The sequence below is a fragment of the Phenylobacterium sp. genome, assembly GCF_030697925.1.
Lineage (GTDB): Bacteria > Pseudomonadota > Alphaproteobacteria > Caulobacterales > Caulobacteraceae > Phenylobacterium.
Map to the genome: position 1 here is coordinate 1 of NZ_JAUYOJ010000108.1, position 47799 is coordinate 47799.

General features: G+C 69.3%; 40 protein-coding genes and 1 pseudogene. 22 read left to right on the forward strand and 19 right to left on the reverse strand.

Features of this window, described 5'->3' with window-relative positions; genetic code table 11:
- The first annotated feature begins 298 nt into the window (after window positions 1-298).
- Together Q8Q88_RS10275 and Q8Q88_RS10280 are read left to right on the forward strand one after the other, a co-directional pair.
- Window positions 299-613, forward strand: coding sequence for a helix-turn-helix transcriptional regulator (locus Q8Q88_RS10275; RefSeq protein WP_305675100.1), 315 nt, complete (start codon window positions 299-301; stop codon window positions 611-613).
- Window positions 610-1029 (forward strand): SRPBCC domain-containing protein, encoded by a 420-nt coding sequence (locus Q8Q88_RS10280; protein WP_305675101.1) that lies wholly within the window; start codon window positions 610-612, stop codon window positions 1027-1029. Before Q8Q88_RS10275 ends, Q8Q88_RS10280 begins: the two co-directional genes overlap by 4 nt.
- On the opposite strand, the gene eda is transcribed toward Q8Q88_RS10280, so the two are convergent.
- From eda to pgl, 4 genes are read right to left on the reverse strand one after another with little or no spacing between them, the layout of a single operon-like run.
- Entirely contained in the window at window positions 1026-1658 is a 633-nt protein-coding gene (gene eda / locus Q8Q88_RS10285; protein WP_305675102.1) for a bifunctional 4-hydroxy-2-oxoglutarate aldolase/2-dehydro-3-deoxy-phosphogluconate aldolase, read from the reverse strand. The genes Q8Q88_RS10280 and eda overlap by 4 nt on opposite strands.
- Entirely contained in the window at window positions 1655-2632 is a 978-nt protein-coding gene (glk, locus tag Q8Q88_RS10290) for a glucokinase (RefSeq protein ID WP_305675103.1), read from the reverse strand. The genes eda and glk overlap by 4 nt, the downstream gene beginning before the upstream one ends.
- On the reverse strand, window positions 2629-4449 hold the full coding sequence (gene edd, locus Q8Q88_RS10295; protein WP_305675104.1) for a phosphogluconate dehydratase: 1821 nt from the start codon (window positions 4447-4449) through the stop codon (window positions 2629-2631). The genes glk and edd overlap by 4 nt, the downstream gene beginning before the upstream one ends.
- A 14-nt stretch (window positions 4450-4463) precedes the next feature.
- Window positions 4464-5138, reverse strand: coding sequence for a 6-phosphogluconolactonase (gene pgl / locus Q8Q88_RS10300; protein ID WP_305675105.1), 675 nt, complete (start codon window positions 5136-5138; stop codon window positions 4464-4466).
- Between the two features lie 167 nt (window positions 5139-5305).
- Here pgl and Q8Q88_RS10305 point away from each other — a divergent pair, with 167 nt between their 5' ends.
- Together Q8Q88_RS10305 and Q8Q88_RS10310 are read left to right on the forward strand one after the other, a co-directional pair.
- Window positions 5306-6370 (forward strand): glycosyltransferase family 4 protein, encoded by a 1065-nt coding sequence (locus tag Q8Q88_RS10305; protein WP_305675106.1) that lies wholly within the window; start codon window positions 5306-5308, stop codon window positions 6368-6370.
- A gap of 12 nt (window positions 6371-6382) precedes the next feature.
- Entirely contained in the window at window positions 6383-8533 is a 2151-nt protein-coding gene (locus Q8Q88_RS10310) for a glycogen debranching N-terminal domain-containing protein (protein ID WP_305675107.1), read from the forward strand.
- A 184-nt stretch (window positions 8534-8717) separates the two neighbouring features.
- Here Q8Q88_RS10310 and pyk read toward each other — a convergent pair whose 3' ends face one another.
- The gene (gene pyk, locus Q8Q88_RS10315; RefSeq protein WP_305675108.1) at window positions 8718-10136 is read right to left on the reverse strand and encodes a pyruvate kinase; all 1419 of its coding nucleotides are present in this window, start codon (window positions 10134-10136) and stop codon (window positions 8718-8720) included.
- Between the two features lie 134 nt (window positions 10137-10270).
- On the opposite strand from pyk, the gene Q8Q88_RS10320 reads away from it, so the two are divergent.
- Window positions 10271-12082, forward strand: coding sequence for a glycoside hydrolase family 15 protein (locus Q8Q88_RS10320; RefSeq protein ID WP_305675109.1), 1812 nt, complete (start codon window positions 10271-10273; stop codon window positions 12080-12082).
- Window positions 12083-12137: 55 nt separating this feature from the next.
- Here Q8Q88_RS10320 and zwf read toward each other — a convergent pair whose 3' ends face one another.
- A complete protein-coding gene (gene zwf / locus Q8Q88_RS10325; RefSeq protein WP_305675110.1) occupies window positions 12138-13607 on the reverse strand; it encodes a glucose-6-phosphate dehydrogenase in 1470 nt (489 codons plus the stop codon).
- Between the two features lie 161 nt (window positions 13608-13768).
- Here zwf and otsB point away from each other — a divergent pair, with 161 nt between their 5' ends.
- The 4 genes and pseudogenes from otsB to Q8Q88_RS10345 all read left to right on the forward strand — a co-directional run bounded on the left by otsB (window position 13769) and on the right by Q8Q88_RS10345 (window position 19112).
- Window positions 13769-14521 (forward strand): trehalose-phosphatase, encoded by a 753-nt coding sequence (gene otsB / locus Q8Q88_RS10330; protein WP_305675111.1) that lies wholly within the window; start codon window positions 13769-13771, stop codon window positions 14519-14521.
- Window positions 14518-15879: pseudogene (locus Q8Q88_RS10335) on the forward strand (trehalose-6-phosphate synthase); the annotation flags it as partial. The gene otsB and the pseudogene Q8Q88_RS10335, both read left to right, overlap by 4 nt.
- A gap of 73 nt (window positions 15880-15952) precedes the next feature.
- Window positions 15953-18532: a DNA ligase D gene (gene ligD / locus Q8Q88_RS10340; RefSeq protein ID WP_371129842.1), complete on the forward strand. Its 2580-nt coding sequence runs from the start codon at window positions 15953-15955 to the stop codon at window positions 18530-18532.
- 112 nt (window positions 18533-18644) lie between these two features.
- Window positions 18645-19112: an RcnB family protein gene (locus tag Q8Q88_RS10345; RefSeq protein WP_305675113.1), complete on the forward strand. Its 468-nt coding sequence runs from the start codon at window positions 18645-18647 to the stop codon at window positions 19110-19112.
- 57 nt (window positions 19113-19169) lie between these two features.
- Here the strand turns inward: Q8Q88_RS10345 and Q8Q88_RS10350 are convergent, their stop codons facing one another.
- The 5 genes from Q8Q88_RS10350 to Q8Q88_RS10370 all read right to left on the reverse strand — a co-directional run bounded on the left by Q8Q88_RS10350 (window position 19170) and on the right by Q8Q88_RS10370 (window position 27355).
- On the reverse strand, window positions 19170-20030 hold the full coding sequence (locus Q8Q88_RS10350) for a Ku protein (protein ID WP_305675114.1): 861 nt from the start codon (window positions 20028-20030) through the stop codon (window positions 19170-19172).
- Between the two features lie 50 nt (window positions 20031-20080).
- On the reverse strand, window positions 20081-21538 hold the full coding sequence (locus Q8Q88_RS10355) for a carboxylesterase/lipase family protein (RefSeq protein ID WP_305675115.1): 1458 nt from the start codon (window positions 21536-21538) through the stop codon (window positions 20081-20083).
- 64 nt (window positions 21539-21602) lie between these two features.
- Window positions 21603-24818 carry an error-prone DNA polymerase gene (locus Q8Q88_RS10360; RefSeq protein WP_305675116.1) on the reverse strand — a complete coding sequence of 1072 codons (3216 nt, stop codon included), beginning with the start codon at window positions 24816-24818 and terminating at the stop codon, window positions 21603-21605.
- A 310-nt stretch (window positions 24819-25128) separates the two neighbouring features.
- Window positions 25129-26649 (reverse strand): DNA polymerase Y family protein, encoded by a 1521-nt coding sequence (locus Q8Q88_RS10365; RefSeq protein WP_305675117.1) that lies wholly within the window; start codon window positions 26647-26649, stop codon window positions 25129-25131.
- Window positions 26567-27355 carry an ImuA family protein gene (locus Q8Q88_RS10370; protein ID WP_305675118.1) on the reverse strand — a complete coding sequence of 263 codons (789 nt, stop codon included), beginning with the start codon at window positions 27353-27355 and terminating at the stop codon, window positions 26567-26569. Before Q8Q88_RS10370 ends, Q8Q88_RS10365 begins: the two co-directional genes overlap by 83 nt.
- A 135-nt stretch (window positions 27356-27490) precedes the next feature.
- On the opposite strand from Q8Q88_RS10370, the gene Q8Q88_RS10375 reads away from it, so the two are divergent.
- The 3 genes from Q8Q88_RS10375 to Q8Q88_RS10385 all read left to right on the forward strand — a co-directional run bounded on the left by Q8Q88_RS10375 (window position 27491) and on the right by Q8Q88_RS10385 (window position 31454).
- On the forward strand, window positions 27491-28618 hold the full coding sequence (locus tag Q8Q88_RS10375; RefSeq protein ID WP_305675119.1) for a sialidase family protein: 1128 nt from the start codon (window positions 27491-27493) through the stop codon (window positions 28616-28618).
- Window positions 28615-28878: a MoaD/ThiS family protein gene (locus tag Q8Q88_RS10380; protein ID WP_305675120.1), complete on the forward strand. Its 264-nt coding sequence runs from the start codon at window positions 28615-28617 to the stop codon at window positions 28876-28878. Before Q8Q88_RS10375 ends, Q8Q88_RS10380 begins: the two co-directional genes overlap by 4 nt.
- 257 nt (window positions 28879-29135) lie before the next feature.
- Window positions 29136-31454: a S8 family peptidase gene (locus Q8Q88_RS10385; RefSeq protein WP_305675121.1), complete on the forward strand. Its 2319-nt coding sequence runs from the start codon at window positions 29136-29138 to the stop codon at window positions 31452-31454.
- Window positions 31455-31596: 142 nt separating this feature from the next.
- Here the strand turns inward: Q8Q88_RS10385 and serA are convergent, their stop codons facing one another.
- Together serA and Q8Q88_RS10395 are read right to left on the reverse strand one after the other, a co-directional pair.
- The gene (serA, locus tag Q8Q88_RS10390) at window positions 31597-33171 is read right to left on the reverse strand and encodes a phosphoglycerate dehydrogenase (RefSeq protein ID WP_305675122.1); all 1575 of its coding nucleotides are present in this window, start codon (window positions 33169-33171) and stop codon (window positions 31597-31599) included.
- Window positions 33172-33256: 85 nt separating this feature from the next.
- Window positions 33257-34426 (reverse strand): phosphoserine transaminase, encoded by a 1170-nt coding sequence (locus tag Q8Q88_RS10395; RefSeq protein WP_305675123.1) that lies wholly within the window; start codon window positions 34424-34426, stop codon window positions 33257-33259.
- A 173-nt stretch (window positions 34427-34599) separates the two neighbouring features.
- On the opposite strand from Q8Q88_RS10395, the gene Q8Q88_RS10400 reads away from it, so the two are divergent.
- A complete protein-coding gene (locus tag Q8Q88_RS10400; protein ID WP_305675124.1) occupies window positions 34600-35514 on the forward strand; it encodes a DMT family transporter in 915 nt (304 codons plus the stop codon).
- Here the strand turns inward: Q8Q88_RS10400 and Q8Q88_RS10405 are convergent.
- Together Q8Q88_RS10405 and Q8Q88_RS10410 are read right to left on the reverse strand one after the other, a co-directional pair.
- Entirely contained in the window at window positions 35483-35941 is a 459-nt protein-coding gene (locus Q8Q88_RS10405; protein ID WP_305675125.1) for a hypothetical protein, read from the reverse strand. The genes Q8Q88_RS10400 and Q8Q88_RS10405 overlap by 32 nt on opposite strands.
- 65 nt (window positions 35942-36006) lie before the next feature.
- Entirely contained in the window at window positions 36007-36342 is a 336-nt protein-coding gene (locus Q8Q88_RS10410; protein ID WP_305675126.1) for a hypothetical protein, read from the reverse strand.
- A 247-nt stretch (window positions 36343-36589) separates the two neighbouring features.
- Here Q8Q88_RS10410 and Q8Q88_RS10415 point away from each other — a divergent pair, with 247 nt between their 5' ends.
- The 5 genes from Q8Q88_RS10415 to Q8Q88_RS10440 all read left to right on the forward strand — a co-directional run bounded on the left by Q8Q88_RS10415 (window position 36590) and on the right by Q8Q88_RS10440 (window position 42040).
- A complete protein-coding gene (locus Q8Q88_RS10415) occupies window positions 36590-38497 on the forward strand; it encodes an ATP-binding protein (RefSeq protein WP_305675127.1) in 1908 nt (635 codons plus the stop codon).
- A gap of 105 nt (window positions 38498-38602) precedes the next feature.
- The gene (locus Q8Q88_RS10420) at window positions 38603-39007 is read left to right on the forward strand and encodes a hypothetical protein (protein WP_305675128.1); all 405 of its coding nucleotides are present in this window, start codon (window positions 38603-38605) and stop codon (window positions 39005-39007) included.
- Window positions 39008-39102: 95 nt separating this feature from the next.
- Window positions 39103-39744, forward strand: coding sequence for a hypothetical protein (locus Q8Q88_RS24745; RefSeq protein WP_371129841.1), 642 nt, complete (start codon window positions 39103-39105; stop codon window positions 39742-39744).
- 141 nt (window positions 39745-39885) lie between these two features.
- Window positions 39886-41574, forward strand: a complete 1689-nt coding sequence (locus tag Q8Q88_RS10435) for an ATP-binding protein (protein ID WP_305675129.1) — start codon at window positions 39886-39888, stop codon at window positions 41572-41574.
- A gap of 22 nt (window positions 41575-41596) precedes the next feature.
- Complete coding sequence (locus Q8Q88_RS10440; protein WP_305675130.1) at window positions 41597-42040, forward strand: GNAT family N-acetyltransferase; 444 nt, start codon at window positions 41597-41599, stop codon at window positions 42038-42040.
- 150 nt (window positions 42041-42190) lie between these two features.
- Here Q8Q88_RS10440 and Q8Q88_RS10445 read toward each other — a convergent pair whose 3' ends face one another.
- Window positions 42191-42760 (reverse strand): nucleotidyltransferase family protein, encoded by a 570-nt coding sequence (locus tag Q8Q88_RS10445; protein ID WP_305675131.1) that lies wholly within the window; start codon window positions 42758-42760, stop codon window positions 42191-42193.
- Window positions 42757-43563, reverse strand: coding sequence for a bifunctional hydroxymethylpyrimidine kinase/phosphomethylpyrimidine kinase (gene thiD / locus Q8Q88_RS10450; protein ID WP_305675132.1), 807 nt, complete (start codon window positions 43561-43563; stop codon window positions 42757-42759). Before thiD ends, Q8Q88_RS10445 begins: the two co-directional genes overlap by 4 nt.
- Window positions 43564-43672: 109 nt before the next feature.
- Here thiD and Q8Q88_RS10455 point away from each other — a divergent pair, with 109 nt between their 5' ends.
- The 4 genes from Q8Q88_RS10455 to Q8Q88_RS10470 are packed head-to-tail and all read left to right on the forward strand — an operon-like array spanning window position 43673 to window position 45733.
- Complete coding sequence (locus Q8Q88_RS10455) at window positions 43673-43975, forward strand: helix-turn-helix transcriptional regulator (RefSeq protein ID WP_305675133.1); 303 nt, start codon at window positions 43673-43675, stop codon at window positions 43973-43975.
- Window positions 43972-44478 (forward strand): SRPBCC family protein, encoded by a 507-nt coding sequence (locus Q8Q88_RS10460; protein WP_305675134.1) that lies wholly within the window; start codon window positions 43972-43974, stop codon window positions 44476-44478. Before Q8Q88_RS10455 ends, Q8Q88_RS10460 begins: the two co-directional genes overlap by 4 nt.
- Window positions 44475-44969 (forward strand): SRPBCC family protein, encoded by a 495-nt coding sequence (locus Q8Q88_RS10465; protein WP_305675135.1) that lies wholly within the window; start codon window positions 44475-44477, stop codon window positions 44967-44969. The genes Q8Q88_RS10460 and Q8Q88_RS10465 overlap by 4 nt, the downstream gene beginning before the upstream one ends.
- Window positions 44970-44992: 23 nt before the next feature.
- Window positions 44993-45733 carry an SDR family oxidoreductase gene (locus Q8Q88_RS10470; protein ID WP_305675136.1) on the forward strand — a complete coding sequence of 247 codons (741 nt, stop codon included), beginning with the start codon at window positions 44993-44995 and terminating at the stop codon, window positions 45731-45733.
- Here Q8Q88_RS10470 and folP read toward each other — a convergent pair.
- Both folP and ftsH read right to left on the reverse strand, forming a co-directional pair.
- Entirely contained in the window at window positions 45717-46517 is an 801-nt protein-coding gene (folP, locus tag Q8Q88_RS10475; protein ID WP_305675137.1) for a dihydropteroate synthase, read from the reverse strand. The two genes, Q8Q88_RS10470 and folP, sit on opposite strands and share 17 nt — an antisense overlap.
- Window positions 46518-46593: 76 nt before the next feature.
- Window positions 46594-47799, reverse strand: a 1206-nt coding sequence (gene ftsH / locus Q8Q88_RS10480; protein WP_305675138.1) for an ATP-dependent zinc metalloprotease FtsH, incomplete at its 5' end; no start/stop codon positions are given.

Here is a 47799-nt window from a genome sequence, read left to right on the forward strand (position 1 = left end):
CTGACAGCCGACCGCCAGAGCAAGCCGGGAGGACGAAACGAGCTCCAGAGCGGAGCGACGCCAAGGGAGGGCGTGGAACACGGCGCCGATTCTGTAGCAGCGGCCACCTCAACGGACCGACTGCGATTTCAACCGAGCCGACCCACACCCAGCTGACCCCATCAAGCGCCAAACGAGCGCGTAGAGAACGCAGACACCCGACCGCGCCGATCAGCTCAGGACTGAGCAGCCGCCTATTGACCCATCGGCGTTGACTCGCCTGTTGGCTTGGGATGTTATTCACCCATAGGGGTGAATAATGCAGCTCCACGACACCTTGACCGCCCTGGCCGACCCCACCCGCCGCGCCATCCTGGCGCGGCTGGGGGCGGGCGAGGCGCGGGTGACGGATCTGGCCGCGCCGTTCGACATCTCGCTGAACTCGGTCTCCAAGCACATCCGCATCCTGGAGCGGGCCGACCTCGTGCGCCGCCGGAGGGCCGGGCGCGAGCACCTGCTGTCGTTCAATCCACAGCCCCTGGACGCGGCCATGGCCTGGATCGAGGGCCAGCGGGCCCTGATGACCCGGCAGCTCAACGCCCTGGAGGCGGCTCTCAAGGAGGCCAAGCCATGACCCAGACCGTTTCCGTGACCCGCCGGTTCGACGCGACGCCGGAACAGGTGTTCGACGCCTGGCTCGACCCGACGATCGCGGCGAAGTTCCTGTTCGCCACGGCGACCGGCGAGATCGTCAAGGTGGAGATCGACCCCAGGGTCGGCGGCGGCTTCCTGATCGTCGACAGGCGGCCGGACGTGGGCGAGGCCTCACACTACGGGACCTATCTGGAGATCGACCGGCCAAGGCGCCTGGTGTTCGACTTCTCGGTGGAGGCCTACGGCAAGGACACCACCCGGGTGACCGTGGAAATCCGCCCGGCCGGCGACGGCTGCGAGCTGATCCTCACCCACGAAGATATCGCGGCTGAATACGTCGAGCGCACCAAGGGCGGCTGGACGATGATCCTGGAGGGGTTGGCCAACGCGCTCTAAACCACCGCCACCGGGGTCTTGCCGAGCCGGGAGGCGGCCCTGGCGAGGGCCGTGATGCGGCCCCAGTCGCCGGACTGGACCGCGTCGCGGGGCGCGACCCAGCTGCCGCCCACGCAGATCACGTTGGGCTGGACCAGGTAGTCCGGCGCATTGTTCAGGTCGACCCCGCCGGTCGGGCAGAAGGTCGCCTGCGGGAAGGGGCTGGCGAAGGCCTTCAGCGCGCCCACGCCGCCGACGATATTGGCCGGGAAGAGCTTGAAGTGGGTGAAGCCGGCCCGCAGGCCCCACATGAGCTCGGTGGCCGTGGCGATGCCCGGCAGCAGCGGCAGGGGCCCGTCGGCGCCCTCCCCCTCGATCAGGCCGGGGCTGACCCCGAACCGGGCGCCGTTGTCGGCCGCCGCCTGGCGGGCCGCGGCCGTGGTCACGGTGCCGACCCCGACAACGGCCTCGGGGACCTCGCCGGCGATGCGCCGCACGCAATCCAGGGCCACCGGTGTACGCAGGGTGACTTCCAGGGCATAGAGGCCGCCCGCCACCAGGGCCTTGGCGAGGGGCACGGCGTGCGCCTCCTCCTCGATGATCAGGACCGGCACCACGGGCGCCAACTTCAGGATCTCGGCGAGGGTCAAAGGCGGTTTCCTTCCAGCTGTTCCAGGACGCGGGCCGCTCCGACCAGGGCCGCATAGGGATGCACGATCAACGAGGTCGGGATGTCGCGGGTATAGTCCGAAAGCCGGCCCTTGTCCTCGAACCGGCGACGGAAGCCGCCCGAGGCCAGGCGATCGGCCATGCGCGGGGCGATGCCGCCCGAGACATAGACCCCGCCGCGCGCGCCGCAGGTGAGCGCCATATCCCCGGCCACCGAGCCGAGGATCTCGCAGAAGCGGTCCAGGGTCTCCTCGGCCAGCAGGTCGCCGCCCGCCTGGCCCGCAGCCAGCACGGCCTTCTCGTCCCGCAGATCGGCGGCCACGCCACGCACGTCGGCCAGGCCGCGATAGAGGGCATGGAGCCCCGGGCCCGACAGGATGCGCTCGATGGAGACCCGCCCGTGGGTGCGACGCAGGCTGGCCCAGATGGCGGCCTCGATCCCGTCATAGGGGGCGAAGCCGGCGTGCCCGCCCTCGCTGGAGATCGGAATGTCGCCGCGCTCGGTGCGCACCACCATGGAGACGCCGAAGCCGGTGCCGGCCCCCAGCACCACCACCGGCGCGCCCTCCGCGCCTTTTAGCGCCGGGCCGATCACCCGCAGATCGTCGGCGTCCATCACCGGGGCCGCCAGGGCCTGGGCGGCGAAGTCGTTGATCAGCTTGGCGGCGTGGAACTCGAAGGTCCCGATCAACTCGCCCTCGGAGACCCGCCAGTCGAGGTTGGTGAACTCGATCTCGCCGTCGACCACGGGCCCGGCCACGGCCAGCACCGCCTTGTCGGGGCGCTGGCGGCCGGCGGTGGTCTCCAGATATTCGGCGATCACCTCGCTGAGGGCGCCGTACTCCGCCGCCGGATAGGTCTTCGGATTGCGAATGCGGCCGGTGTTGTCGACCAGGGCAAGGCGGGCGTTGGTGCCGCCGACATCGCCGACCAGGCCGGTATAGACGGTCTTCACGCGGCGTCTCCGAACAGGGCGCAGGCGCCGGCCTCGGCGGGGCCCGCGGCCCGGCGCATCCAGCCGAACAGCTCGCGGCCATAGCCGAATCCGGCGGGCGGGGTGGGCGCGGCGGCGCGGGCCGAGAGCTCCGGCGGATCGACCAGAATTTCAAGTTCGCCGGTGTGGCCGTTGAGGCGGATGACGTCGCCGTCCCGCACATTGGCCAGCACGCCGCCCATGGCGGCCTCCGGGGTCACATGGATGGCCGCCGCGACCTTGCCCGAGGCGCCCGACATCCGCCCGTCGGTGACCAGCGCCACCTTGAAGCCCTTGTCCTGCAGAACGCCCAGCACCGGGGTCAGGCTGTGCAGCTCCGGCATGCCGTTGGCGCGCGGGCCCTGGAAGCGGACCACGGCGATGAAGTCGCGGTTGAGCTCGCCGCGCTTGTGGGCGGCCAGCAGGTCGTCCTGGTCGTCGAACACCAGGGCCGGTGCCTCGACCACCAGGTTCTCGGGCTTGACCGCCGAGGTCTTGATGACCGCCCGGCCGAGGCCTCCCTTCAGCAGGCGCAGACCGCCCTCCGGCTGGAAGGGGTCGGAGACCGGGCGAAGGATGTCGGGGTTCAGGCTCTGGGCGGTCCCGTCGCGCCACACCAGTTCGCCATGCTCCAGGAAGGGCTCCTGCTGGTAGCGGCGCAGGCCGGGTCCGGCGACGGTGGTCACGTCGTCGTGCGCCAGGCCCGCGTCCAGCAGTTCGCGCACCACGAAGGCCATGCCGCCGGCGGCGTGAAAGGCGTTCACGTCCTCGCTGCCGTTCGGATAGACCCGCGCCAGCAGCGGCGTCACCCCCGAGAGCTCGTCGAAGTCGGACCAGTCGATCAGCACGCCCGCGGCGCGGGCCATGGCGACCAGGTGCAGCGTGTGGTTGGTCGAGCCGCCGGTGGCCAGCAGCCCGGCCAGGGCGTTGACGATGGCCTTGGCGTCCACCACCGCGGCCATCGGCGTGTAGGCGTTGGTCCCCTGGGCGATCTCGACGGCGCGCTTGGGGGCATGGGCCACCAGGGCGTCACGCAGGGGCGTGTTGGGATGGATGAAGGCCGAGCCCGGCAGGTGCAGGCCCATCATCTCCATCATCATCTGGTTGGAGTTGGCGGTGCCGTAGAAGGTGCAGGTCCCCGGCCCGTGATAGGACTTCATCTCGACGTCGAGCAGCTCGTCGCGCGTGGCCTTGCCCTCGGCGAACAGGCCGCGCACTCGGGCCTTTTCGGCGTTGGAAAGGCCGCTGCTCATGGGTCCGCCGGGGACGAAGATCACCGGCAGGTGACCGAAGGCCAGGGCCCCGATGGTCAGGCCGGGCACGATCTTGTCGCAGATCCCCAGCAGCAGGGCGGCGTCGAAGGCGTCGTGGGTCAGGGCGACGGCCGTCGACATGGCGATGACGTCGCGGGAGAACAGCGACAGCTCCATCCCCGGCCGGCCTTGCGTCACGCCATCGCACATGGCGGGCACCCCGCCGGCGAACTGGGCCGTGGCGCCCACCTCCTCCGCCCCGGCCTTGATCAGGTCGGGGAAGCGCTCCAGCGGCTGGTGGGCCGAGAGCATGTCGTTATAGGCCGAGACGATGGCCACGTTGGGCGCGGTGGGATTGCGCATCCGCTGCTTGTCCTCGTCCGGCGAGGCGGCGAAGGCGTGGGCCCAGTTGGCGCAGGAGAGCTTGGCGCGGCCGGGGCCTTGGTGGCGGGCGGCCTCCATGCGGGCCAGATAGTCGGTGCGCGCCTCGCGGCTGCGCTCGACGATGCGTTCGGTGACGGCGGCGGTGACGGGATGGAGGGACATGGCGGCTCTCGAACTCACGGCGTCCAGAGGATGCGAACGGGCGCTTTAGCCTGTTCCAGCAGGGCGTGCACGGGAAGACCGGCGCCGTCCTCGACGATCGCCCGCTTCGTCTCGCCGGAGATCAGGATCAGGGTGGCGCGCGCCCGCAGCAGGGCGGGCATGGTCATGGTGATCCGCGCCACCGGCGGGGAGCCGACGCCGGCCGGAACGCCCAGCAGCAGGCGGTCGCCGGCCGGATCCATGCCGGCCTCGATCACCGGGCTGCCGGGGATCAGCGAGGCCACGTGGCCATCCTCGCCCATGCCCAGCAGCAGCATGTCGTAGGAGCCCAGGGCCGCGATTTCGGGCTCGGCCAGGTCGGCGGCGGCTTGCGGGCTCTCGGCAGGCCGCGACAGCGGCACGAAGCGCGCCGCGGCGGCGGCCTCGACCAGCAGCCGCTCGCGCACCAGGCGTTCGTTGGAGTCCGGCGAGGTCGCGGGCAGGAAGCGATCGTCCGACAGGGTGACGGCCACCCGGCTCCAATCCAGCCGCGACCGGCAGAGCTGGTCATAGACCGGCGCGGGCGAACGGCCGCCGGTGGCCACCAGGCTGGCGCCGCCGCGATGGTCGATGGCTGAGAGCAGGGCCGCGTGCGCGGCGGTCGCGGCGGCGGCGGCGAGGGCGGCGGGAGTCGGGAAGGTCTCGATCATGGTCCGCCCTTAACGCCTGTGGGCGACAAACGCCGCCGCAATTCGCCTGTCGCGCGAGAATTCGACGCCGCAGTGCGGAACAATCCCCCCGGGTTGGGAGCTATGCCTGTGGCCCGTTCGACACGTGGCCTGTTGAGGGGGCTTGCCCGCATCGTCTGGAGCACACCATGAGGATCGCTCAGGTTCCGCCACTCTATGAGGCCGTCCCGCCCAAGTTCTATGGCGGCACGGAGCGGGTGGTGGCGCATCTGACCGACGCCCTGGTGGAGCTGGGCCACGAGGTCACCCTGTTCGCCAGCGCCGAGGCCCAGACCAAGGCGCGGCTGGTGTCGGTCCGCGACCAGGCGATCCGCCTGGACCCGGCGACCCTTAAGTCGGACCTCGCCGCCCACATCACCCAGCTCACCGAAGTGCGCCGGCGCGCGGCGGAATTCGACGTCATCCACTTCCACACCGACATGATGCACTTCCCGTTCTTCGAGGCCATGCCGGGCAAGACGCTCACCACCCTGCACGGTCGCCTGGACCTGAAGGACCTGCCGGACGTCTACCGACGCTGGCGGCAGTTCCCGCTGGTCTCGATCTCCGACGACCAGAGGCGGCCGATCCCCTTCGCCAACTGGGCGGGCACGGTGCACCACGGCATGAGCGCCGAGCTCTACCGACCAAGCTACGAGCCCGGCGACTACCTGGCATTCCTGGGGCGGATCTCGCCGGAAAAGCGCCCAGACCGCGCCGTCGCCATCGCCAAGCGGCTGGGCATGCGCCTGAAGATCGCCGCCAAGGTCGACGCCGCCGACCTGCGCTACTACCAGGAGAAGATCGAACCGCTGATCCTGTCCGAGCCCCTGGTCGAATACATCGGCGAGATCGGCGACGCGGAGAAGTCGGCCTTCCTGGGCGGGGCCGCTGCCCTGTTATTCCCCATCGACTGGCCAGAACCCTTCGGCCTGGTGATGATCGAGGCCATGGCCTGTGGAACGCCGGTGGTGGCCTATGCCTGCGGGTCGGTGCCCGAGGTGATCGAGGACGGGGTCACCGGCTATATCGTCCATGACGAGGACGAGGCCGTGGCGGCGGTGACGCGCGCCGTGGACTTGAACCGCCGGGAGGTGAGGCGCAGATTCGAGTATCGGTTCTCGGCGACAGCCATGGCCCGGCGGTATCTCGACCTCTATGCGGACGCCAGGATCTCCGCCCCGCCGAACGTCGCGCTCGCCGCGAACGGCTGAGGACAGAGGCAGATGGACGACCTCGCGCCGGCCCCGGACGCGCCCGTCGAGCACGGCGAAACCCACGAGCCCCGCGTCCCGCACCGGTTGTTCGCGCTGAAAGACAAGGACACCTTCGTGGTGTGCGACGCCTTCGGCGACATCCTGGGCGCCGGCGACGGCCTGTTCCACAACGACACCCGCATCCTGTCGCGGTTCCGGCTGCTGCTGGCCGGGCAGCCCCCGTCCCTGCTGTCGGCGGCGATCGCCCAGGACAACGTCTTCTTCACCTCGAACGGCGCCAACCAGGCCCTGCCCTATCCCGGCGGCCCCATGGGCCCGCCCGGCGTGCTGCACGTGGAGCGCAAGCGGTTCCTGTGGGAGGAGCGGCTGTACGAGCGGATCACCTGCTTCAACTATAGCCGCGACGTGGTGCTGCTGCCCCTGTCGTTGGAGTTCGGCGCGGACTTCCACGACATGTTCGAGGTGCGCGGCATGAAGCGCCCCAAGCGGGGCTATCAGCGAGCGGCCGAGGTGGATGGCCGCTCGGTGCGCTACCGCTATGAGGGGCTCGACGCCGTCGAGCGGACCAGCGTCATCACATTCTCCGACCCGCCCGGGCGGCTGGGACCGCACCGGGCCGACTACATGTACTCCCTGCAGCCCGAGGGTCGGCTGGAGCTCTATCTGGAGATCGGATCGGACGGCGGCCATATCCCTAGCAAGGAGCGCTTCCGCGACGCGGCGGCCCGCGCGCGCTGGGACATGCGGGCGCGGCGGCGGCACGGCGCGCGGCTGCGGACCTCCGGGCGACTGTTCAACGAGTGGCTGGAGAAATCCAAGGCCGACCTCGCCCTGCTAACAACCCGCATGGAGACCGGTCCCTATCCCTATGCCGGCATCCCCTGGTTCTCGACGGCCTTTGGGCGCGACGCGATCATCACCGCCTGGCAGATCCTGTGGTTCGAGCCCAGCCTGGCCAAGGGGGTGCTGACCTACCTCGCCGCCCACCAGGCCGAGGAGGTCTCCTCGTTCCGTGACTCCGCCCCCGGGAAGATCATGCACGAGACCCGCAAGGGCGAGATGCCAGCCTTGGGCGAGGTGCCGTTCGGCCGCTATTACGGCGGGGTCGACACCACGCCGCTGTTCGTGGCCCTGGCCGGCGCCTATGCCGAGCGAACCGGCGACTTCGCCCTGATCGAGGACCTGTGGCCGGCCCTGAAGGCGGCGACAGCCTGGATGGAGCACTATGGCGACACCAACGCCGACGGGTTGATCGACTACAAGCGCGGCCAGGACTCCGGCCTCTCCAACCAGGGCTGGAAGGATTCGGAGGACAGCGTCTTCCATAAGGACGGCCGGTTTCCCGATGGTCCCATCGCCCTGGTGGAGGTGCAGGGCTACGCCTTCAACGCCTTCCGGACCATGGCCTGCTTCGCCCGCCGCAAGGACGACATCCCGTGCGCCGAGCGCTGGGCGGCCCGCGCCGAACAGATCCGCGAGGCGGTCGAGCGGCTGTTCTGGATGGAGGACCAGGGCTATTACGGCATCGCCATCGACGGCGAGGGCGAGCTCTGCGAGGTGCTGTCCTCCAACCCCGGCCACCTGCTGTTCTCCGGCCTGCCGTCCCCCGACCGGGCGCGTCGGGTGACCAAGCGGATCCTGTCGGCGGCGTTCGATTCCGGCTGGGGGGTGCGGACGCTCGGCATAGGCCAGCCGCGCTTCAATCCGATGAGCTATCACAACGGATCGGTCTGGCCGCACGACACCGCGCTCTGCGCCATGGGCCTGTCGCTCTACGGCGAGCGCGAGGGGGTGGTGTCGCTGACCTCGGCCCTGTTCGAAACCGCCAACAATTACGAGATGCGCCTGCCCGAGCTGTTCTGCGGCTTCCCGCGGATGGCCGGCGAGCCGCCGGTGGCCTATCCGGTGGCCTGCCTGCCCCAGGCCTGGGCGGCGGGGTCGGTGTTCATGATGGTCCAGGCGTGCCTCGGCATCCACATCGACGGCGCCAAGGGCGAGGTCGATGTCCGCGACCCGCATCTGCCGATCGGTATCGACCGGTTCTGGATCGAGGGCCTTAGGATCGGCGACGCCAGGATCGATCTGGGCTTCGAGCGCGTCGGCCCGCGGATCGAGGTCCACGCCCGTGGCGGCGCGGGCGTGCCCGTCCGGGTGCGCTAGTCGTTTGCTGACAAGGGCCCAGGATCACAGATCCTCCCCCAGCGCGCAGCGCGGTTTGGGGGAGGTGGCGCTCGGAGTGAAGCGGAGAGCGACGGAGGGGGTTGAAGCGCGCGAAGGCGAGTCAAAGTCCCCCACAGTCGGCGTCGCCGACAGCTACCCCAAAGGGGGTGCATCTGTTAAGCGATTAGCGGCGCGGGGTGTGGGCGAGCCGCAGGATATTGGCCGCGCCGGGCGAGCCCATGGGCAGGCCCGCCAGGATCAGCACCCGCTGGCCCGGACCGGCCAGGCCCATCTCAACGGCTTGCTCCACCGCCGCTCGGGCGAGATCCTCGGGGTCGGAGATCAGGTCAGTCACCTTGGACTCCACGCCCCAGACCAGGGCCAGCTTGCGCGCCGCCGCCACGTACGGGGTCAAGGCCAGGATCGGCTGCAGCGGCCGTTCGCGGGCCATCCGCAGGGCGGTCTGGCCGGTGGTGGTGAAGGTCACCAGGCAGGCGGTGGAGGCGGCCTCCGCCGCGCGGCGGGCGGCGGCCACCAGGGCGTCGGCGTCGGCGTCCTCCACCGGATATTCCGCCCGCATCAGCTCGCTCCAGCGCGGGTCGTGCTCCACCCGAGCGAGGATTCGGTCCATGATGGTGACGGCTTCCACCGGATAGTCGCCCACCGCGCTTTCGGCCGAGAGCATGACCGCGTCGGCGCCCTCATAGACCGCGCCGGCCACGTCGGAGGCCTCGGCGCGCGTTGGGGTCGGCGAGTGGATCATCGATTCCAGCATCTGAGTGGCCACGATCACCGGGATGCCGCGGGTGCGCGCCGCCCGGATCAGGGCCTTCTGCACCACCGGAACGTCCTCGGGATTGAGCTCCACCCCCAGGTCGCCGCGGGCCACCATCACCGCCTGGCAAAGGTCGAGGATCTCGTCCAGGGCCTCCAGGGCGGCGGGCTTCTCGATCTTGGCCAGCACGCTGGCGCGGCCCTGGACGATCTGGCGCAGCTCGGCCATGTCCGAGGCCCGCTGGACGAAGGAGAGCGCCACCCAGTCGACGCCCTCATTGAGCGCGAAGGCCAGGTCCTCGCGGTCCTTGGGCGTCAGGGCCGGGATCGGGATGGCCAGGCCCGGCAGGTTGAGGCCCTTGTGGTCGGAGAGGCTGTCGCCCGAAACCACCACCGTGTCGGCGAAGTCGCGCCCGCAGCGGCGGACCTTCAGCCGCACCTTGCCGTCGTCAAGCAGGATGTCGGCGTCCGGCCGCAAGGCGGCGAACACCTCGGCCAGGGGCACGCCCACGCGACTGGCGTCGCCGGGCGCGTCGGACAGGTCGAGGCGGAAGTCCTGGCCGGGCTTCAGCCGCACCGTCCTGTCGGCGAACTCGCCCAGGCGGATCTTCGGGCCCTGCAGATCGGCCAGCACCGCCAGCGGCCGGCCGACCACGGCCTCGGCCTCGCGGACGTCGGCGATGGTCCGGGCATGGTCGCCATGGGCGCCGTGGCTGAAGTTGACCCGGAACACATCGGCGCCGGCGCGGGCGAGTTCGGCGATCTTCGCCACCCCCCGACTGGCGGGGCCGAGGGTCGCGACAATGCGGGCTCGGCGGTCGCGGATCATCCTAGGCTCCTTGGGAACGGTAACCGGTGTCATGACGCACAGGTAGCACGAGGCGATTCGGATCGCAGACTATCAAACCACGCACGCATGGTGTCTCCCTTGAACCGTTCATGCCGCTGGCGGATTCCTGACCAATGACCCAGACCCTCGACCTGTTCCCTATCGGCAACTGCGCGGCAAGCGCCTTGATCGACCGCGCCGGGCGGTTCGTCTGGGCCTGCGCGCCCCGGGTCGACGGGGATCCGATGTTCTCGGCCCTGCTGGGCGGTCGCGATCCCGACGAGGACCCCGAGGCCCAGGGACTCTGGGCGGTGGAGCTGGAGCACCAGGCCAGCGTCCGCCAGAGCTATCTGCGCAACACTCCAATCCTCTTGACCGAGATCACCGACAAGTCGGGCGCCGTGGTCCAGGTGATCGACTTCTGCCCGCGCTATCGCCAGTTCGGACGGGTCTACCGGCCGATGGCCTTCATCCGCATCGTGCGGCCGCTGACGGGCACGGCCAGTATCCGGGTGCGCCTGCGCCCCACCGTCAACTGGGGCCAGACGCCGCTCGCGCGGACCTCCGGCTCCAACCACGTCCGCTATGTGGGCGGGGAGATGACCCTGCGGATGACCACCGACGCCCCGGTGGGCCATGTCGAACACGAGCGGCTGTTCCGGCTGGAAGAGCCCGTCGCCATGTTCCTCGGCCCCGACGAGGGCTTCGATTCCGACCTCGCCACCACCGCCGAGCGGATGCTGAAGGAGACCACCGACTATTGGCGCGGCTGGGTGCGCACGCTCTCGGTGCCGCTGGAGTGGCAGGAGGCGGTGATCCGCGCGGCGATCACACTCAAGCTCTGCGCCCACGAGGAGACCGGCGCCATCGTCGCGGCCCTGACCACCTCGATCCCCGAGCACCCGCCCCACGACGGCCAGCAGGGCCGCAACTGGGACTACCGCTACTGCTGGCTGCGGGACGCCTACTACGTGGTCCAGGCCCTGAACCGGCTGGGCGCCGCCGACCTGCTGGAGAACTACCTCGGCTACCTGCGCAACATCGTCGACCGCTCAAAGGGCGGCCACGTCCAGCCGCTCTACGGGGTCGGGCTGGAGCCCTCGCTCACCGAGCGTTTCGCCGAGCACCTGCCGGGCTATCGCGGCATGGGCCCGGTGCGGCTGGGCAACCAGGCGCACGAACACCTGCAGCATGACGTCTACGGACAGATCGTACTCTCCACGGTGCAGGCCTTCTTCGACGAAAGGCTGTTCCGGCCGGCCACGGTCGACGACTTCTGCAGCCTGGAGCCGGTGGGCGACCGGGCCTTCGAACTGCACGACAAGCCCGACGCCAGCCTCTGGGAGTTCCGCGGCCGCGAGGCGGTGCACACCTATTCGGCGGTGATGTGCTGGGCGGCCTGCGACCGGCTGGGCAATGCGGCGGCCAAGCTCGGCCTGTTGGAACGGGCCGATTTCTGGAACGAACGGGCCGCCAGGGTGCGCCAGACCATCGAGACCCGGGCCTGGAACGCCGAGCTCGGCCGGTTCGCCGCGACTTTCGGCGGCGACGAGCTGGACGCCAGCCTGCTGCAACTGGTCGATGTCCGCTTCGTCAGCCCCGACGACCCGCGCATGGCCGCCACCATCGCAGCGGTGGAGACGGGCCTGCGCCGGGGGTCCTTCATGCTGCGCTACGCCCAGCCCGACGACTTCGGCGAACCCAAGACCGCCTTCAACATCTGCACCTTCTGGCTCATCGAGGTGCTGCACCTGTCGGGCCGCGCGACGGAGGCTCGCGCGCTGTTCACCGAGATGCTGGACCGCCGCACCGCGGCGGGGTTGCTGTCGGAGGACATCGCCTTCGACGGCGGCGAGCTGTGGGGCAACTATCCGCAGACCTATTCCCTGGTGGGGCTGATCAACTGCGCGACCATGCTGTCGAAGCCATGGGCCTCGGTGCGATGATTTTTTTCGCGCCCCGCGAGTTGTCTAGGGCCCGCGCGCGGCGCTCGCGGGCGGCTTAATCGTACCAGGCCCGTTCGGAGCGTTCGATCAGGGCGAAGGCGCCCGAGGGGCCCCAGGATCCGGCCGCATAGGGCTTGGGCGCCATGCCGGATTCCCGCCAGGCGTCGGCCACGCCGTCGATCCATTCCCAGGCCCGCTCCACCTCGTCGCGGCGGACGAACAGGGTGCGGTTGCCGGCGATGACGTCCAGGATCAGCCGCTCATAGGCGATGCGCCGCCGCGCGTTGGGGCCGGAATAGGCCTTGGCCAGGGACAGCGAGAGCGGCAGGGACTGCAGCCGCATGCCACCTTCCGAGAGGCCCGGCGCCTTGTTCATCATCAGCAGCTCGATGTCCTCGTCAGGCTGCAGGTCGATGACCAGCCGGTTGGCCTGCAGGTCGGCCTCCGCCGCGGCGTCGAAGATCGAATGCGGCACGGCCTTGAACTGGATGGCGATCTGGGTGCGTCGCTCGGGGAGCCGCTTGCCGGTGCGCAGGAAGAACGGCACCCCGGCCCAGCGCCAGTTGTCGATATCGGCCCGCAGGGCGACGAAGGTGTCGGTCTCCGACGGCTGGCCGCGCTCGGTCGCGTAGCCCGCGGCGCTCTCGCCGGCCACCACCCCGGCCGTGTACTGGCCGCGCACGCTGACCGCCTGGACGTCGGCGCGGGTCACCGGGCGCAGGGAGCGCAGCACCTTGACCTTCTCGTCGCGGACCGAGTCCGGCTCCATGTCCGACGGCGGCTCCATGGCCACTAGGCACAGGAGCTGCAGCATGTGGTTCTGCACCATGTCGCGCAGGGCGCCGTACTCGTCGTAATAGGGCCAGCGGTCGCCCACGCCTTCCGTCTCGGCCACAGTGATCTGTACGTGGTCGATGGTCAGGTTGTTCCACAGCGGCTCGAACAGGACATTGGCGAAGCGCAGGGCCAGCAGGTTCTGCACCGTCTCCTTGCCGAGATAGTGGTCGATCCGGAAGATGCTCTCCTCGGCGAAGACCTTGGCCACCGCGCCGTTGATCACCTTGGAGCTGGCCAGGTCGCGGCCGATGGGCTTTTCCAGCACGATGCGGGTCTGGGGCGTGGCCAGACCCGCGGCCGCCAGGGCGGCGCAGACGCGGCCATAGATGCTGGGCGACACGGCCAGATAGAAGATCGGGGTCTTGGCCGGGCCGATGACGGCCTTCAGCTCCGCGGCGCCGTCCGGGGTCGTGGCGTCGGCGCCCACATAGTCGAGCCGGGCCTCGAACCGGGCCCAGACCTTGTCGTCAAGTCCCGAGGGGCCCGCGCGGTCGCCGACCGCCTCCTTGACCAGGGCCTTGAAGGCCTCGGGGCTCATTTCGGCCCGCGCGGTAGCGATGACCCGGAAGCCCTCGGCGAGGAATCCGTCGGCGTCCAGGAAGTACAGCGACGGGAACAGCATCTTCTGGGCGAGGTCGCCCGTGCCGCCGAACAGGACGATCACATCGGCGAGAGGCTGCTCGGCCATCGAAGTCACCTTTTCGAGAGATTGCGCTCGAAATGCGCATAGCCGTGTTCGGGGACGCAACGTCAAGCCCTGGTCCGTCGTTCACCACCTGGAACGGGAGGAAATGGATCGATCCACGCTGGCGAGCGTTCCCTTGCCGGTGGGCGCATCCAAAGGATTTCATGAGCATCGCGGAATTGCAGATCGGGCTCGAAGCCCCTCCAGCGCGTCTGACGCTCGCGGGTACGGCCCTGTTCCTGGACCTGGATGGTACCCTGGCGACCATCGCCGAGCGTCCTGAGGACGTGCGTCCCGATCCGCGCCGCACCAACCTGATCGAGCGCCTCTTGCTGGGACTGGACGGTCGCCTGGCCGTGGTCAGCGGCCGGTCGCTGGAGGATATCGACCACATCCTGGAAGGCCGGGTGACCACCGTCGCCGCCATCCACGGCCTGGTCCGCCGCGACGCCTGCGGCGTGGTGGGCCAGGCCGCGCCGCATCCGGCGCTCGGCCAGGCCGCCGCGCGGCTCGCCGAGTTCGCCGCCAGCGACCCGAACCTGCTCATCGAGGACAAGGCGCTCAGCCTCGCCCTGCACTATCGCCAGGCGCCGCACCTAGCCCAGGCGGCCCGAGACCTGGCCCAAGCGATCGCCGACGAGACCGGCCTGGCCTGCCAGCCCGGCGACATGGTGGTGGAACTGCGCACCCCCGGCGCCAGCAAGGGCGACTCCATCCGCGCCTTCATGACCGAACCGCCCTTCGCCGGCGCCATGCCGGTCTTCCTGGGCGACGACCTGACCGACGAGCACGGCTTCTTCGCCGTCAACATCCTGGGCGGCTACGGAGTCCTGGTGGGACCCCAGCGCCGCACCGTGGCGCGCTACATGCTGGCCGACGTCGAGGCCGCCCTGGCCTGGCTGGAGGCCGCGTCATGAGCCGCCTGATCGTCGTCTCCAATCGGGTCAGCCCGCCCAGCGGCAAGGGCGACGAGAGCGTGGGCGGCCTGGCCATGGCGCTCTCGGCGGCGCTGCGCGAATATTCCGGCCTGTGGTTCGGCTGGAGCGGCAAGACCGCGCCGGAATTCACCGGCCAACTCTCGATGCAGATCGCCGACGGGGTGACGGTGGCCACGGTCGACCTCGAGGAAGCCGACCTCAGCGAATATTACAACGGCTATGCCAACAAGACGCTCTGGCCACTGTTCCATTACCGGCAGGACCTGACCGCCTACGACCGCTCGTTCGACGAGGGCTATCAGCGGGTGAACCGCCGGTTCGCCGAGACCCTGCGCCCCCTCATCGAGGAGGGCGACCTGATCTGGATCCACGACTACCACCTGATCCCGCTCGGCCGGGAGTTGAGGGCGCTGGGGATCGAGAACCGGATCGGATTCTTCCTGCACATCCCCTGGCCCGCCCACCAGCTGGTGGCGACCCTGCCGCGCCACAGGCAGTTGGTGGAGGCCCTGTTCGACTACGATTTGGTCGGCTTCCAGACGCCGGAATACCGCCAGGCCTTCGAGGAATACGTGCTGAGCGAGGCGGGCGGCGACATCGTCGACGAGACGCGGCTGCGGGCGTTCGGCAAGGCCGTCCAGGTCGGCGACTTCCCCATCGGCATCGACGCGGTCGAGTTCGCCGAGATGGTGGCGGGCGTGCGGGCCGAGCGCACCTACGGCGTGATGGCGGCCCACACCGCCTTCCGCAAGATGATCGTGGGCGTCGATCGCCTGGACTATTCCAAGGGCCTGGAGGAACGGTTCCTGGGCTTCGAGCGCCTGCTGGCCGACAATCCGCACCTGCGCCGCGAGGTGCTGATGCTGCAGATCGCCCCGGTGAGCCGGGAAGGCGTCGATTCCTACCAGGAGATCCGCGCGCGGCTGGACGCGCTGTCGGGCCGGATCAACGGCGAATATGCCGACATCGACTGGAATCCGGTCCGCTATGTGAACCGCAACTATCGCCGCGACGAGCTGGCAGGGGTCTATCGCGCCGCCAAGGTCGGCCTGGTCACCCCCATGCGCGACGGCATGAACCTAGTGGCCAAGGAGTTCGTGGCCGCCCAGGATCCGGACGATCCCGGCGTGCTGGTGTTGTCGAAGTTCGCCGGCGCCGCCAACCAGATGGGCGAGGCCCTGATCGTCAATCCCAACAGCCCCGAAGAAATCGCCGACGCCCTGAAGCGGGCCTTGAGCATGGGGCTGGCGGAGCGAATCCGCCGCTGGAGCGCTCTGAACGAGGGCGTCCAACGCGACGACGTCACGGCCTGGAGGGACGCCTTCGTCAAGGCGCTCGCCGGGGAAGAAGAACCGCGCAATCCATCCGAAGGCCGACACTATGGCGAACAAGCTCGCCCGCTATCAGTCGATGAGAGACTTCTCCAGGACCTCGGAGCCGAGCGGGAAGCAGACGACCGCACCTTCGGAACGCCTGCGCTACGTGATCCAGAAGCACGCGGCGACCCGCCTCCACTACGACTTCAGGCTGGAACTGGACGGGGTCTTCAAGTCCTGGGCCGTGACCAGGGGACCCTCGCTCGACCCACGCGACCGTAGGCTGGCGGTCGAGGTCGAGGACCATCCGCTCGACTATGGCGACTTCGAGGGCACGATCCCAAAGGGCGCGTACGGTGGCGGTTCGGTCATGCTGTGGGACCGCGGCTATTGGGCGCCCGAGCCGGGGACCGACGCCCATGAGGGCCTGAAGAAGGGCGACCTGAAGATTGTCCTGGAGGGGGAGCGCCTGCACGGCGGCTTCGTCCTGGTGCGGATGAAGAACGACCGCGAGCGCGGCAAGCGCAACAACTGGCTGCTGATCAAGCACCGCGACCAATTCGCCTGCGAGGGCGACGCCGACGCCCTGCTCAAGGACAACGACAACTCCGTGGCCTCTGGCCGCGACATGGAGGCCATCGCCGCCGGCAAGGGCAAGGCGCCCAAGCCGTTCATGAAGCTGCGCAAGGCGAAGGCGGGCGCCAATGATGTCTGGCGGAGCAAGCCCAAGGCCGCCGCGCCGAAGACCGCCGCCAGGCCTCTGAAGGCCGCGCCCGCGCCGAAGCTCAAGGCCGGGCCCATGCCGTCCTTCATCGAGCCGCAGTTCTGCAAGTCCGTCGACCGCCCGCCGCAGGGTCCGGGATGGGGCCACGAGGTGAAGTTCGACGGCTATCGGCTGCAGATCCGGGTGGAGGACGGCAAGGCGGTGATCCGCACCCGCAAGGGCCTGGACTGGACGGCGAAGTTCAAGGCCATCGCGGAGGCGGCGTCGGAGCTTCCGGACGGCATGCTGGACGGCGAGGCCGTGGCCCTGGACCACAACGGCGCGCCCAGCTTCCACGGTCTGCAGGCGGCGTTGTCGGACGGCGACACCGGCGACCTGATCTATTTCGCCTTCGACCTGCTGTTCGCGGACGGCAAGGACCTGCGCCCGCTGTCCCTGCGCGATCGCAAGGCGGCGCTGAAGGCCCTGCTCTCCGATGACGATCCGCGGCTGCGCTATGTCGAACACTTCGAGACCTCGGGCGACGCCGTGCTGCAGTCAGCCTGTCGAATGGAGCTTGAGGGGATTATCTCCAAGCGCCTGGACGCGCCTTACCGCTCGGGCCGCGGCGAGACCTGGACCAAGGCCAAGTGCCGGGCGGGCCATGAGGTGGTGATCGGCGGCTGGACCGGCGAGAAGGGCCAGCTCCGCTCCCTGCTGGTGGGGGTCCATCGCGACGGCAAGCTGGTCCATGTTGGCCGGGTCGGGACGGGCTTCGGCCGTGACGTCGTCGCCCGCGTCCTACCGGCCCTGGAAGCGGTCGCCAGCGGGAAGAGCCCATTCGCCGGACCGGGCGCCCCGCGGAAGGAAGCCAACATCCACTGGGCCAGGCCCGAGTTGGTGGCGGAGATCGAGTTCGCGGGCTTCACTGGCGACGGCAATGTCCGCCAGGCGGCCTTCAAGGGCCTGCGCGCCGACAAGCCGGCGCAGGAGGTGGAGGCCGAGGTTCCCGTCCCGGCGGAGAAGGCCGAACTGGCGCAACCCAAGCCCGCCAAGCGGGGTGTCAAGATGGGCGAGGCGATGGTCCTGGGGGTGCGGATCTCCAGCCCCAACAAGGCGCTGTGGCCCAACTCCGCCGACGATCACCGGCCGGTGACCAAGCTCGACCTCGCCCGGTACCTGGAGGCCGTCGGGCCCTGGATGATGCCGCATATCGAGGGCCGGCCCTGCTCGGTGATCCGCAGCCCCGACGGGATCGGCGGCGAGCAGTTCTTCCAGCGCCATGTGGGCAAGGGCGCCTCCAACCTGATCGAGCAGGTCAAGGTTCTGGGCGACCACAAGCCCTACCAGCAGATCGACCGCATCGAGGGCCTGATCGCCTTCGCCCAGGCCGGGGCGACCGAATACCACCCCTGGAACTGCCGTCCGCATGAGCCGGAGGTCCCGGGCCGCCTGATCTTCGACCTGGATCCCGGGCCGGATGTCGGCTTCGATGATGTGGTCGCCGCGGCCCGCGACGTGCGCGAACGGCTGGAGGAACTGGGCCTGGTCGCCTTCTGCAAGACCACCGGCGGCAAGGGCCTGCACGTGGTCACGCCCCTGGCCAAGCCCAAGGGCAAGCTCGACTGGCCGACCGCCAAGGCCTTCGCCCGCACCCTTTGCGAACGCATGGCCGCCGACGAGCCGGACAGGTACGTGGTCAACATGTCCAAGAAGCTGCGTGGCGGCCGGATCTTCCTCGACTATCTGCGCAATGACCGGCTCTCCACCGCCGTGGCGCCGCTGTCGCCGCGGGCGCGGGATGGGGCGACGGTGTCCTTCCCCCTGACCTGGAGCCAGGTGAAGGCGGGGCTGGATCCCAGGCGCTACACCATCCGCACTGCGCCCGGCCTGCTGAAGAAGACCGCCGCCTGGGCGGGCTACGCCGAGAGCGAGCGGTCGCTGGAGACGGCGATCAAGCGCCTGGGCTGAAACATCGCGGTTTAATTGCGTCGCAGCGATGAACCTGAGCTGAGCCATTCCGTTCAGACCGGGCTCAACCGGGCCCCATCATCATGGCTCCAAGTTCAACAGGAGAGCCGAGATGAAGAAGCTTCTGACCGCCACCATGGCCTTGGCCGTCCTGGCCAGCGCCGGCGCCGCGGGCGCGCAACCCTATGGCGGCGTCCGCCACGATGAGCGTCGGGACGAACAGCGCCACGACCGCCAGGACGAGCGCCGCGATGACCGTCGCGACTACCGGGACGGCCGCCGGGACGATCGCCGGGAATACCGCGCCGAGCGCCGCTATGACCGCCATGTCCAGCGGGCCCACAGGCACTACCGCGCGGCCCAGTACCAGCGTCCGTCGGCCTACCGCTATCACCAGTGGAGCCGTGGCGAGCGGCTGCCCCGCAGCTATCGCGACAGTCGCTATCGGGTCGACTATCGCACCTACGGCCTGCGCGCCCCGCCCCGCGGCTACTACTACACCCGGGTCGACAACGACGTGCTGCTGACCGCGGCCGCCACCGGCCTGATCGCCTCGGTGATCGTGGACCTGTTCCAGTAGGTCGCGCCTTCGAGCGACACGAGCGCCCCCGGGGCGAGAACCGGGGGCGTTTGCGTATCAGGCCCGCTTCTTGGCCGCCGGTCTGCGGGCCGCCGAGGTCTTGGCGGGAGCCTTGCGAACCGGAGCCTTGCGGCGCGATCCGCCGCCCTCGCCCAGGCTGCGGCGCAGGGCCTCCATGAGATCGATGACCTCGGCGGCCCTGGGTTCCTCGACCTTGGCGACCCGGCCGCCGTGCTTTTCCTTCTCCTGGATCAGCTTGCGCAGGGCGTCCTCATAACGGTCGTTGAACTCCGACGGATCGAAGGGGCCTTCCAGCTGCTCGATGATCTTCTCGGCGATGGCCACCATCTTGGCGTCGGGCTTCACACCGGGAATGTGACCGAAGACCTCCTTCGGGTCGCGGACCTCGTTCTTCGAGCGAATCGTATAGGCGAGGATCCCGCGGTCGCGCGGCTCCAGGGCCAGGACCCGCTCGCGCTGGTGCATGACCACCCGGGCCAGGGCCACCTTGGCGGCTCCCTCCATGGCCTCGCGGATGACGCTGTAGGCCTCGATGGCCATGTCGCCGTCCGGGGCCAGGAAATAGGGGTCGTTCCAGTAGAGCCGGTCGATCTCCGACTCGTCGACGAAGCGCTCGATGTCGATGGTGCGGGTGGTCTCCAGCCGGACGTTCCTGATCTCCTCGTCGGTGACCACGACGTAGCGGCCCTTCTCGATCTCGTAGCCCTTGACGATGTCGGCGCGCTCCACCGGCCCGGTCTCCGGATCGGTGGGGATCATGCGGATGCGGTTGTGGGTCTCCTTGTGCAGCATGTTGAAGGTGACGTCGCTGCTGCGCGAGGTGGCGGTGTGCAGGGCCACGGGGCAGCTCACCAGGGACAGGCGCAGATAGCCCTGCCAGGTCGGACGGGTGGCCATGACACGGACTCCGTAGCTTCAGAAGTCCGTGGAACGCCGCGCGGGCCGATTCAGTTCGCCGGCAGGGCCAGGGTCGGCAGGGCCGCGGCCTCCTGGGCGTTCAGCCGGCTTTTGCGGAAGCCGACCCGGACGCCGCTGTCGGCCCCGAACTCCATGAGCTGGTCGCCCCTGGGGGTGTAGGCCGGCCAGGCCGGGCCGGAGGGGCACTTCGGCGTCCCGGTCTTGGCGAAGGCGACCCAGCAGCCATGGACCAGCGTCGCCATCGCCTTGTCGTCCTCGGCCACCGCGCTGAGGGGTGTGCGACGACCCCAGTATTCGAAGACGTACTGGACCTCCGCGGCATGGAAAGCCCGGGTGACCCCGGCGGGTCTGAAGCGCGAACCCACATAGGCGAAGTGGTAGAGCCAGGCGGGCTTTCCGCTCGAGGCGCGCGCGGCGACCCAACGCGCCGGGGCGCCGAACAATCGGTCGGTGAACATTTCACGGTCTTCGGGCGTCGGCGGCGGCGACCGGGCCATGAGCGAATCCTCGCCCGAATTGAACCCGATGATCAAAGGCACGTCGGCCGCGCGGCCGGCGGCGAGGGCCTGGGTCGGAGTCTCGGTCAGGAGCCTACCGTCGACGAAGGGGCCGAAGTCGTCGTCGATCCTGGCGATCAGGGTCTCGGCCCGGAGCTTGCGCAGATCGGCGACGCTGGCCTCCGATCCCGCCAGCCTCAGGCTCTCGGCGACCTTGGCGCCCTCCGCCTCCTTGGCCGCCAGGGTCTCAGGCGCGAACCAGCCCCCGCCCGATTGGACGATGGCCTTCTTGAACAGCGGTTTGGCACGGGCCGTGGCCAGCAGGGCCAGGACGCTCGCGCCCCCGGCGCTCGTGCCGAAGATCGTCACGTTCTTGGGGTCGCCGCCGAAGGCCGCGATATTGCGCTGGACCCACTCCAGGGCCGCGATCTGGTCCATCAGGCCATAGTTGCCGGTGGGCTCGGCGCCGGCCTCGCGGGTCAGGGCCGGATGGGCGAAATAGCCCAGCGGCCCGAGGCGGTAGTTGATCGAGACCAGCACCACGCCGTCGCGGGCGAAGTTCGTGCCGTCATAGATCCAGCCGGCTCCGTGGCGATGACCGCCGCCATGGATCCAGACCATGACCGGGGCCTTCTTGACGGCCCCCATCTTGTCTCTCGGCGGGGCAAAGACGTTGAGCTGCAGGCAGTCCTCGCTGACCGGCCCGTTGGCGCTGCCGGAATTGGGCGTGCCGTCGGCGTTCATCGGCTGCATGCAGGACGGGCCGTTGGCGGTGGCGTCGCGCTCTCCGGTCCAGGCCACGGGCGGCCTGGGCGGCGCCCAGCGCAGCCTGCCCACCGGCGGGGCGGCGAAGGGGATGTTGCGGAAGACCTCGGCGGTCTCGCCCGACGTCCCCGCCAGCACCCCGCCCTCGACCGTAACCTTGACCTGCGCCTGGGCCGACCCGGCCAGCATCAAGGCGCCCAAGACCGTCGCGCAGAACCGAAGCATGGCGTTTTCCCCCCGCCCGTTGGTTGTGCGGGAGGATTTGCCTGCACGTCCTCCGGGTCAAGCCTCAGTGGAAATCGCGGCTGCGGACCAGGGCGCCGGTGACGCGGTCGTGCAACCTGGGGGCCGGTCCATCGTCGTCCCGCATCTGGGCCAGGCGGTCGGAGAGGTCGGTGAACCGGCGGGCGACGATGTGGACCACATTGCTCTCGCTCTGCACCTGGCCGTGGACCACCAGGAACGAGGCGCTCATCACCAGGCGGCGGTTGGCGTCGAAGGCGTCCTTCCAGACCACGATATTGGCGATGCCGGTCTCGTCCTCGAGGGTCAGGAAGGTGACCCCCTTGGCGGTGCCCGGCCGTTGGCGCACCAGGACCAGCCCGCCCACGGTGACCAGCCGCCGGTCGGAGGTGCGGGCCAGGTCCTTGCAGGGGATGGCGCCGTAGCTCTTCAGGGTCTCGCGGAAGAAGCCGATGGGATGGGCCTTCAGGGAGAGGCTGGTGGTCCGGTAGTCCTCCATCACCTCCTGGGGCAGGTGCATCAGGGGCAGCTCCACCTGGCGCTCCTTCACCCCCATGGCGGCCAGCAGGGGCGCGGTCTTCAGGCTGCCGGTCTCGTCGGCCAGGCCCTTCACCGCCCACAGGGCCTGGCGGCGCGAGAGGCCCAGGCCCGCGAAGGCGTCGGCCTCGGCCAGCAGCTCCAGCGACCGTCGCGAGAGCCCGGCCCGGACGGCGAAGTCGTCGAGGGTGCGCACCCCGGCCTCCCGCGCGGCGATCAGGCCTTCGGCCTCCTCCTTGTTGAGCCCCTTGACCTGGCGCAGGCCCAGCCGCACGGCGCGCAGCCGGCCGGGCCTGGCCGCCGGCTCCAGGGTGCAGTCCCAGTCGCTCTGCAGCAGGTCGGGGGAGCGTATCTCCACCCCATGCTCGCGCGCGTCGCGGACCAACTGGGCCGGCTGGTAGAAGCCCATGGGCTGGCTATTCAGCAAGGCGGCGCAGAAGGCGTCGGGCCAGCGCCACTTCATCCAGGCCGAGGCGTAGACCAAGAGGGCGAAGCTGATCGCGTGGCTCTCCGGGAAGCCGTAGGAGCCGAAGCCCTCGATCTGCTTGAAGCAGCGGCGGACGAACTCCGGATCATAGCCGCGCGATTCCATGCCGTTGATGAACTTGGCCTCGTACTCCCCGACATTGCCGTGGTGGCGGAAGGTGGCCATGGAGCGGCGCAGGCCGTCGGCGTCGTCGTCCGAGAACTTGGCCGCCTCGATGGCGATGCGCATGGCCTGTTCCTGGAACAGCGGCACGCCGTGGGTCTTACCCAGAATGGCCTTGAGTTCGTCCTGGGGATGCGGCGGGGCCGGACGCGGATAATCGATCAAGGTCGGATCGTTGCGGCGCTTCAGATAGGGGTGGACCATGTCGCCCTGGATCGGGCCTGGCCGGACGATCGCCACCTCCACCACCAGGTCGTAGAACTTGCGGGGCTTGAGCCTGGGCAGCATCGACATCTGGGCCCGGCTCTCCACCTGGAACACGCCCACGGAGTCGGCCTTGCAAAGCATGTCGTAGACCTCGGAAACCTCCTGGGGGATGTGGGAGATGTCGGTGATCTTGCGCCCCACCGTGGGGTCGTCGGCGGGGATCATCTCGAAGCCCCGCTTCAGGGCCGTCAGCATGCCCAGCGCCAGGACATCGACCTTCATCAGGCCCAGGGCGTCGATGTCGTCCTTGTCCCACTCGATGAAGGTGCGGTCGTCCATGGCGGCGTTGCCGATCGGCACGGTCTCGTCCAGCCGCCGCTTGGTCAGGACATAGCCGCCCACATGCTGCGACAGGTGGCGGGGGAACTTGAGCAGCTGGGTAGCCAGGCTCACCGCGCGGCGGACCTCCGGATTGGTCGGGTCGAGCCCCGCTTGCCGTACATGGCCGTCCGGCACCTCCTCCCCCCAGCTTCCCCAGATGGTCCCGGCGAGCGCGGCGGTGACGTCCTCGGTCAGGCCCAGCGCCTTGCCCACCTGGCGGATGGCCATACGCGGGCGGTAATGGATGACGGTGGCCACGATGGCGGCGCGGTGGCGGCCATAGCGGCGATAGACGTACTGCATCACCTCCTCGCGCCGCTCGTGTTCGAAATCCACGTCGATGTCGGGCGGCTCGCCGCGCTTCTCGGAGATGAAGCGCGAGAACAGCAGGTCCTGGTCCTCCTTGGTCGGGTCGACCGCGGTCACCCCCAGGCAGAAACAGACGCAGGAATTGGCCGCCGAGCCCCGGCCCTGGCAAAGGATCTCCTGCTCGCGGGCCCAGGCGACGATGTCGTGGACGGTGAGGAAATAGTTGGCGAAGTCGAGCTTCTCGATCAGGTCCAGCTCGTGCTGGATCGTCCGGCGCTCCTTCTCGCCCATGCCCTTCTCGAAGCGGGTCTTGGCGCCCTCCCAGGTCAGGTCGCGCAGGTGCTGGATGGCGGTCTTGCCCGGCGGCACCGGCTCGTCGGGATATTCGTATTTGAGCTGGGCGAGATCGAAGCCGATCCGTTCGACGATCTCCAGGCTGCGCTCCACCGCGCCGGGGAAGCGGGCGAAGAGGCGGGCCATCTCGGCGGGGGATTTCAGGTGCCGCTCGGCGTTGGCCTCCAGCTTCAGGCCCGCGTCGTGGATGGTGCAGGTCTCGCGGATACAGGTGACCACATCCTGCAGCGGGCGGCGCTCGGGGGCGTGGTAGAGCACGTCATTGGTGGCGACCATCGGCGCACCCGAGAGCTCGGCCAGCGAGGCCAGCTTCGACAGCCGGTGCAGGTCGCGCGCGCCATAGGGCCGCGAGGCGGCCAGCCAGACATCGCCGCGCAGCTCTCCGGCGATCCGCTTCAGTTCGTGCTCGAAGGCCTCGTCCAGGCGGGCGGGGGGAACCACCAGGGTGAGCTGCCCCTGCGAATGCTGGGCGAAGTCCTCCCAGTGCAGCTCGCATTCGCCCTTCTCCGAACGACGCTGGCCGACAGTGAGCAGGCGGGTCAGGCGGCCATAGGCCTCGCGGTCGGAGGGGTAGCAGAGCAGGGACGGCGTCCCGTCGGCGAAATCCAGGCGGCAGCCGGTCAGCGCGCGGATTTTGGTCGCGCCCTGGCCCAACCGCCGCATCTCCGACCAAGCCCGGACCACCCCGGCCAGGGAGTTGCGATCGACGATCCCGATGGCCCCCATGCCCAGACAGGCGGCGGTGAACACCAGCTCGTCCGGATGCGACGCGCCGCGCAGGAACGAGAAGTTCGTCGTGGCCTGGAGCTCGGCGTAGCGGGTCAACGCCCCTTCTCCCCTTGCGGGAGAAGGTGGCCCCGCGAGAGCGGGGTCGGATGAGGGGTCGAAAGTCCTATCCGGCTAGCGGCGGCGAAGCCGCAAACATCCAATAAGACCGGCCACGGAAAACACGAAAGGCACGGACACCCGGCTCCGCGTTCCGTTGAGTTCGACTCCGTCGGTGGTTTCCGTGTTTTCCGTGGTCGATCTTGGCTTCGCCGGTCTAACCGGCGAGTTCTGAGAGACCCCTCATCCGACCGCTCTCCGAGCGGCCACCTTCTCCCGCAAGGGGAGAAGGACACTTCGTGCGACCGCGTCATCCGAACAGTCCGTGCAGGAACCACCGGGCGGGGACGCCGGCCTCGTAGAGCCCCTCGCGATAGACCCAGAAGCGCGCGCCTTCCTGGTCCTCCACCCGGTAATAGTCGCGGACCTGGTCGGTGCGGACCTCATCGATTTCGCCACGCCACCATTCGGCGCCGATGCGCTCGGGCCCCTCGGCGAAGCGCACGCGGTGGGTCTGCTTGCGCCACTGGAACTGGCGGGGCGGGTCGTCGGGGGTCAGCGCCAGGACCAGGTCCAGGGGCTCGGGGCGGCGGAAGAGGCGCAGGGGCCGGGGCGTTTCCGGGTTCCAGCCCTGACTGGGCTTGAGCGGCGCGCCGGGGCGGGCGCTCTGTTCGGGGACGTGGCTCTCCACCGGGGCGCTCTTCCAGACCCGATCCTCGCCCAGGCGGTTGGCCAGCCGGTCCACCAGGGGGGCCAGACCTTCCTCCAGGGCCGCCTCACGGCTGGCGTCCAGCCGCGCCTGGCGGCCAGACAGGACCTCAACCGCCTCGGCGGTGAGGGTGACCACCTCGATCCCGAAGCCCGGATCGACGGTCTCCAGCTTGGGCGCGAACAGCTTGGCGATCCGGGCCGGGTCGCGGCCGGGGATGGAGAGGCCGATAGTCAGCGGATAGGCCTTGCCGTCCAGCCGGTGGAAGGTGAGCTCGAAACGCTTGGCGCCCCGGCTTTCCAGCTCCAGCCGCGCGCAGAGCTTGTCGGCCACGTCGCGGCTCACCCGCTGCAGGTCTTCCAACACACTGATCGGCTCGAAGAAGGCCAGCCGGGCGAACCACGGATTGGGCGGGCGGCGGAAGGTCAGCGCCTCCTCGGCGCGGCCCATGGCCTGGTCCAGCCGCAGCAGGGCCTGCTTGCCGAACCGGCGGGCGAAGGGGGCGCGCGGCAGGCCGATGATCTGGAACAGGTAGCGCAGGCCCAGCCGCTCGATCTGGGCGGCGGCCTCGGGCTCCAGGCGCAGGGCGGCCGGCGGCAGATAGGCCAGCAGGTCGGCCTGCCCCCCCGGCGGGGCGATGATCTCCACGTCCTTGCCGTGGTGGGCGAGCGCCCAGGCCGCGCCCGGGGTGTCGGCCACCGCACAGCGGAAGAAGAGACCGTTGCGGGCCAGGCGGGCGCGGAAGTCGGCGACCAGCTCGGCCTCGCTCCCCCACAGGTGGTCGACCCCGGTGATGTCCAGGAACAGGCCATCGGGCGGGGCGGTCGCCACCGCGTGGGAGAACCGCACCGACCAGTCGACCAGGGCGGTGAGCGCCGTCGCATCCGCCTCCGGCTCCGCCTCGGCGGTGAAGAGGTCTGGAACCAGGGCCGCGGCGTCGGTGGCCTTCTGCCCCGGATAGAGGCCCGCGGCGGCGGCGGCCTTGTCCACCGCCGACAGCCGCCGCACGGCTTTCACGGTCTCGATCAGGCCAAAAGGGCTAGGCTGAGAGTCGGACGGATTGCGCCGGCGCCAGTTGGCGATCGCCCAGTTCGGCGACCAGGCGCAGAGGATGCGGGCCATCTTGGGCCTCCCAGGTAAAAGCGGCTTGCGCCTCCATCAGCCAGGCGCCGGGCCGCCCGCCCCGGCACCGTTCCAGTTCCACCCGCCAGCGCGGCGGGCCCAGGCCGAACTCGCCGGGCGCGGGCTCGCTGGTCGTCGGGGCGATCTTCCAGCGGGTGGCCGCCGCCGAGCCGCTGGCCGTCTGCCTGCCGAGCCCGCCATAGGGCCGGCGGCGGATCACGAAGCCGGTGGCGCCGTGCTTCTCGCAGGCCAGTTGCAGCCGCCGCCCGGCGGTGAGGTCCACGGCCTCCACCTCGGCGAAGACCGCGGTGACGCCGGCGGTGGCGAGCGCGTCCTCGGCCACGGCCAGGGCCTCGGCCTCGTCGCGGGCGCAGACCTGGATCAGCCGCTCAGCCGGGAAACCCAGCCCCGACAGGCCCGGGGCGAACAGGTCGTCGCGCCGCAGCACCCAGACCGCCTCGCCCCGCCGGGCCAGGGGCGCGGCGACGAGCGCGGCGAAGGCGGCGGGGGAGGCCCCGGTCTCGACCTCCATACCCGCCCCGGTGAATTCGTGCCATTGGCCCAGCGGCAGGCCCTGGCCCAGAAAGCAGCCGTCCAGCCTAAGATCGCCGAACGGCAGGGACTCAGAGTCCGCCCGTCCGCCCGCCTCGAGGGCGGCGATCTTCGCCTTGAGCGCGGCCAACCGCACCTCGCGAAAACCGGACATGGCCTTCTGTTCTCCCGTTCTTACTTTGTTCTAGTTTTGGGCTCAAAAGAGTCAAGCACCTTACGGTGGAGTCTGCCGGCTTGACCCCGGCCGCGCCCGGACGAATCCTGCGGGTCTGGAAGAAAGGGGCACGCCATGGCCGCCACCCAGCTTCTCGTGGGCACCCGCAAGGGCGCCTGGATCTATCGCAGCGACGCGGCCCGCAAGGCCTGGTCCGTGCAAGGGCCGATCTTCCTCGGCCATATCGTCAACCACCTGGTGCTCGACCCGCGCGACGGGAAGACCCTGCTGATGGCGGCGTCCACCGGCCACCTGGGACCGACCATCTTCCGCTCCGTCGACGGCGGGGCCACCTGGACAGAGGCCGAGCGCCCGCCCGCCTTCCCCAAGGTGGAGAACGGCCGAGGGCCCGCGCGGTCGGTGGATCACAGCTTCTGGCTGGAGCCGGGCCATCCCAGCGAGCCCGGCGTCTGGTGGGCGGGGACCTCGCCCCCCGGCCTGTTCCGCAGCGCCGACGGCGGGGCGACTTGGGATGGCGTCGCGGGCTTCAACGATCACCCCATGTACTGGAAATGGTGCCCGGAGGACGGCGGCACGCCGGACGGGGCCCTGCTCAACCAGATCCAGATCGACCCGCGCGACCCGCGCCACATGTATATCGCCACCTCCACCGCCGGCGTGTTCGAGAGCCATGACCAGGGCGCCGGCTGGGCGCCGCTGAACCAGGGGGTGGAGGCCAGTTTCCTACCCGACCCCTATCCGGAATACGGCCAGGACGCCCACTACATCGCGCTGGCTCCGACCATGCCCGACCGCCTCTGGCAGCAGAACCATTGCGGCATCTACCGGCTGGACCGGCCGGCCGAGCGCTGGGACCGGATCGGCGAGGCCATGCCCAAGGAGATCGGCGACATCGGCTTCACCATCGTCCCGCACCCGCGCGCCGCCGACACCGCCTGGGTCTTTCCCATGGATGGCACCGAGGTCTGGCCGCGCACCAGCCCGGACGGCAAGCCGGCGGTCTACCGGACCCGCGACGCGGGCGCGAGCTGGGAGCGACAGGACCGAGGCTTCCCCACCGAACAGGGCTGGTTCACCGTCAAGCGCCAGGCCTTTTGCGCCGACAAGGCCGCCTCGGTTGGGCTCTATCTAGGAACCACCGGCGGCGAGCTCTGGATGAGCGACGACGAGGGCCAGGCTTGGCGGCCGATCGCCGCCCACCTGCCGGAGATCTATTCGGTGAGCGCGGCGCCCCTGCCATGATCGCGGTCTTCATCCCCTCCCAGCTCACCTCCTACACAGACGGGGTCAGCCGGCTGACGGCGGCGGGGGGCAGCATCGAGGCGGTGCTGGACGACCTCGACCGGCGGTTCCCGGGATTGAAGTTCCGCGTGGTCGACGAGCAGGACCGCATCCGCCGCCACATGCGCATCTTCAAGAACGGCGACCGCGCCCAGGACGTCCGCGCGGCCGTGGGCGAGGGCGACGAGGTGCTGATCTTCGGAGCGCTGAGTGGGGGGTAACCATATCTCCCCCATAAGTTGAGCTTGAGCATAGCGCACGGGTTGCGTTCAGCGGGGCGCGGGCGTATCGTGCAAAGGTTGCAGTTGTTTCCGACAGACTCACAGTCCGGGGGGCACGCTGCCGACCATCTCGCCACTCCCATCGTGACCTCTTGGCCGGGCCCAGTTGCGCTCGCGAGACCTTCACATGAACGTCGCCGCCCGCGCTCCGGCCGGATCGCGTCCTTGCGACTGTTCCCTGAGAACGGAGAGACACCATGGCCGTCCGTGAACCCAATGATCAGCCGCAGGACCGGGACGAAGACCGCCCCCTCAGCATCGCGGTGAAATTCCGCGAAATAGGACACAAACCTCCGAGCGCCCTGCGGGGGATCGAGGGACTGCTCGAACGCACGCGTCATAGCTCGGAGCCTCTGAAGCTCAGGCCGCTGTTCGAATCCAGTTCCCGCGGCCGGCTAGACGAACTGGTCGAACGCGCGCGGCGCAACGATCCGGCATACGAGCCGACGGACTTCAACTTCTGGACCCAGGTCACCTGTCCGGAGGACATCGAGGCCGAGGGCCTCGCCCAGGCGATCCGTCAATTGAAAGAGGTCGAGACCGCCTATGTCATGCGGCCGCTGCCACCACCGCTGGTCAATCCGCTCGACGATCCTCGATCGACCAACCAGGGCTATCTGGACACCGCGCCCAACGGCATCAACGCGCGCCACGCCTGGGCGTTCGCTGGCGGCGACGGGGCCGGAATCGGCTTCGTTGACCTGGAACAGGGCTGGAATCTCAACCACGAGGACTTGGCGGCGGCGAGCGTCAGTCTGATCTCGGGGATCAACAAGCAGTACTTCTCCCACGGCACCTCCGTACTGGGCGAAGTGCTGATGGTCGACAACATGCTGGGCGGCGTCGGCATCGCACCGGCCGCCAGCGGTCGCGTCATCTCCCAGCACCGTCCGAGCGGCTACAACACCGCCGACGCTATCGTCGACGCCGTCGCCAACATGGCGTTCGGCGACGTCCTGCTGCTGGAAGCCCAGGAGACCGACCCAGTCGGCGGCCAATACTTCTGGCCCGTGGAAATCGCCGACGCCAACTACGACGCCATCCGGCTAGGCTCGGCCCTTGGGATCGTGATCGTCGAGGCCGGATGCAACGGCGGCTACGACCTGGACGCCTACACAAACCTGGGCGGCCACCAGATCTTCAACCGCGCCTCGGCCGGCTTCCGCGACTCCGGGGCGATTATGGTCGGCGCCGCCTCGTCGGCCAGCCCGCACGTGCGGCTCGGCTTCTCCAACTTCGGCACGCGGGTCGACTGCTACGCCTGGGGCGAGAACATCGACACCACCACGACCAACAGCGCCGGCACCGACAACACGCTCTACACGACGGGCTTCAACGGGACCTCGGGCGCCTCGCCGATCGTGGTCGGCGCCGCGCTGATCGTCCAGGGCATGGCCGAGGCCTCGCTCGGCTACCGGTTCAGCCCGCGGGAGCTGCGTGAGGTCCTGCGGATGGACGGCACGCCCTCGGCGAACCCACCGGCCGACCTGATCGGGGTGATGCCCGACCTCAACGCGATCATCACCAACGGCCATCTGAACCTCGCCCCCGACCCCTACCTGCGCGACTATGTAGGCGACGATGGCGACCCGACTTCCGGCATGGTTTCGTCGAGCCCCGACATCATCGTGCGCCACGCGCCGGTGGCCGACCCGCAGGCGGCCTACGGCGCGGGCAGCGGGACCGAGAACGACGGCAACCTGTCCCAGGTCGTCGAAACCGGCCACGACCACACGCTCTATGTCCGGCTGCAGAACCGCGGCGGCTCGACGGCGGCGCCGGTCGACGTCGATCTCTATTGGTCGCCGCCGGCGACACTGGTGACGCCTAACCTGTGGAACTTCATCGGCGCGGTCGGCCTGCCCACCTTGCCGACCGGCAATGTTCTGACGGTGTCCGGCCCGGTCACCTGGCCTCAGGCCGCCATACCCGGCCCGGGCCACTATTGTTTCGTCGCCGTGGCCGGGTCACCGCTGGATCCGAAGCCGGACCCGACAGCCTTCATCACCTTCGACAACTTCGTCACCTATGTGGAGAACAACAACAACGTCGCCTGGCGGAATTTCAACGTCGTCGCGGGACCGCCGTCGACCGACGGACCTCCAGGCTTCCACGCTCTGCCGTTCCTGGCGCCCGGCGCCTTCGACACCAGCCGCCGGTTCGCCCTGGAGACCATCGGCCGCCTGCCGAAGGGCAGCCGCGCCATTCTGGAAACGCCGGAATGGCTGGCCGAGGCCCTGCGGCCGCACCCTGTGCGGGTGCAACACGACGAGAAGCGCAGGGTGGCCCGCATTTCGCTGAATCCACACGGGGTGCAGCGGATCGGCGAGGCGATCCTGCACGCCAAGTCGAAGGCCGAGTGCCGCCTGCTGGTCTCGATACCCGAGGAGGCGAACCGACACGGCTACGAGATCGCGGTTCGCCAGCTCTACAAGAACCGCGAGGTCGGCCGCGTGACGTGGCGCTTCCCTGGGAAGGCGGAAAGGCAAGACGGGAAGGATCGCGGCAAGGCCTGACCGCCACAGCCGCTCCGACGACGCCGCGCCCTCAACGGCGTCGTCGGGCCGCGCCCTCTGGGAACGGGTCTCGTATGTTTCCCGAGCATCGAAACGTCCTCCTCCCCCGCTGCAATGCGCATGGGAGAGGAGGACGGAAGGGTCAGAACCGCAGGGTGCGGGCTTCCTTGACGTGGGGCAGGGCGCGGATCTTGGCGATCAGGCCGTCGGTGGGATTCTGGTCGATGCCGACCAGGGCGATGGCGTCCTCACCGGCCGAGACCCGGCCCAGATTGAAGGTGGCGATGTTGACCCCCGTGTCGGCCAGCAGGGCCCCCAGCGCGCCGATGAAGCCCGGCTTATCGAGGTTGTTCACATAGAGCATGGTCGTGCCGAACGGCGCATCGAGGTCCATGCCCTTGACCTCGATGATCCGCGGAGTGCCGGCCATGACCGAGCCGGCGAAGGAGCGCTTGCCCAGCGAGGTGGTGACGGTGATCCGCACCAGGCTCTCATAGATCGGGCTATCGTCCTGCTTGCTCTCCGAGACCGTAATGCCGCGCTCCTTGGCCACGGCAGGGGCCGAGACCATGTTCACGTCCTCCAGCATCGGACGCAGCACGCCCGCCAGGGCCGCGGCGGTAAGCGGGCGGGTGTTGAGGTTGGCGACCTCGCCCTCATAGGCGATGTCCACAGCCTTGACCTCGACGTCGACCATTTGGCCGGCGAAGGCGCCCAGGCGTTCGGCGAGCGCGATGAAGGGCTTCAGCTTCGGGGCTTCGTCGGCAGTCACCGAAGGACTGTTCAGCGCATTGGAGACCGCGCCGGTGAGCAGGTAGTCGCTCATCTGCTCGGCGACCTGCAGGGCTACGTTCTCTTGGGCCTCCAGGGTCGAGGCGCCCAGGTGAGGGGTCGCGATGAAGTTCGCCGCGCCGAACAGGATGTTTTCCTTGGCCGGCTCCTCGATGAAGACGTCGAAGGCCGCGCCGCCGATGTGGCCGTCGTCCAGGCCCTTGCGCAGGGCCGCCTCGTCCACCAGGCCGCCGCGGGCGCAGTTGACGATCAGCACGCCCTTCTTGGTCTTGGCCAGGTTCTCGGCCGACAGGATGTTGCGGGTCTTCTCGGTGAGCGGGGTGTGCAGGGTGATGACGTCGGCGCGGGCCAGCAGGTCCTCCAGCTCGACCTTCTCCACCCCAATCTCCACGGCGCGCTCGGCCGAGAGGAACGGGTCGTAGGCCACCACCTTCATCTTCAGGCCGTTGGCACGGTCGGCGACGATGCCGCCGATGTTGCCGGCGCCGATCAGGCCGAGTGTCTTGGCGTAGAGCTCCACGCCCATGAAGCGGTTCTTCTCCCACTTGCCGGCCTGGGTGGAGACGTCGGCGGCGGGGAGTTGGCGGGCGAGCGCGAACATCATGGCGATGGCGTGCTCGGCGGTGGTGATCGAGTTCCCGAAGGGGGTGTTCATCACCACGATCCCCTTGGAGGTCGCTGCGGGGATGTCGACATTGTCCACGCCGATGCCGGCGCGGCCGATGACCTTGAGGTTTCCGGCGGCGGCGATGACGTCCTTGTCGGCCTTGGTGGCCGAGCGGACGGCCAGGCCGTCATAGTCGCCGATGATCTTGAGCAGTTCGTCCTTGGTGAGGCCGGTCTTCACATCGGCGGCGACACCGCGCTGTTTGAAGATCTCGATGGCGGCGGGGCTGAGTTTGTCGGCGATCAGTACGCGGGGCATGGGGCGGTGTCCTTGGCAGGATGAGGGGTAGGCGTCCCCGCCGCGGCCGGAGTCCGGGCGCGAAGGGGACGCGGGATCAGGGGAGTCAGGCGGTCTGGAGCGCTTCGAGGGTCGAGGCGAAGGCCCAGTCGAGCCAGGGGGTCAGGGCCTCGATGTCGGAGGTCTCCACCGTGGCGCCGCACCAGATCCGAAGACCGGCCGGGGCGTCGCGATAGCCGCCGATGTCCAGCGCCGCGCCTTCCTTCTCGAGGGCGGAGGCCAGCTTCTTGGCGAAGTCGGCCTGGGCCTCGTCGGAGAGCGCGGTGATGCGGGCGTCGACCACCTTGAGGCAGACCGAGGTGTTGGACCGCGTCGCGGGATCGGCGGCGAGGAACTCCACCCAGCCCGTACGTTCCACCCACTCGGCCAGGGCCGCCAGGTTTGCGTCGGCGCGGCGCTGCATCTCGGCTAGACCGCCGATGGAGGCGCCCCACTTGAGCGCGTCGATGGCGTCTTCCACGCAGAGCATGGACGGCGTGTTGATGGTGGCGCCCTCAAAGATGTCGCGCGACAGCTTGCCGGCCTTGGTCATCCGGAAGAGCTTGGGCATCGGCCAGGCCGGGGTGTGGCTCTCCAGCCGCTCGACGGCGCGGGGCGAGAGGATCAGCACGCCGTGTGCGCCCTCGCCGCCCAGCGCCTTCTGCCAGGAGAAGGTCACCACATCGAGCTTGGGCCAGTCGAGGTCCTGGGCGAAGGCGGCGCTGGTGGCGTCGCAGATCACGATGCCTTCACGGTCGGCGGCGATGAAGTCGGCGTTGGGAACCCGGACCCCCGAGGTGGTGCCGTTCCAGGTGAACACCAGGTCGGCGTCCTTGCGAACCTTGGAGAGGTCCGGCAGTTCGCCATAGGGGGCGTCCAGCACTTCGGCCGGCAGCTTGAGCTGCTTGGTCACGTCGGTGACCCAGTCCTTGCCGAAGCTCTCGAAGGCCAGGAGCTGGACCGGCTTGGGGCCCAGCATCGACCACATCGCCATCTCGACGGCTCCGGTGTCGGAACCGGCCACGATGCCGATCAGGTAGTCCTCCGGAACCTCCAGCACCTGGCGGGTGCGGTCGATCGCCTCTTGCAGGCGCGCCTTGCCCAGCTTCGACCGATGCGAGCGGCCGAGGACGGCGTTCTGGAGATTTTGGGGATTCCATCCGGGGCGCTTGGCGCACGGGCCGGAAGAAAACTCGGGGCGAGCCGGGCGCATTGCCGGCGTGGCGAGGGTCGTCATAGCGATGTCTCCCATCCTTACAGATGAGCAGCGCCCCGTTGGGGGGGCGTGGCCCGCCGCGGAGAAACCCTGGTTTCCGCCGCGGATCAAGCGAAAGTTTTCGAAACCCGATGTGAGCGGAACTGATGACGCGACCGCTTGGTGCGCGGCGCGACCCGTGATCTCAAGGTTAGATGACGAGCCGCCCGCAACCGATCGACTGGCTGGTGATGGCCTTCCTCGTGATCGCCTGGGGCTCGGCCTTCGCCGCCCTGAAGATCGCCGTGGAGTACATCTCGCCGGTCTGGAACGCGGCCCTGCGGCTATGGATCGCGGTGGCGACCTTGGCCGTTGCATTGGCCATCCAGCGCCAGAGACTGCCGCCGCCGAGCGACCCGGCCTGGCGATTCTATGCGGTGGTCGGCATGGTCGGCATGGCCGCGCCCTTCGTTCTGTTCGCCTATGCGGCCCAGAGCCTGCCCTCGGCGGTGAACGCCATGTGCAACGGCGCCTCGCCGATCTTCACCGCCGCCCTGGCGCACGTCTTCGTGGCGGGCGACCGGCTGACCCTGCAGCGCAGCGCCGGGGTCGGGCTGGGTTTCGTGGGGCTGGCGGTGCTGCTGGCGCCCAAGCTGATGGGCGGGCTGACCGTGGAGGCCGTGGCCATGATGGCCGCCCTGGGCGCAGCGTTGCTCTATGCGGTGGCCAATGTGGTGACCAAGCACGCGCCGGCCGTAGCGGCCACCGCCGGCGCCCTGATGATGTCCCTCTGGGGCGCGGCCTACGCTACCGCGGCGGCCATGTTCACGGCGCCCCTGCCCGCCTGGCCGCCGCTGCCCGCCCTGATCGCGGTCGTCGCCCAGGGCGTCTTCCCCGCGGGCCTAGCCACCATCGGCTGGGTGTTCCTGATCCAGCGGCGCGGGCCGCTGTTCGTGTCGCTGTCGATCTATCTGGCGCCGCTGTGGGCGACCGCGGTCGGGATGACCTTCCTGGGCGAGCGGCCGAGTTGGACGGCGTTCGTGGCCCTGGGCCTGATCCTGGCCGGGGTGGCCCTGGCTACACTGGAGCGGCGCGGACTTACGCCGCCGGCGCCTTCGAGGCGTCCTTGACCCGCGCGCGCCACGAGACGATCGCCCCAGCGGTCAGGCAGATCAGGATGGCGTAGAGATTGACGTTGTTGATCAGGCGGTGGAGCGCGTCCACGTCGCGGCCGGTCACCAGGTAAAACGAGTGCAGGCTGAACTGGGCCGCCTGGAACATCAGCGCCCCGCCCAGCCAGAGGCTGGCGTAGCGCACCGCGATGGCCAACAGCCCGACCGCGGTCAGGCCATCGCCGACCAACTGGGCGATGGGCATGAAGGTGCTGAAGCTTGAAGGCAGAAGGCGGCCCAATTCCCAGAGCAGCGCGAAGCCCAGGATCAGCATGGCGCCAAGGCGCTCGGCGGGGCCACCCTTCCAGAGGGCGAAGCCGCAGGCGCTCAACATCAGGACCAGGAAGAGGGCCCAGAAGAGCAGATGGATGATTACGTCCGACATGCATTGCGCCCCTAACCGGGATTAGGGGCGCAACACCAGTTAAACTATTGCAACCAAGTCGGAGGTTAGCCGACTTCGCGCATGAGGGTCTTTTGAACGCGGAGGGCCATGGGCGGCTTTTCGTAGCCGTTCATCTTGGTCCGCACGCCCAGGCGAAGCTGAGCTTCGGCCAGTTCGTTGTGCACACCCACCATCGCGGTGCGAGCTTCGCTGAGCGCCTTGACGGCCGCCATCAGCTTCACCTGCACGTCGTCGGCGAACACCATCGACACCTTCACGTCCTGACGGGCCTTCAGGAGGTCCGCCATCAGTTCGGCGGCTTCAACCATGGCTTGGTCGACCGCCGCTTCCGTCGAGAACAGTTTGGTCGCGACACGTTGTGCGACAAACGCCTTTTCCATGGGAAACCCCCTCAGTGGAATTAACTTACCGGAAGCCAAGGTAAACCAGAGGTTAAGGACCGTCTAATAGATTCACGTTCGGTTAACTATGATTGCCCGCGACAACTGCGCGCACCGGTTGTGACTGTGTCGGAAAGGCAACAGATTCTGCCGGATTCCCCCCACAGGCGAGGTCCGAGCGGGACCGTGGAAGCAAACCGTTAGGGGAAATCGACTAGGTAAAGCGCTTGATAGAACGCCGAGCGCCATGACCGACCAGCCTCGCAAGACCGGCACGGCCCACCACGCGACTTTTCATGCGCGCGTGGCCGGCGTGGCCCTGATCACCACAGTGGTGGTGCTGGTCGCCGCCTGCCTGACCTTCATGCTGCAACAGTGGGCCGTGGCCCGCGAGCAGACCCATCAGAGCCATGTGGCGCTGTCGGAGATCACCGCCAGCGCGGCCGGACAGGCGCTCTTGGAACGGGATACGGCCGCCGCCACGGCCTCCATCTCCGCCCTCGCCAAGGCCGATCGAGTGATCGGCGCCCAGCTGCTCGACAGCCAGGGGCGGAAGGTGGCGGCCTATGCCCGCGCCGGGGGCACCGACGCCCTGGAGACTGAAATTCTCCGCACGCCGGTCCGCGCCGGCGGCGCCCAGGTCGGGGAACTGGTGATGACGGCGGAGACGCCGCGCCTCACCGCCCTGCTCCCGCAATTCGTCGCCCTGACCGGCGCGCTGTTCTTCGGCGGCGTCGGCGTGGCGCTGTTCCTGGCGCGCGGACTCGCCTCACGCGTGATCGCGCCGGTCCAGAAACTGTCGGAAGCCATGCACGAGGTCGCCGGAAGCGGCAGCTTCGCGCCCGTCGAGGTTGCGGCGGACGACGCCCTGTTCCGCAGCCTGACCGACAGCTTCAACCACCTTTTGGCGAAACTGGACGAGCGCGAGCAATCGCTGCAGCGCACCCTGCGCGAGCTGGTGGAGGCCCGCGACGCCGCCAACGCCGCCAATGTGCTGAAGTCCCAGTTCCTGGCCAATATGAGCCACGAGATTCGCACGCCGCTGAACGGCGTCCTGGCCATGGCCGAGGTCATGTCCATGGGCGACCTGACCCAGGTGCAGCGCGAGCGCCTGGATGTGATCCGCCAGTCAGGCGGCCTGCTGTTGGCCGTGCTGAACGACGTGCTGGACCTGTCCAAGATCGAGGCCGGCAAGCTCACCCTGCTGGTCGATGACTTCGACCTGGAGGCGGCGGTCGCGCCAACCCGCGAGAGCTTCGCCGTGGTCGCGGAGCGCAAGGGGCTGTCGTTCAAGGTCGAGGTTGCCGAGGAGGCCCGCGGCGCCTGGCGCGGCGACGCCGACCGCATTCGCCAGGTGGTGGGCAACCTGCTCTCCAACGCCGTGAAGTTCACCCTGCAGGGCGAGGTCAGCGCGACCTTCGACGTCGCCCCCGACAGCGGCGATCTACGCCTGACCATCCGCGACACGGGCGTCGGCATCGCCGCCGAGAAGCAGGCGGCCCTGTTCGAGAAATTCACCCAGGCCGACAACTCGGCCACCCGCCGGTTCGGCGGCACGGGCCTGGGCCTGGCCATCTGCCGCGAGCTCACCCAGATGATGGGCGGGGTGATCTCGGTGGAGAGCCGCGAAGGCCAGGGTTCGGTCTTCACCGTCGAACTGCCGCTCGAGCGCGGTGAGATGGCGGCCCCATCGACCGTCGTGGTCCAGGCCGCCGCCGAGGACGCCGACGAGGGCGCCCTGCGCCTGCTGGCCGCCGAGGACAACCCGACCAACCAGCAGGTGCTGGCCGCGGTCATGGGCTCGCTCGGCATCGAGATCGACATCGTCGCCGACGGCAAGCTGGCCTTCGAGGCCTGGCGCGACGGGGCCTACGACCTGATCCTCATGGATATCCAGATGCCGGTGATGGACGGCATCGACTCGGCCCGCGCCATCCGCGCCGCCGAGGCCGAGCACGGCCGCCCGCGCACACCCATCGTGGCGCTGACGGCCAACGCGCTGTCCCACCAGGTCGAGGAATATCTCGCCGCGGGCATGGACGGCCATGTGGCCAAGCCGATCGAGATTTCCAAACTGTACGACGCCATCAGCCGCGCGCTCAGCGAAGCGGCCACCGCCGGCGCGCCCCAGGCTTCGGCCACCGCCGCCGCTTAGCTGAACCTCAGACAACGACCGCCTCAGGTCCGTTTCACGTCCGATGGGGTCTTCTAGGGCTCAACGTCGCCTCACCCGGCGGCGTCGACGTCCAAGGAGGACCCAATGAAGAAGATTCTGCTCTCGCTGACAGCCGCCGCCGCCTTGACCGCCGCCGCTGTCCCCGCCGCCGCCCAGAACTATGACGGCTATCGCACGTATGAGCGCAGCTACGACCGATACGACCACGGCGACCGCTACGACCGCGGGGATCGCCATGATCGCAGTGACCGTGCCGATCGCCTGAAATGGCGCATCGAGCGGGCCTTCCAACGTGGCGACCTCGGCCGCCAGGAGGCCGCCCGTCTGAAGGGCTATGTCGGCGCCGTCGAGAACCTGGCCGACCGCTATCGCCGCGACGGCTACACCGCCGCCGAACGCCACGCGATCGATCGGCGCTACGCCTCGGTCGAGCGCCGCCTGCGTTATGAGAGCCGCGACTACGGCTACGGCTACGGCGAGCGCCGCTAAGCGGCCCGGCCGCAGCTGAACCAATCATCCTCTGGCTCGTTCCCATCGCCATGCGGGCAAGGGGCGACGCCAGAGGGACGGCTTAGGAGATCGCCATGAACAAGACCCTCACCCTATTCGCCGCCGCCGCCGCTTCGGTGCTCGCCTTGTCGGCCGGGACGGCCTCGGCCCAGGCCTGGACCTCGATCAACGAACGCCAGGCCACCCTCGACGCCCGGATCGACGCCGGTGTCCGCTCGGGCGACCTGACCCGCAGCGAGGCCGTCGAGCTGCGCGGGGCGTTCAACGACGTCGCTCGCCTGGAGGCCCGCTACCGTGTTGACGGCCTGTCGGCCTGGGAACGCACCGACCTGGATCGACGCTTCGACGCCCTGTCGGACCGCATCCGCTACGATCGCAACGACGATCAGACGCGCAACGACCGCGGCGACCGCTGGGGCGACTGGCGCAATCGCGAGGGCGGCTGGATGAACATCAACCAGCGCCAGGCGCAGCTCGACCGTCGGATCGACCAGGGGATGCGCAGCGGCAAGATCACCCGCCGCGAGGCCTATCGCCTGCGCAACGAGTTCCAGGCCATCGTGCGGCTCGAGAGCCGATATCGCGTCAACGGCCTGTCGACCTGGGAACGGGCCGACCTGGATCGCCGCTTCGACACCCTGGCGGCGCGAATCCGTTGGGAGCGGCGCGACGGCGACCGCGACCGCTACGGCTACGGCTACGGCGAACGTCGCTAGGCGACGCCTGTTGGTGATGGGGACCGAAGGGGGGACGGCTTTGCGGCCTTCCCCTTTTCGCGCCTGTTCGTAGAACGCGGGTTTACGCAGGGTTAGCAGGTGACACGCTATACGGCCTGACTCGACCGACGAAAGCCAGGTATGAGCGCCGTTCGCATCTCGTCCGACCTGATGGGGGTTCTGGCCGCAAGGCGGTCCCAGGCGCGCTTCCGCATCGGCGTGGCCGTGGCGATGCTGGCGGGTTTCGGCAGCACCGTCGGCTGGGCCTTCGCGTTCGGCTGGGTCGCCGTCTATATGGGCCTCCAGCTCGCCGAGCATCTGCTGCTCCACCGCCGCGACCTGTCGACGTTCTCGAGCCTGGTCCTGCTGTCGACCAACGCCATCGTCTTCGGAGCCTACGGCGCCATGGGACCCGTGATGGACGGTTCCTGGGGCTTGGCCTGCGGCGTCGTCCTGATGTGCGGCGGCCTGCTCAACACCGCGCTGACCAGCCAGAAGTCACTGCAGGCCTTCGTGGCCAGCGCCTGGCCCTTCGCCTTCTACCTGGGCGCCATGCCCTTCGCGGCGCTCGCCGTGGGGGCCGAAGGTCACCACGCCGTGGCGCTCGCCATCTCCGCGGCGCTGATCGTCGGCTGCACGGTGATGATCTGGCGTTCGGCCGCCCGCGCCCTGATCGCCGAGGGCGAGGCCCGCGCAAGGGCCGAGGCCGCCGACGCCGCCAAATCCGCCTTCGTCGCCATGGTCAGCCACGAGCTGCGCACCCCAATCAGCGCCATCCTGGCCGGCGCCGTCGAGGCGGGCCGGGCCGAGGCCGCCGGCGCCCGGGCCTCCAATCTGGAGCTGATCGAATCCTCGGCGCGGATGATGCGGACCCTGCTGGACGACCTGCTCGACCTCTCCAAGATCGAGGCCGGCAAGATGGGGGTGGAGGTCACGCCCTTCGACCTGCGCCGCCTGATGCTGGAAACCGTCCGTTTCTGGGCGCCCGAGGCCCGCCGCCGCAACCTGCGCTTCCGCGTCGAGGGCGCGCGCCGGGTCCCGACCTGGGTCGAGGGCGACCCGACCCGCGTGCGCCAGGTGCTCAACAACCTGTTCTCCAACGCCCTGAAGTTCACCGACTCTGGTTCCGTCACCCTGAAGTTCGCCGCGAGCCCGGACGGCCAGGCGACCCTGTCGGTGATCGACACGGGCCCGGGCATGGACGCCGCGCAGGTCGGCCGCCTGTTCACCCCTTACGGCCAGGCCAGCGACAGCGTCGCGCGCACCCATGGCGGAACCGGCCTCGGCCTCAATATCAGCCGCGAACTGGCCCGCCTGATGGGCGGCGACCTGTCGGTGGAGAGCGCTCCGGGCCAGGGCGCGGCCTTCCATCTCAAGGTGAGCCTGCCGGCTGCGGCGGCGGTGTCCGCGGTGGACGCGACTCAGGACCGCCAGGGCCTGCGCCTGCTGATCGTCGACGACCATGAGGTCAACCGCCGGGCCTTCACCCTGATCTTGCAGGCCGCCTGCGACGAGCTCGCCGTGGCCCATGACGGGGTCGAGGCCCTCGAACGGCTCGCGACCCAACGCTTCGACCTGGTGTTGATGGACCTCAACATGCCCCGCATGGGCGGCATGGAGGCGGTGCGGCGCCTGCGCGCGGAGCCGGGCCCCAACCAGGCCACGCCGGTCATCGCGCTCACGGCGTCAGTAGCGCCCAAGGAGATGGCCGTCTGCAAGGCTGCGGGGATGAGCGGCTTTGTGATGAAGCCGGTGGAGGCTAAGGAGCTGTTCGCGGCGATCGAGCAGGTTCTGAGCGAGGCGCGCGCGACCGTCGCCCAGACCGCCTGAAACCCGACCGCTAGAGGATTCCATGCCCCACGAGACCCGCACCGCCGACGGCTTCGTCGTGAGCGATGAGGCCGCGCGCTTCGACCGCGATCGCGCTCATGGCTGGATCGCCGGCGAGAGCTACTGGGCGTCTGGCATCCCGCGGGCCCTGTTCGACAAGGCGTTGGACAACAGCCTGGTGGTCGGCGCCTACGCCCCGGACGGAACCATGGCCGGCATGGCCCGGGTGGTCACCGACCGGGCCACCTTCGGCTGGGTTTGCGACGTCTTCGTGGGAGAGTCCTATCGTGGCGCGAGCCTGGGCAAGGCGATGATGGCCTATCTGAAGGACCATCCGGACATGCAGGGCTTCCGCCGCCTGCACCTGGCCACCCGCGACGCGCACGGCCTCTACGCCCAGTTCGGCTTCGTCCCGCTCACCAAGCCAGACAACTGGATGGAGATCCGCGGCGGCGGCTACCTCTAGACCCCGGCTGTCATCCCGGAAGTCAGGAAGCTGCTATCCGGGACCCATGAACGCCTGATCCTTCTGGAGGTGGCTACGCCTCGCCACATTCCGTCAAATCGGCGCGTATAGGTCCTGGTCTTGCTTCGCAAACCGGGATGACACTTCGAGCTAGGCCTCGATCGCCAATTCCGGCCAACGGGCCTGGGCCGCCTGCGCGGTGCGCAGGAAGCCATTGGTCTTGCGGGTCGGGTTGGGCCGCAGGCGCAGGGCGAAGATGTCCTCGAGGCCGAACGGCGCGACGATGGTCATTCGCCCGTCCTGTTCCAACCGGGCCCCCACCGCGAAGGTCGCGCTGGTGAACCGTCCGAGGGCTTCGGCGCTGGAGCCGAGCGGGGCGTAGGGCTCGCCGAACTTGCCCTCGAACCACAGGTGGACGCGGGCCTGGTTGCGCACCTCGACCATCGCGCGCAGCGGCGGTTCGAAGGCCCGCGCCACCCGCTTGATGACCCCGTCCTCGGCCTCATAGCTGACGTCCGGATCGAAATAGCCGAGGTCGTAGTCCTTGATCCCATAGTCGGGGTCACGGCCGGTCAGGTGGTTGAGCGCCCGCTGGTAGATGGCGCCGGAGAACAGCAGCCAGTCCGGGAGGTCCAGCTCGCGGGCGGTCTCCATCACCTGCATCAGGCTCGGCGCGGCGCGCAGGATGGCCTCCAGCCGCGCGGTCAGGTCGTGGCTCATCGTTTCTCCCGCAGCGGCCAGCCGTGGTCCAGCGGCCCATGGCCCGCCCCGAAGCCCGGGGCGCGGCGCATGGCCTCGTGCACATAGGCCCAGGCCCGCGCCACCGCCTCGGTGAGGCTCATGCCCTGGGCCAGGCCCGTGGCGCAGGCCGAGGCCAGAGTGCAGCCGGTGCCGTGGGTGTGGCGGGTCTCCAAGCGCTCGCCCTCGAAGGTCGTCTCGCCGTCGGGCGTCATCAGCACGTCGACCACCGTGGCGCCCTCCACATGGCCCCCCTTCATCAACACGGCCCGCGCGCCCAGCCTCAGCAGGATCTCGCCCGCCCGGCGCAGGTCGTCGGTGGTGGCGACCGCCAGGCCGCTCAGGGCCTGGGCCTCCGGCGCGTTGGGCGTCAACAGGGCCGCGCGGGGAATGAGCAGGGTGCGCACCGCCGCCACCGCCTCGATGGCCAGCAGGTTCGCCCCGCCCTTGGCGACCATCACCGGGTCGATCACCGCCGGTAGGCCGCGCACGCTGTCAAGGATGGCCGCGACGGTCTCGACCATGGCCACGTCGCCCAGCATGCCGGTCTTGATGGCGTCTGCGCCGATATCGTCCAGCACCGCGCGGGCCTGGGCCTCGACGACCGCGGCCGGGATCGGGTGGACGCCGGTGACGCCCAGGGTGTTCTGCACGGTGACGGCGGTGACCGCCGTGGCCGCGTAGCCGCCCAGCGCCGTGACGGTCTTGATGTCGGCCTGGATCCCCGCCCCGCCCCCGGAGTCGGAGCCCGCGATGATCAGCACGCGACCTTTGTTCTCGGACATGCCCAGCACCTAGCGTGGCCGGAGGCGAATTGCATCGGGATATGCGCCCTCATCCACACTCGAAAGTATATGCGTTGACAGTTATATTTCTCACATAGAATATGAAGACATGACCCCGTTCGAAGCCCTGGCCGAACCCAACCGCCGTCGCCTGCTCGACTTGCTGCGGGCCGGCGAGCGTCCGGCGGGGGAGCTGGTGGCGGCCATGGATCTCAGCCAGCCGGGGGTCTCCAAGCACCTGAAGGCCCTGCGCGAGGCGGGCCTGGTCAGCGTCCGGGCCGACGGCCAGCAACGCATCTACCGGCTGGAGGCGAGGAAGCTCGCCGACCTCGACCTGTGGCTGAAACCCTACCGCCATTTCTGGGCCGACCACCTCGACGCCCTTGAGGCGCATCTGGAGCGCGACCAATGAGCCAAGATCGTCTGGGGACCGTGTCGCGCACCGGCGACACCTTCGAGCTCGTGTTCGAGCGACGGATCGCCAAGCCGGTCGAGAAGGTCTGGGCGGCGATCACCGTGCCCGAACGGATCGCCGACTGGTTCGCCATTGTCGAGATCGACCTCCGGCTGGGCGGGCATTACCGGCTGCGGTTCTCGCCGGAGGAGACCCCTACGGAAGGCGTGATCGTCGAATACGAGCCCCTTCGCCGACTGGCCCACACCTGGCCCGATCCCGGCCATGCCGACGCCATCGTCCGCTACGAGCTGGAGCCGGACGGCGACGGATGCCGGCTGCGGTTCAGCCAGAACGGGCTGCCGGCCAAGTATGTGGAGAGCATCGCCGGCTGGCATGTGTTCCTGGATGCGATCCCCGGCGCGATCGACGGCGTCCGTTTCGTCTGGAGCATGGAGCAGGAGAAAGCGGTCCTGCAGCTCTACAAGGCGCGGCTCGCAGCCGTGGGGGTGAGCGTATGACCACGCGCGACGCGCTGGGGATCGTGACCCGCTCCGGCGACACCTACGAGGTGACCTTCGAGCGGCGGATCGGCAAACCGATCGCGAAGGTCTGGGCGGCGGTCACCGTGCCGGAGCGGATCGCCGACTGGCTGGCCGAGGCCGAGGTGGACCTGCGGGTCGGCGGCCACTATCGGCTGCGCTTCCCGGGCGGCTACGGGATGGACGGGGTCATCACGGCCCTGCAGCCGCCCCAGCTGCTGGAATACACCTGGCCCGACCCCGAGCATCCGAACTCGGTGGTGCGCGTCAGCTTGGAGGCCGACGGCGAGGGCTGCCGCCTGACCCTGGTCCAGACCGCCCTCTCCCGGAAGGTGGCCCGCGGGGTGGTCGGCGGCTGGCACACCCATCTGGAGGGCCTGCCGGGCGCGGCGGGTGGCGTTCGCACGGCCTGGACCCAGGTCCGCGAGGACGAACTCCTGGAACTCTACAAGGACCGGCTTCCCGTCTGACGCTGCCCTGCTAACCTCAGCCGATGACAGACAGGATCGCACTCGTCACCGGCGCGGGCTCGGGTATCGGACGCGCCGCGGCGCTGGGCCTGCTGGACGCCGGCTGGAAGGTGGTGCTGGCCGGACGCCGCGCCGAGCCGTTGCTGGCGACCGCGGCCCACGCCCCCGATCGCGCCCTGGTCGTCCCGACCGATGTCGCGGACGAGGGCCAGGTGCACGACCTGTTCGCGGCGATCGGCGTCGGCCACAAGCGCCTGGACCTGTTGTTCAACAACGCCGGCGCCTCGGCGGGCGGGCGGCTGGAGGATCTCTCACTCGAGGACTGGAAGCGGGTGGTCGACGTCAACCTGACCGGCGCCTTCCTGTGCACCCGGGCGGCGTTCCGGATGATGAAGGCCCAGACGCCGATGGGCGGGCGGATCATCAACAACGGCTCGATCTCGGCCCACGTCCCGCGGCCCTATTCGGTGGCCTACACGACCACCAAGCACGCCATCACCGGGCTCACCCGATCGACCTCCCTGGACGGGCGGGCCTACGACATCGCCTGCGGCCAGATCGACATCGGCAACGCCGCCACCGAGATGACCAGTCGCATGGCCAAGGGCGTGCCCCAGGCCGACGGGACCTTCGCCCCCGAGCCGCTGATGGACGTGAAGGCCGTGGCCGACGCGGTGGTGTTCATGGCCAGCCTGCCGCTGGACGCCAATGTCCAGTTCATGACCGTGATGGCCACCAAGATGCCCTTCATCGGGCGCGGTTGATCGCCTCCCAGACCTTCAGGGCCTGGACCGTCTCGGCCACGTCGTGGACGCGCAGGGCGGCGACCCCGGCCTGGACCCCCGCCAGGGCCGCGGCCAGCGAACCCGGTCCCCGCGCCTCCGCGAGCTCGGCGGCGAGATCCACGGCGGCGATGAAGCGCTTGCGGCTCACCCCCAGCAGCACCGGGAAGCCCAGGGCGACCAGGACGTCCATATGGGCCAGCAGGGCCAGGTTGTGCTCCAGCCGCTTGCCGAAGCCGATCCCGGGATCGAGCCAGATTTTGTCGCGCGCCACGCCGGCCGCCATGGCGACCTCGGCCCGGACATTCAGGAACGCGGCCACCTCGGCGACCACGTCGTCATAGCGGGGATCGGCCTGCATGGTGCGAGGCTCGCCCTGCATGTGCATCAGCACCACGCCGCAGCCGAGTTCGGCGGCGATGGCGGGCGCCTCGTCCGAGAAGCCCAAGGCGGTGACGTCGTTCCAGATGTCGGCGCCGGCGGCCAAGGCCGCCCGGGCCACCTCCGGCTTCATGGTGTCCACCGAGAGGGTGACGGCGCTCGTCGCCCGGATCGCTTCAATCAACGGAACCAGCCGGGCGATCTCGTCGCCCGCCGAGACCGGTTCGGCGCCGGGGCGCGTGGATTCCGCGCCGAGGTCGAGGATGTCGGCGCCTTGCGCGATCAGGGCGCGGGCATGGGCCAGGGCCGCGTCGGGCGCCAGGAACCGACCGCCGTCGGAGAAGCTGTCGGGGGTCAGATTGACCACCCCCATGACCTTCACCATCGCGCCCTCGCCCAAATGAAAACGCCCTCCCGATACAGGATCGGGAGGGCGCGGAGAATGGTGGAAACCTCAGGCCCTAGGCGGGCTCGGGGCGCGGCGAGATCGGCACCGAGACCGAGGGGCCCGAAGGCCGCTTGATGTCGCTCTCTTCGCGGTTGGGGGCGACGCCCTTCAGCACGTTGATGATCTCGTCGCCGCTGAGGGTTTCGTATTCCAGCAGGGCCTTGGCCAGGGTGTGCAGCTCGTCGAGCTTTTCCGTCAGGATGCGGCGGGCCTCGTCGAACGCGGTCTGGACCAGGGCCTTGACCTCCTGGTCGATCAGCCGGGCGGTCTCTTCCGAGACGTTCTGGGTGCGCGATACGGAGTGGCCGAGGAAGACCTCGTCCTGGTTCTCGCCGTAGGAGACCACGCCGAGCTTGTCGGAGAAGCCCCACTTGGTGACCATGGCCCGGGCCAGGCGCGTGGCCTGGTCGATATCGGACGAGGCGCCGGAGGTGATCTTGTCCTTGCCGAAGATCAGCTCCTCGGCCATCCGGCCGCCCATCAGGATGGTCAGGCGCGAGGTCATCTGCTCGTAGGACAGGGAGAGCTGGTCCCGCTCGGGCAGCTGCATCACCATGCCCAGCGCGCGGCCGCGCGGGATGATCGTGGCCTTGTGCACCGGGTCGGTGGCCGGGACGTTGAGGGCCAGCAGGGCGTGGCCGCCTTCGTGATAGGCGGTCAGGCGCTTTTCGTCGTCGGTCATCGCCATCGACTTGCGCTCGGCGCCCATCATGACCCGGTCCTTGGCGTCCTCGAAGTCGGCCTGGGTGACCATGCGGCGGTTCTTGCGCGCGGCCATCAGGGCCGCCTCATTGACCAGGTTGGCCAAATCGGCGCCGGAGAAGCCCGGGGTGCCGCGGGCGATGGTCTTCACCTCCACGTCGGCGGCCAGGGGCACGTTCTTCATGTGGACGCGCAGGATACGTTCGCGCCCGCCGATGTCGGGGTTCGACACCACCACCTGGCGGTCGAATCGGCCCGGACGCAGCAGGGCCGGGTCGAGCACGTCGGGACGGTTGGTCGAGGCGATGACGATGATGGCTTCCGACGGGTCGAAGCCGTCCATCTCCACCAGCAGCTGGTTGAGGGTCTGCTCGCGCTCGTCGTTGCCGCCGCCCAGGCCCGCGCCACGATGGCGGCCCACGGCGTCGATCTCGTCGATGAAGATGATGCAGGGGCTGTTCTTCTTGGCCTGCTCGAACATGTCGCGCACGCGGCTGGCGCCGACGCCGACGAACAT

Bases quoted from the DNA above. Each gene is read 5' to 3' on its own strand.
- Q8Q88_RS10370 (WP_305675118.1), bottom strand. From the start codon at position 27,355: ATGTCCGGTTTTCGCGAGGTGCGGTTGGCCGCGCTCAAGGCGAAGATC.
- Q8Q88_RS10375 (WP_305675119.1), top strand. From the start codon at position 27,491: ATGGCCGCCACCCAGCTTCTCGTGGGCACCCGCAAGGGCGCCTGGATC.
- Q8Q88_RS10320 (WP_305675109.1), top strand. From the start codon at position 10,271: ATGACCCAGACCCTCGACCTGTTCCCTATCGGCAACTGCGCGGCAAGC.
- Q8Q88_RS10350 (WP_305675114.1), bottom strand. From the start codon at position 20,030: ATGGCCACCCGTCCGACCTGGCAGGGCTATCTGCGCCTGTCCCTGGTG.
- Q8Q88_RS10470 (WP_305675136.1), top strand. From the start codon at position 44,993: ATGACAGACAGGATCGCACTCGTCACCGGCGCGGGCTCGGGTATCGGA.
- Q8Q88_RS24745 (WP_371129841.1), top strand. From the start codon at position 39,103: ATGAACAAGACCCTCACCCTATTCGCCGCCGCCGCCGCTTCGGTGCTC.
- Q8Q88_RS10455 (WP_305675133.1), top strand. From the start codon at position 43,673: ATGACCCCGTTCGAAGCCCTGGCCGAACCCAACCGCCGTCGCCTGCTC.
- edd (WP_305675104.1), bottom strand. From the start codon at position 4,449: ATGTCCCTCCATCCCGTCACCGCCGCCGTCACCGAACGCATCGTCGAG.
- Q8Q88_RS10395 (WP_305675123.1), bottom strand. From the start codon at position 34,426: ATGACGACCCTCGCCACGCCGGCAATGCGCCCGGCTCGCCCCGAGTTT.
- Q8Q88_RS10275 (WP_305675100.1), top strand. From the start codon at position 299: ATGCAGCTCCACGACACCTTGACCGCCCTGGCCGACCCCACCCGCCGC.
- Q8Q88_RS10415 (WP_305675127.1), top strand. From the start codon at position 36,590: ATGACCGACCAGCCTCGCAAGACCGGCACGGCCCACCACGCGACTTTT.
- Q8Q88_RS10380 (WP_305675120.1), top strand. From the start codon at position 28,615: ATGATCGCGGTCTTCATCCCCTCCCAGCTCACCTCCTACACAGACGGG.
- Q8Q88_RS10310 (WP_305675107.1), top strand. From the start codon at position 6,383: ATGGACGACCTCGCGCCGGCCCCGGACGCGCCCGTCGAGCACGGCGAA.
- Q8Q88_RS10465 (WP_305675135.1), top strand. From the start codon at position 44,475: ATGACCACGCGCGACGCGCTGGGGATCGTGACCCGCTCCGGCGACACC.
- Q8Q88_RS10355 (WP_305675115.1), bottom strand. From the start codon at position 21,538: ATGCTTCGGTTCTGCGCGACGGTCTTGGGCGCCTTGATGCTGGCCGGG.
- Q8Q88_RS10435 (WP_305675129.1), top strand. From the start codon at position 39,886: ATGAGCGCCGTTCGCATCTCGTCCGACCTGATGGGGGTTCTGGCCGCA.
- Q8Q88_RS10280 (WP_305675101.1), top strand. From the start codon at position 610: ATGACCCAGACCGTTTCCGTGACCCGCCGGTTCGACGCGACGCCGGAA.
- Q8Q88_RS10400 (WP_305675124.1), top strand. From the start codon at position 34,600: ATGACGAGCCGCCCGCAACCGATCGACTGGCTGGTGATGGCCTTCCTC.
- Q8Q88_RS10460 (WP_305675134.1), top strand. From the start codon at position 43,972: ATGAGCCAAGATCGTCTGGGGACCGTGTCGCGCACCGGCGACACCTTC.
- Q8Q88_RS10345 (WP_305675113.1), top strand. From the start codon at position 18,645: ATGAAGAAGCTTCTGACCGCCACCATGGCCTTGGCCGTCCTGGCCAGC.
- otsB (WP_305675111.1), top strand. From the start codon at position 13,769: ATGAGCATCGCGGAATTGCAGATCGGGCTCGAAGCCCCTCCAGCGCGT.
- Q8Q88_RS10440 (WP_305675130.1), top strand. From the start codon at position 41,597: ATGCCCCACGAGACCCGCACCGCCGACGGCTTCGTCGTGAGCGATGAG.
- serA (WP_305675122.1), bottom strand. From the start codon at position 33,171: ATGCCCCGCGTACTGATCGCCGACAAACTCAGCCCCGCCGCCATCGAG.
- Q8Q88_RS10445 (WP_305675131.1), bottom strand. From the start codon at position 42,760: ATGAGCCACGACCTGACCGCGCGGCTGGAGGCCATCCTGCGCGCCGCG.
- Q8Q88_RS10405 (WP_305675125.1), bottom strand. From the start codon at position 35,941: ATGTCGGACGTAATCATCCATCTGCTCTTCTGGGCCCTCTTCCTGGTC.
- Q8Q88_RS10420 (WP_305675128.1), top strand. From the start codon at position 38,603: ATGAAGAAGATTCTGCTCTCGCTGACAGCCGCCGCCGCCTTGACCGCC.
- folP (WP_305675137.1), bottom strand. From the start codon at position 46,517: ATGGTGAAGGTCATGGGGGTGGTCAATCTGACCCCCGACAGCTTCTCC.
- zwf (WP_305675110.1), bottom strand. From the start codon at position 13,607: ATGGCCGAGCAGCCTCTCGCCGATGTGATCGTCCTGTTCGGCGGCACG.
- thiD (WP_305675132.1), bottom strand. From the start codon at position 43,563: ATGTCCGAGAACAAAGGTCGCGTGCTGATCATCGCGGGCTCCGACTCC.
- Q8Q88_RS10305 (WP_305675106.1), top strand. From the start codon at position 5,306: ATGAGGATCGCTCAGGTTCCGCCACTCTATGAGGCCGTCCCGCCCAAG.
- Q8Q88_RS10410 (WP_305675126.1), bottom strand. From the start codon at position 36,342: ATGGAAAAGGCGTTTGTCGCACAACGTGTCGCGACCAAACTGTTCTCG.
- pgl (WP_305675105.1), bottom strand. From the start codon at position 5,138: ATGATCGAGACCTTCCCGACTCCCGCCGCCCTCGCCGCCGCCGCCGCG.
- Q8Q88_RS10365 (WP_305675117.1), bottom strand. From the start codon at position 26,649: ATGGCCCGCATCCTCTGCGCCTGGTCGCCGAACTGGGCGATCGCCAAC.
- ligD (WP_371129842.1), top strand. From the start codon at position 15,953: ATGAGAGACTTCTCCAGGACCTCGGAGCCGAGCGGGAAGCAGACGACC.
- Q8Q88_RS10385 (WP_305675121.1), top strand. From the start codon at position 29,136: ATGGCCGTCCGTGAACCCAATGATCAGCCGCAGGACCGGGACGAAGAC.
- pyk (WP_305675108.1), bottom strand. From the start codon at position 10,136: ATGATCCGCGACCGCCGAGCCCGCATTGTCGCGACCCTCGGCCCCGCC.